This is a genomic window from Myxococcus sp. AM010 (assembly GCF_013372585.1).
GTDB classification, from domain to species: domain Bacteria; phylum Myxococcota; class Myxococcia; order Myxococcales; family Myxococcaceae; genus Myxococcus; species Myxococcus vastator.
Window position 1 is genome coordinate 1 of the sequence record NZ_JABXEO010000056.1, and the last position, 57135, is coordinate 57135.

A 57135-nucleotide genomic window follows, 5' to 3' on the forward strand; every position below is an offset into this window, starting at 1 on the left:
GCGCGGCGGGCGCGGGGGCCGCGGCGGGCAACCAGGAGGCGTGGGACCTGCTGGAGGCGCAGAAGGTGCTCGCCGCGGAGGGCCAGAAGTTCAACATGGCCTACCTGCAGCTCCAGAACGAGATGCAGAAGGAGAGCCGCGAGCACACCGCTGTCTCCAACATCATGAAGGTCCGCCACGACTCCGCGAAGGCGGCCATCAACAACATCCGCTGAGGAGCGACACCAGCCATGGCCATGGACACGTTGGGGCCGGTGGGAGGAGTGGGCGCGTCGCCCGCGGTGGAGCCCAGCCGGGAGCGATTCAGCAAGGTGTTGGATGAGGTGACGGGGCCCGCGAAGGGCCCTGGGGTTCCGGTGGCCACGGAGGGGCCTCCGAAGCCCGCCCCCACGGCGGCGCCGCGGGGTGTCTCCCGGGCCGAGGGCGTGGGCCCCGCCGCGCCGGGCTGCGCGGACGTGAAGCCGGGCACCCGGGTGGACTCGGTGCAGGCGGCGCGAGCGCAGCAGGCGGCGCAGGTGTTGGACAGGGTGGGGCAGGCGCAGAAGCGGTTGGACCACATCCTTCAGCTGGCGCAGTCCGGCCGCAGCTTCACGCCCGCGGAGTTGCTCGCGTTGCAGGCCCATGTCTACCGGGCGAGCCAGGAGCTCGACCTCGCCGGCAAGGTCGTCGAGAAGGCGACCGGCGGCGTCAAGCAGGTCCTCCAGACCCAGGTTTGAGGAGCACCCGATGCATTCGCTTTTCCGTCGCGCTGTCTTCGTCCTCCTGCTCGTGAGCGTCACGGCCTGCCGCGAGCGCATCCAGCATGGCCTGGATGAGCGGCAGGCCAACGAGCTTCAAGCCGTGCTCGTCGAGCGAGGGCTCGACGCGCGCAAGGTCCCCGAGGCGGGCAAGAAGCCTGCGTGGTCCATCGAGGTGGCGGATGAGCACGCCTCGGACGCGGTCCGCATCCTGTCGGAGCTCGGCTTGCCGAGGCCGAAGGAGGAGGTGGGGTGTGACGTCTTCGGCGGAGGCGGGCTGGTGCGCACGCCGTTGGAGGAGAGCGTCTGCCGCGTGAGGGTGATGGAGCGGAGCTTGGAGAAGACGCTCCAGGCGGTGGAAGGGGTGCTGCTGGCGCGCGTCCACCTGGTGGTGCCCGCGCCGCCGAGGGTGGGACAGGCCCCGGGTCCATCCAAGGCGTCGGCCCTGCTTCGCGTGGCGCCGGGTAATGCGGCGCGGGTGCGGCAATCCTCCGAGACGTTGAAGGTCCTCCTCTCGGGGGGGGTGGAGGGCCTGTCGCCGGAAGCCGTCTCGCTGTTGGTGGACGAGGTCTCCACCCGAGTAGAGGCTCCGACGGTGGTGGGCGTGTCGCCGCTGACCCGACTGCGAGCCCTCTTGGCGGTGCTGGGCCTCATGGTGACGGGCCTGTCGGTGGCGCTGGTGCTGGTGACGCTCCGGATGCGGCACTACCGCGACCGGACGCCGACTCCGTCCGCGCCGCCTGGACCGGCACGGCCCGTGTTGTCACCGGGACCGGCGCGGAAGGTGGCGTGAGCGGTCCATGGGGCGCGAACGCATGGAAGTGACACGCGTGGGGCGCAAGCCTCGGCCCGGTCGGAGCTCCGCGTCCGTCAGGGCGGCTGCGCCGACCGAGGAGGTGCCCCGTCTCGTGGGCCCCTTGCCGATTCCACTCGAACGCCTCGCGCTCGTCGCGTGGGTGCTGGGGCGGGAGCGGGCGGGCGCCCTGCTGGGCGAGCTGGGCGAGGAATCGGCGGTGCGTGCGCGGGAGCACCTCCAGCGACTGTCCGCGCTGCCCTCCGCGCAGCGACAGGCGAAGGTGGCGGTGGAGTTCGGCGAGCGAGCGGATGCCGCTGCCCGGCTGCGGCGCCTCATGAGTGACGCGCCGCCCATGCTTCGCCGGGAAATCTTCCGGCGCCTGCCTCCATACCACCGGACCTTGTTTCCCGATGCGAGTCTGGCGCAGCAGGCGTCAGAGGCGCCTCCGGCGCAGGGGGCGCTGGCCGAGCGCCTGATTCGCGAGGCCACGCGCTGAGTCTGTCAGCGGCGCCGTCCCGGCCCGCGTACCCGGCGTCCCGCGCGCGGATGCCTGGCCCTCCCAACCCCGCGACTCCACGAGCCTGGCCTCTGGCGGGGGGCCTGCACAGGTGGGGTGCGTCCCGATGCAGCAGCGGAGCCATGGATGAATACCCGTATCGAACACGCCTCCAGCCGGAAGGTCCGCCCCCTGCGCCGCTTGGGAAGGCGCCGGCTGACTCGGGCGCACCTCGTGCTCGCGGAGCGCCCCCAGGCCGCGAGCCTCGGGCGGAATGCGCTGGAGGCGGTGACGACGGCCCTGACGCGGGAGCTCGGCTGTTCGGTACACGCGGAGGCCCGCTTTCTGGAGTCCGTCGTCTCGCCTTCGGCCGGACTGGGCGAGCCCGCGATTTTCGCGCTGCTGGAGCTGTCGGCGGTGGGAGGGACGGCGGTGTTGGAGCTGGAGCCCGCGCTCGCCTTCATGGGGCTGGAGCGCATCGCTGGCGCGGGGCAGCGGCCCGGCGTGGTGACGGAGCTGGCCCGGTTGGAGGAGGCGACGCTGGCCTATGTCCTGCTAGTCGCGCTCTCCGCGGCGCGGGCGGCGGGCGGGGCAGCTCCGTGGCTGGGGCCGCGGCTCGCGGGCGTGACGATGTCCAGGTCGGACGTGGTGGCGCGCTTGGACCCTCGTGAGCCGCTGGTGGGCATCGAGTTGATGGTGACGGTGGGCGAGTCGCGCGCGGGCGCGCGGCTGCTGCTGCCGTCACAGGTGGTCCAGACGGTGTTCCAGGCGCTTCCGGTGGAGCGTGCGTCGGGCATCGCGACAGAGGTGCTGGCCGCCTCGCTGGAGGCCCGGTGTCTCGTCGGCCAGACGCCGCTGTCCGCGAACGCGGTGGACGCGCTCGTGGAGGGGGACGTCGTCGTCTTCGAAGGCGTGCGCAAGCAGTCCGGCCAGCTCTTCGGGCCGGGCCGGCTGGTGACGCGCGGATTCGCGCTCTCGGGAGACTTCCTCGCCCAGGGCTTTTCACTGACCCGCGCGCAGGGGCGCGGGATTCCCCAGGAGTCGGACATGGTGGCCGTGAACAAGCAGGAGGAGGGCATGCCTCCGCTGCCCGTGGATGTGGAAATCGAGCTGACGCGGGTGATGATTCCCCTGTCGGAGCTCGCGGCGCTCAAGCCGGGCGCGCTGCTTCCCCTGCACATCAACGCAAGTGAGCCGGTGGTGCTGCGTGTGGGAGACCGCGCGGTGGCCCGCGCCGAGTTGGTGGAAATCGAGGGCGAGGTCGGCGCCCGCGTCCTGGCGCTGCTGCCGTGAGTCCCGTCATGAATGCACAGCGTTTCGTACATTCGCCGCGCTCGCGCTTGTTGTTGGCGGGGGCATTGGTGCTCGGGTTGGCGGTGCTGGGCCCGGTGGCTGGGGTCTCCACCACGGTGGTCGCGCGGTGGCTGCTGGGCGCTGTTGCGCTGGCCGTGCTGGGGTGGTGGTGGCACCGGCGGGGCGCTGTCGTCACGGGCGCAGCCTCGGCGCCACGGCTGACTGTCGTGTCGCGAGCGGGGCTGTCGCAGCGGTGTGGTGTGGCGCTCGTGGAGGTGGATGGGCGCGGCTACCTGGTGGCCTTCGGTGACGCGTTCGCGGAGATTCGCGAGACGGCATCACCGGCGCCGGAATTCGGCCGTGTCCTGGCGCAGGCCCGGCGGCCCATGCCCCGCACGATTCGGGGCAGGCGGGAGGGGCCATGAGCCACGGCTTGCTGGGAGCGCTCCTGCTGGTCCCCGCCGTGGCCGCCGCGGCGGAGCGCTCACTGTCGCGGATGTCGTACGCGGGCAGTCCCCTGTCGATGATGGGCATGCTCGCGGTGATGTCACTGTTGCCGTTCGCGGTGCTGATGCTGACGAGCTTCTCGAAGATTGCCGTCGTGTTGTCGCTGGCCCGCTCGGCCATGGGCACGCAGCAGGCGCCGCCCACCATCGTGCTGACGGGCCTGGCGGCGGTGCTCACCGGGCACATCATGGCCCCGGTGATGGAGCGCATGTATGACGCGGGGCAGGTGGCCTACGCCGAGGTTGCGTCGGGCTCCGGCGCGGAGATGCTCTCCGCGGCGAGCCGGGTGTCGGAGCCGCTGCGCGCCTTCCTGGTCAAACACGGGAGCGCTGAGGAGCGGGCGCGCTTCGTGGACCTGGCGCGCGAGCTGCGGCCGGTGGAGGAGCTGGAGGCGGTGCGGGAGACGGACCTCTTCGTCGTCATTCCGGCCTTCGTCCTCACCGAGCTGAAGGAAGCCTTTCAGATTGGCTTCCTCGTCTTCCTCCCGTTCCTCGTGCTGGACATGGTGATCGCCAACGTGCTGCTCGCGTTGGGCATGCAGACACTGTCACCCAGTCAGGTGAGCCTGCCCTTCAAGATTCTCCTCTTCGTCGCCGTGGATGGCTGGTCGCTGCTCGCGCGGGGCCTCATCCTCGGCTACCGGTGACGAAATGACCCAGGACGTCTTCCTCACCCTGGGACGTGAGGCCCTGCTGTTGATGGTGATGGCGTCGCTGCCGCCGATTGGCGCGAGCCTGGTGGTGGGGTTCTTGTCGAGCCTCTTCCAGGCCACCACCCAGCTTCAGGAGTCCACGCTGTCGGTGGTGCCCAAGCTGTGCGCGGCCGTCCTGGCGCTGGTCCTCGCCGGGCCCTGGATTGCCGGGCAGCTCACGCGGTTCACCCACCAGCTCCTGATGCTCATCTCCGAGGTCGCGGCATGAACCTGGAGCCGCTTCGCGCGTGGCTCGAGTCACTGGGGCCGGACATCGTCGTGGTGGCGCTGTGTGCCGCGCGGCTGCTGCCCATGACGTTCCTGTGTCCGCTGTTGGGCGGACAGGCCACGCCGACGATGGTCCGACTGGCCCTGGTGCTGTCCCTGTCGCTCTTCCTCCGGGTGGAGGCGGGCGTGGCGCTCGATGCGCCCGTCACGTCCTCGGTGGCCCTGGGAGGCCTGGTGATACGCGAGCTGCTCTACGGCACGTCCGTGGGGCTGGTCGCGGCACTCCCGTTCGATGCCGCGCGCATGGGGGGCCGCTTCATCGACCTGCTTCGTGGCACCTCCGCCGAGGCGAGCCTGCCCCTGGCGGGGAGTCGTGAGTCCGCGGCGGGGGAGGGGCTCTACCATCTGCTGGTGGCGCTGGTGGTCTCCGGCGGCATGTGGCCGCTCGTCATCTCCAGCGTGCTACGCGGGTTCGGCGTGGTGAAGCTCGGCGCCTTCGTTCCCACCGAGGCGGCCACGCTGCAGGTCGTCCTGCTGGCGGGCGCGGCCATGGCCACGGGGCTGGCGGTGGGGGCGCCCATCGCGGCGGCGGTGCTGACCGTGGACTGTTTCCTGGGCATGGCCTCGCGAGCGGCACCGCAGGTGAATCTGCAGGAGGTGGGGGCGCCGCTGAAGATTCTGGGCGGGGGCGCCTTGTTGTGGCTGGGGACGGGCGTGCTGTGTGAGCGGCTGCTGGCGGGCGTCCTGTCCGTGGAAGGCGCGCTGTCGCTGCTGGGGGAGGTGGCGCGGTGAGTGGGGAGAAGACGGAGAAGCCCAGCGCGAAGCGCCTTCGTGAAGCACGGCGCAAGGGGCAGCTTCCCCGCAGCCGTTTGCTGAACGCCAGCGCGGTGACGGCGGGTGGCTTGTTCGGGCTCACGGAGGCCGCTCCGGTGGGCATGGCGAGGCTCCAGGCCTGGACCGAGCACCTCTTCCTTGGACAGCAGGACCTTGGGGCGTGGCAGGAAGGCCTCTGGATTGCCGCGCGCTTCTGTGGCCCGGTGCTGGGAGGCGCGTTCGCCGCTGCGTTGCTCGTGTCCTTGGCCACGGTGGGCCTGGACGCCGACCTCCAGCATGTCGAGCCGAAGCTGGAGCGCATCAGTCTCGTGGCGGGCGTGCAGCGGCTCTTCAGTTGGCGCCCCTGGGTGGAGCTGGCGAAGACGCTGCTGATTGTCTGCCTCGTGGGGGCGCTCGTCTGGAGCGATGCGGAGGCGTCTGCCCCAGACGCGATGAAGACCGCGTGGTTGGGTGGTACGGAGGGCCTGCGCCTGGTGGTCGCGCACGTGTCCGGGCTCGCGGGCCGGCTGGCCTGTTTGATGGTGGTGCTGGGCGTGGGGGACTACGCGCTGGCCTGGCGGCGCCACCTCAAGGACCTGATGATGACTCGCGAGGAGATGAAGCGCGAGTACAAGGAGAGTGAGGGCGACCCGAGGCACAAGGGCCATCGGAAGGCCCAGCATCGTCAGCTCGCGCAGGGCGGCGCGGCACGTGGGGTGCAAAAGGCGACCGCCATGGTCGTCAACCCCACGCACATCGCGGTCGCGCTCCGCTACGACGTCGACGAATGCGAGGCGCCCTACCTCGTGGCGAAGGCCCGGGAAGGGGATGCGCTCGCCCTGCGGGAGCAGGCACGCCGGCTCGGCATTCCGGTGGTGCGGGACATTCCCCTGGCACGCAGCCTCATCCACTACGACGTGGGCGAGCCCATTCCGGAGGAGCTGTACCAGGCGGCGGCGGTCGTCCTGCGCACGGCGATGGACGCGCGGGAGTTGGACGGCCATCCACGGAGACAGACGTCATGAACCCCCTCATGAAGGTATTGCTGAAGGCCCGAAGCTCCTCGGACGTGGTGCTGGCGGTCGCCATGGCAGCGATTCTGGGCGCGCTCATCATCCCCTTGCCCGCGTGGCTCCTGGACGCGGGGCTCGCCGTCAATCTGGCGGCGGCGGTGGCCCTGCTGGTGTCCGCGCTGCGTGCTCGGGACGCGTTGCAGGTGACGTCGTTCCCCACGCTGTTGCTGTTCACCACGCTGTTCCGGCTGGCGCTCAACGTGTCCTCCACACGGCTCGCGCTCGCGGAGGGGCACGCGGGAGACGTCATCGAGGCCTTCGGTGAGTTCGTCGTCCGAGGCGACTACGTGGTGGGCACGGTGGTGTTCGCCATCCTCACGCTGGTGCAGTTGCTGGTCGTCACCAAGGGTGCGGAGCGGGTGGCGGAGGTGTCCGCGAGGTTCACGCTGGACGCGATGCCCGGCAAGCAGATGTCCATCGACGCGGACCTGCGCGCGGGCGCCATCGACCAGACGCAAGCCCGGCGCCGGCGGCGGGACCTGGAGCGCGAGTCACAGATGTTCGGCGCCATGGACGGCGCGATGAAGTTCGTGAAGGGGGACGTGATTGCGGGCCTGGTCATCGTCGCGGTGAACCTGCTCGGAGGAACCGTCATTGGTGTGCTGCAGGGAGGCATGCCCCTGGCCGAGGCGGCGTCGACATTCGCGCTCATCGCGATTGGTGACGGGCTGGTGTCCCAGGTCCCCTCGCTGTGCATCGCCGTGGCCGCGGGCCTCGTCGTCACCCGGGTCGCCTCTGAGAAGGAGGACGACACGCTGGGGGCGGAGATTGGCGCCCAGTTCTTCGGAGAGGCGCGGACGCTCTGGGTGGTGGCGGGCCTGTGCGTCGCGCTGGCCCTGATGCCGGGAATGCCGCACGTGACGTTCCTGCTGCTGGCGGGAGGCCTGGGCGGGCTGGGCCACGTGCTGAGCCGGCCGGGTGGCTCGAAGGTCGAAGAGAAGGCCGGCGCGCCCGAGGAGGGCGTGGCGCCTGGCGCGGCGGGAGCGCCACCGGAGAGTGCAGCGTCGCCCGTGGGGGTCTCCCCGCTCACGCTGGACCTGGCGCTGGACCTGACGGTGCTGGCGGAAGCGGAGGGCTCCGCCTTCGTCCACAAGACGTTGAACGGCGTGCGGGACGAGCTGTTCTTCGAGCTGGGGGTTCGGGTGCCAGGCCTCCGGGTGCGCACGCAGGCCGCCTACCTGGGGCCTGGTGAGTACCGCGTCCTGGTGGATGAAGTCCCGGCGGGCGGAGGGCAGGTGCTGCCCGAGGCGCTCTACGCGCTGGCGCCTCCGGACGAGCTGGCATTCCTTCAGGTGAGCGCGGAGGCCGCGACGGAGCCCTCGAGTGGGAAGGTCATCAGCCGCATTCCAGAGTCGGCGCGAGTCCTGCTGGAGACGGCGCAAGTGCCGCTGCGGCGTCCGGGTGAGCTGGTCGCGGACCACGTGCGCGCCATCCTGCGGGTCCGCGCCGCGGACCTGCTGGGGCTGCAGGACGTCCAGGGGCTGCTGGAGGGGTTGGAGGCGCAGGCGCCCGTGCTCGTGAAGGAGGCGCTGCAGAAGGTGCCGCTGCCGCTGCTCACGGACGTGCTCCGCAAGCTGCTCCAAGAGGGCGTCAGCATCCGGGACTTGCGAGCCATCCTGGAGGCGCTGGTGTCGCCGACGACGGAAGGGGATGCCGTCGCGCTCGCGGAGCGCTGCCGGCAGGCGCTGCGGCGTTACCTCAGCCACAAGTTCGCGCCCACCGGGCCGCTGTACGCGTACCTCGTGGACCCGGAGGTGGAAGAGGTGCTGCGCGGCATGGGCCCGCGAGGCCTGGCGCCCGACCCGGAGCGGGTGGCGGAAATCCTCGAAGGCGTGCGTCAGGTGGCCACCGAGGGACGGGCCGTGCTGCTCACCGCTCCGGATGTCCGGCGGCCCCTGCGCAGGCTGTGCGAGGGCGCATTCCCGGAGGTCGCGGTGCTCACCTATGGCGAACTGGACGGAGCCCTACAGATTCGCCCCATCGGTCGGCTGTCGCCGGTGGCGGTGGGGCGCTGACGGAGCTGGGCTTAGAGCCCCGTGCCCGTGTTGCCCGGCCCCTTGCTTTCGGGAAGCGAGGGCAGCTCCGTCTGGGCCTGCTGGGGCGCCGGACGGTTGACGCGGTCGCGCAGCTCCTTGCCCGTACGGAAGAGCAGGCCGCGCTTGGGCTTCACCGGGATGACCTGGCCCGTCTTCGGGTTGCGGCCCTGGTAGCCCTGGTAGTTCTTCACGTGAAAGGCACCGAGCCCGCGAATCTCGATGTTCTCGCCGCGGCAGAGGGCATCCTTCATCGACTCGAAAATCGTCTCGACGGTGGCCTCAGCCTGCTTCTGCGTCACGCCCCTCTTGGCCACGAGGATGTTGATCAGATCGGACTTGAGCATCGGACGCTCCCGCAAACCCGGTGACCCCTTGGAAACAGGGCGCTCTGGCCCGTGGTCGAATCCTGAAAACATAACAGAACACTTCCTTCGTGCAAGCAGGGTGAGCTTCCAACCACCCAGAACCTCTACGGATTTCCCCCTGCGGCCACCCTGGGCGGTGGTGCGGGAGCAGGCTCGGCCAGTCCTGGACGGAGCGGCACCACCAGGTCCAGCCATCGGGTGCGACGTAGCAGGTCGACCCCGGCGCAGTCAGCTGCCTGGAAGAGGGGCTCCATCTGTTCGAAGCCGGGCGCCCGTGGCCCGCTCCAGCCCTCCGCGCCCCCGGTGAGCATCACACCGTGCACGGCAAGCGTGGTGTCCGCCAGCGTGAGGGCAGCCGGGTCCTTCGCGGGACGCAGGCCCCCTTTGCGGAGGCGCTCCAGCAGCTCGGCGGCCACCATGCGGTCGACGACCTCGTGGACAAGCGACTCGGGGACGCGCAGCCGCGTCGCCAGCTCACGGGGCGAGGGAGGCTGCAGTCCGTCCACCCAGGCCAGGGTGGCCTCCTGGGCGACGCGGGCGGCGACCAGCTCGTGCGCGCGCGGGTGGCTCCCAAAGGCGAAGAGGGAGTGCCGGAAGGCGGTGTGCTCCACGGCATAGGAGAGCCGGGCGCCAAAGAGCACCAGCAGCCAGCTCACGTAGACCCAGGCCAGGAACAACGGGAGCGCGCCGAGCGAGCCGTAGAGGGGGTTGTACTGGAAGCTGCGCTCCGCGAACGCGGCGTACACCTGCTTGGCGAACGTCCACCCCAGGCCGGCCACCAGTCCTCCGGCGAGCGCGGACCGGACGCGGACATGCGCATAGGGCGTCCAATAGTAGAGCAGCGTGAGGCTGGTCACGGTGACGAGCGTGGTGCCCAGCAGGATGAAGGCGCTGGCGTAGGGCGCGTGGCTCTGCAGGAAGACGCGGACCTTGCCCGTTCCGGAGAAGGACAGCGCGAGGAAGAAGGGCCCCACGAGCAGGAGGCCCGAGTAGATGAGCAGCCGGATGCGCCACGGCCGCTGCCTCCGGATGCCCCACAGCTCGTTGACGGCGCCGTCGAGCTGCCGCAGCAGCGAGCCGGCGGACAGCAGCACCGCCAGGAAGCCCACGCTGCCCATGGCGACGGTGTGCGTGGGGTTCAGGAAGCGGTCAAGGAACTGGGAGGACTTGCCGCGGACCCCGGGGTTGAGCACCTCGCTGACGACGAAGCGCAGCTTCTCCTTGAACTCCTCCTGGTGGAAGGCCGTCAACAGCACCAGCGCCACCGTCAGGAGGGGCACCAGGGAGAACATGCTGACGTAGGTCAGCGCGGCGGCACGGAGCCGGAGGTTCTCCCCGCGGAAGCCCTGGGCCACCGTCTTCGCGGCCAGGAAGGTGTCCGTCGCGAACAGCCCCACGGGCGTGTGCCGCACGGGCGCCCAGAGCCGGGTGGCCTGGGTGGACAGCCGCTCACGGAGGTGACGGAGCCAGGGCAGCGGCGTCAGCTTCACCAGTTCCCTCACGAGGCCCGGCCGCGCCAGGCGCGGGCCTGACGGAGGCGGAGGGAACGTGGCCCCAGGAGGGGCGATACGTGCTCGGAGCGTGTGGACATCATCCGTGTGACATGGCCGGCCCGTGAGGCGGGAGCCGCCTTGGGGCATGGACGCTCACGCTAGCGAATCCACGGCAGCCAGGGCCAGCCCACCCCGGTTCGAGGTAGCTGGCCAGCGTACACAAGCCGACACGGAGCGGGGCTTGGTGTGCACCGGCCAGCGACTTCCGCCAGGCCCCGCCGCCGGCTCCCAGCCCCGTCCATGAATCCACAGGGAGGGCAGGGCGCCGACGACTGACACGGCGGAAGGAGAACTCAGGTCGTGCCGCCTGAAGGCTCCGAACCACCACCCGAGGACGGAGGCGGCGTCGAGCCACCAGCGCTCTCGCCTCCACCGGACGCGTTCTGCGAGCCGCCGCGCTCTCCACGCCGCTCGCCGCGCTCGGAGCGTTCACCCCGCTCGCCCCGCTCGCCGCCGCGCTCGGAGCGTTCGCCACCGCGCTCGGAGCGTTCTCCTCGCTCCCCACCTCGCTCGGAACGGTCGCCCCGCTCGCCACCCCGGGGACGCTCTCCCCCCCCACGGCCCTCGCGGCGGCCCTCGCGACGCTCTCCGCCCCGCTCACCGCGCTCGTTGCGCTCGCCGCCGCGCTCACCGCCCCGGTCCCTGCCTCCGCCGCTACCACCGCCGCGGCGGCCCTGTTCCTGGCGGCCGAAGCCTCCGCCATTGCTGTCGGGCTTGCGCTGCTGCATGGCCAGCTCGCCATCACCCGAGCCGGGCGACGAGGCCACCTTGTGCTCCGGGCCGGAGGCCGAGCGTCCGTAGATGTCGTACTGCTCGCGGTGGTAGTTCTGCTGCGCCTTGACCTGGATGGACTTGTTGTACCGGTCCATCAGGTGCCGCAGCTCGTTGCGCTCCTCGCCCTGGAGCAGGCGCGCCACTTCCGCGTTGCAGTTGATGACCAGCGTGGAGTCCTTGTAGCCCGGCGCCTCGCGGCGAATCTCCCGGAAGATTTCGTAGGCCACGGTGGTGGCCGTCTTCACGAAGCCGTTGCCGTCGCAGTACGGGCAGTCCTCGTGGAGCATGCGGCCAATGGACTCGCGCACGCGCTTGCGCGTCATCTCCACGAGGCCCAGCTCGGAGATGCGCAGCACGTTCGTCTTGGCCTTGTCGCGGCCCAGCGCTTCCTGCAGCGCCTTGAAGACCTTGTCGCGATTCTGCGCCTTCTCCATGTCGATGAAGTCGCAGATGATGATGCCGCCGATGTTGCGCAGCCGGAGCTGGTAGACAATCTCCTTGGCCGCCTCGACGTTGATCTTGGTGATGGTCTCCTCGAGGCTCTTCTTGCCGACGTAGCGGCCCGAGTTGACGTCGATGGCGGTGAGCGCCTCGGCCTGGTCGATGATGAGGTAGCCGCCGCTCTTCAGCCACACCTTGCGCTGGGTGGCGCGCTGGAGCTCCTGCTCGATGCCGTACGCGTCGAAGACGGTGTCGTCGCCCTCGTGCAGCGCGACCCTGTCTCGCAGCGCCGGGTCCTGCGCGGTGACGAAGCCGAGGATGCGCTCGTACTCCTCGCGGTCATCGACGACGAGCTTCTCCACGTCGTGCGCGAAGAGGTCGCGCGTGGCGCGTAGGATGAGGTCCAGGTCGGGGTGCAGCAGGCCGGGGCCGCCGCGCTTCTCGTTCTTGCGCACCACCTGGTTCCACACCTCGATGAGGAACCGGATGTCGCTCTCGAGCTTCTCCTGCGGCACGTTCTCCGCGACGGTGCGGACGATGAAGCCCGTCCCGGGCGGGCGCAGGCGGTCCACGACTTCACGCAGACGCCGGCGCTCCTTCTCGTTGGAGATGCGGCGGCTGATGCCTACGTGGTCCACCGTGGGCATGAACACCAGGTGCCGGCCAGGGATGGAGATGTGCGAGGTGAGCCGCGCGCCCTTGGTGCCGATGGGGTCCTTGGAAATCTGGACGACGACTTCCTGGCCCACCTTCAGCAGGTCCTCAATCTTGTCGGTGCGGCGCGGCTTGACCTTCTCCTTGTCGTCGTCGCGCTTGTCGCCCCGGCGCTTCTCCTCCTGCGGCCGGCGGCCCTTTTCCTTCTCGCCGCGCTCCTTCTCCCGGCTCCGGGGCTCACGGGCCTCACGGGCCTCGCGCGGCGTGCGGCGCTCGCCGGAGACCTCGGAGGGCTTCGCCGCCTGGGCGCCCTCCGCGGCGGGCGAGGGGATGATGTCTCCCAGCGCGGCGGCCGAGGGGGGAGGGGGCTCGACGGGAAGACCGGTGGCTTCGCCCTCGGCCACTTCCACGGCGGCTTCAACGGGCGTCTCCACCGCGACCGCGGCGGGCTCGGACGCCGCGGCCACGGCCAGCGCCGCCTCGGGCGACTCCACCTGCGCGGCCGGCTCCACGGCGGCCTCGGTCACCTGCGGCTCGGAGGAGGGCGCGGCCACGGCCTCGCCACTCACCGGTGCGGGCGCCGCCTCCACGGGCGCTGCCGTGGACGGCTCGACCGCGACAATCTGCTCCGGCGTGACGGGCTGCGCGGCCGACTCGGCGGCCACCCCTGCCTCCGCCCCGGCTGCCGGCGCTTCCTCCGCGGGCGCCGCCGGCGTCTCCGCGCCCGGCGGCGTCACAGACGGGGCGTTGGCGGCCAGCTCCAGGGCGGTGTCGCGCGGCAGCGACTCGGTGGACGCCGCGGCGGGCTCGAAGTGGGCGTCCTCCGGCTCCGACGCCACGTGACGGGGCGCGTGCCGGGCGGCGGCCTCCGCGGCCTCGGCCTCGGTCTCATCCGGGACGTCCGGCGCATCCTCGTGCTCGCCTTCAGTCAGCTCGAACTGCGCGCGCGCGAAGTCGGGGTCGTAGACGACGTCACTGACATAGAGGAACGCGGCCTTCTCCAGGCCAATGTCCACGAAGGCGGCCTGCATGCCGGGGAGCACCCGGACGACGCGGCCCTTGTAGATGTTCCCGACGACGCCCTTGTCCTTTTTACGCTCGAGGTAGAACTCCGCGATGTGTCCGCCCTCGACGAGCGCGACGCGCGTCTCGCGACCCGCGGCGTTGATGACCAGGATGCTGCTCATGGATGAATCCTGCTGGCGCGCGCGGTAGGGCGGACCTCACCGGACGGGCGGCGGCGAGACGCCGCGCCTCCGAGCGCGCTGCGAAGGGAGAGGCGGCCTCCGGCGGGCCTACAGCGAGCGCCACCGGCCCGGGCATTCCGGGCACGGCTGGGGGCGCGCTGTCGAGGACCGAGGGGACCACCGCCTGCTCCTCCGAGTTCATTGGCGCCCCGCATTGCGACCGGCACCGTGCCGGGCGAGGCCTTGTCTTCACAACGCGTTCGAGCTTCCCCACGACGCACGTGCCGCCCGCTCTTCTATCCACACCCGGTCGGTGCCCATCGTGGGCCACCTTGGGGGGGCGACTGGAGCCTCGGTGCGGCTGACGCGGCCAGAGGAGCCGGGAACGCAACCCGTCAAAATCCCTACCAGACGTTGACCCCCGACAACGCGGGGCGTCACACAACCGTCCAGAAACATGAGGAGTTTTTCACGGCCCCCCGGGTGTGTAAAGCCGAGAAACGGCATCCATTCACTGTCAGGCAGATGCCGGGCGGCTACCCGGCAGGGCGTCAGGCCTGGGCAGGGGCTTGCTTGCGCTCCCCTGGCTTGTCCAGTCGCCCTCGGGGCCGCCGCACCAGCCGGAGGCCTGTCCAGGTGGCGTCGATGGTGCAGATTTTGTTGTCCACCAGACCGATGTCCAGGGCCGCGTGGCGGACGAAGTCCTCGGAGAGGCCCCGGCGGGCATTTTCGCCTCCTGGCCAGCACACCCAGATGCCGCCGGTGAGGGCCATGGCGCGGGCCAGGGCCGGCAGCCGCTGCACCAGCTCCTGCGGGTCCTGGGTGAAGAAGAGGATGACATCCAGGCCCGTCACCGCGGTGATGAGGAACTCCACCCCATCCGGCAGCGGGTTGAGCTTCTGCACGAAGCCCCGCGGCGGGTTGATGACGGAGACCTTGGACCCGGCCCGGATACCCAGCATGGCCGGAAGGGAGGCCAGCGCGTAGGGCGTCATGACGTGCGCTCCACGTTGAATTGACTGAACTGGCCGGTGGCCTCGTCGTCCGTGCGCTGAACGCCCGAAACCCGGGCCTGCGGCGGACCGCGGTGACACCAGCGGATGAATTCCTCGAGCACGGCGGGCTCCCCTTCCACGACGGCCTCCACGGCCCCGTCCGGCCGGTTGCGCACCCAGCCTGTCAGACCCAGGCGTGTGGCCTCAACGCGGGCGCTCTCCCGGAAGAAGACGCCCTGCACCTTGCCTTCGATGCGCAGCGAAGCTCGCCGCGTGCCACTCATGGACCGCCCCATCCTCTAGGCGTTCGTCTGCAGCATCTGCAGGAACGCCTGCTCGTCCAGGATTCTTACCCCGAGTTCCTGGGCCTTCTTCAGCTTGCTGCCCGCATCCTCGCCGGCCACGATGAAATCGGTCTTGCGCGAGACACTTCCGGCGACCTTGCCGCCCCGGCGCTCGACCTCCTCCTTGGCCTGCTCCCGCGTCATACCCGTCATCGCGCCGGTGAGCACCACCGACTTGCCCACGAAGGGGCCTCCCGTGGCGACCTGGGGCGCCGCGGGCGTGACACCCGCCGCCAGCAGCGCGCGGATGGCCTCCTGGTTCTGGGGCTCCTGGAAGAAGGTGTGGATGACCTGGGCCATGATGGGGCCCACGTCCTTCACCCGGGAGATGTCCTCCAGGCTGGCACCAAAGAGCGCCTCCGACTGGGGGAAGGCCTCCGCCAGCGCCTTGGCGGTGGCGTCACCCACGTGACGGATGCCCAGGGCATAGAGGAAGCGGCGCTGCGTGGTCTGCTTGGAGCGCTCCAGTGACGCGACGAGGTTGTCCGCGCTCTTGTCGCCCATGCGCTCCAGCGTCAGCAGGTTCTCCTTGGTGAGCGCGTAGAGGTCCGCGAACGCCTTCACCCTGCCGGTGGACACCAGCTGCGCGGCCAGCTTGTCGCCCAGGCCTTCGATGTCCATGGCCAGGCGGCTGGCGAAGTGGCGGATCTTCTCCACCAATTGCGCGGGGCACGAGGCGCCCGTGCAGCGGATGATGGCGCCGTCCTCGTCCTTCGTCGCCACCGCGTCGCAGACGGGGCAGTGCTTGGGGAACTCGAAGGGGGCGGAGTCCGCGGGGCGCCTGGACAGCACGACGGAGACGATTTCCGGAATCACGTCACCGGCGCGGCGCACGAAGACGGTGTCGCCCTTGCGCACGTCCTTGCGGCGCAGCTCGTCTTCGTTGTGCAGCGTGGCACGTGCCACCGTCACGCCGCCCACCTTCACCGGCTTGAGGTGCGCCACCGGCGTCAGCGCGCCCGTGCGGCCCACCTGGATGCCAATGTCCATCACCTCCGTGGACTCCTCCTCCGGCGGAAACTTGTAGGCCACCGCCCAGCGGGGGCTCTTGGAGACCTGGCCCAGGCGCTTGCGCTGGTCCTCGTCATCCACCTTCACCACCATGCCGTCCACCTCGAAGGGCAGCTCGTGGCGGCCCTTGAGGGAGGCGTCATAGGCCTCGCGCACGCCCTCCAGGCCGTCGGCGCGGCGGTATTGGTTGATGGGCAGGCCCAGCGTCTTGAGGTACTCCAGCTTCTCGATGTGCGTCTTGAAGCCGGGCACGCCTTCACCCGGGACGCATTCGTAGAGGAACACGGAGAGGGGCCGTGCGGCCGTCATGCGCGGGTCCAGCTGGCGCAGGCTGCCGGCGGCGGCGTTGCGTGGGTTGGCGAAGAGCGGCTCACCTTCCTCTTCGCGCTTCTCGTTGAGCTTCTGGAAGTCCTTCTTGCGGATGAAGACCTCGCCGCGCACCTCCAGCACGTCCGGCACCTTCACCCCGTCCTGGGGGAACAGCGACATGGGGAGGCTGCGGATGGTGCGCAGGTTGCCGGTGACGTCCTCTCCCGTGGTGCCGTCGCCCCGGGTGGCGCCCTGGACGAAGGCGCCTTTTTCGTAGCGCAGCGCGATGGCGAGCCCGTCCAGCTTGGGCTCACAGACGTAGGCGACGCCTGGCAGTCCCAGCAGCTTGCGGATGCGCTCGTCGAACTCGATGAGGCCCTGGTCCTCGAAGATATTGGCCAGCGAGAGCATGGGCGCCCGGTGCACCACCTCGCCGAACGCCTCGGCCGCCGCGCCGCCCACGCGCTGGGTGGGCGAGTCCGGCGTCTGGAGGCTCGGGTGCTTCGCCTCCAGGTCCTGCAGCTCGCGCATCAGCGTGTCGTATTGCGCGTCGCTGACCTCGGGCGAGTCGAGGACGTAGTAACGGTAGTTGTGGTGCGCCAGCTCACGGTGGAGCTCACGGGCTCGGGCTGCGGCTTTCTGGAAGTCGTCCACGGTTCGCGGTCCTTACTCCAAAACACGGCGCGGCGGCGCGTGCCTCGAAAGGCGGCCACTCTACGGTTCCGACTGACAAGGTCCGGTCGCCGGCCCCGGAAGGCCCGCACGGCCGGCTGGAAATGAGGGCCCGGGGGGGCGTGTTGCTTAGCTGGAAGCGATGCAACCGCGGCCTTCAAGATGCCTTGACAGGCCAGGAGGGGGTCAATAACGTCCCTCGCGGTTCATGGCGCAGGTGTATCCGACGGCGCCGACTCTTCTCCCAACCACAAGGCTCACGCCCGCGCAGTCCCTTCCTGGGATTCCGGCGGGGCCGTCCTCCTGGAAGGTGCTTCCGAGGGCTGCGCGGACGTCTCCCCCCGCCATTCCACCTGTCCGAGTCCTCGGGCGCATCACTCCTCCCTAAGCGTTACAGACATGCGTAAAGCCCGTACTTCGAGAGAGAAGGCTGCTGACACCGATGTCCCCGTCGAGGCGGACACGGAGAAGCCCCGCCGCAAGCGCGCCGCGAAGACGGTGGAGCGGGACGAGGCCGAAAAGCCCGCCCCGCGCGCCCGTCGCAGCGCCGCCCGCCGCGACGACGAGCCCAGCGCCGAGGTCGAGGAGGCCCCCGCCGAGCCGCCCCGTCCGGTGCTCACCCCCATCTCCCGCCCGGTGCGGGACGACGACCTCCAGGAGGCCCGCATCTCTGGCGAGGCCGAAGAGCCGGCCGCCACCCTGCCGCCGCCTCCGGAGCCGCCCGAAGCCCCCGCCATCACGGAAGTCACCCGCGACGGCGAGCCCATGCAGGTCATCAAGCTCAATGACCTGAAGCGGATGAAGATCACCGACCTCTCGAAGATGGCGCACGACGTGGGCGTCGAGGGGTACCAGGGCCTGAAGAAGCAGGACCTCATCTTCGCGCTGCTGGGCGGCATCGCCGACAAGCGCTTCGAGGTCCACGCGGAAGGCGTAATGGAGCTGCTCAGCGACGGCTTCGGCTTCCTGCGCAGCGCCGACAGCGACTACCAGCCCAGCCCGGACGACATCTACGTGTCCCCGTCGCAGGTGCGCCGCTTCAACCTGCGCCCCGGCGACACGGTGACGGGCCCCATCCGCCAGCCCCGCGAGGGCGAGCGCTTCTTCGCGCTCCAGAAGGTGGACAAGGTCAACTTCGCGGACCCGATGTCGGACGCGGCGCGCGAGCGCATCCTGTTCGACAACCTCACGCCGCTCTATCCGACGCGCAAGCTCAAGCTGGAGCACGAGGCGTCGGAGATGACCACGCGCATCATCGACATGTTCTGCCCCATCGGCCTGGGCCAGCGCTGCCTCATCGTGGCGCCGCCGAAGGCCGGCAAGACGGTGCTGCTGCAGAACATCGCGCACGCCATCAGCCGCAACCACCCGGACGTGTACCTCATCGTGCTGCTCGTGGACGAGCGCCCGGAAGAGGTGACGGACATGGAGCGCAACGTGCGCGGCGAGGTGGTGTCCTCCACCTTCGACGAGCCCGCAACGCGCCACGTGCAGGTGGCGGAGATGGTCATCGACAAGGCCAAGCGCCTGGTCGAACAGAAGTACGACGTCTGCATCCTGCTGGACTCCATCACCCGTCTGGCGCGCGCCTACAACACGGTGGTGCCCGCGTCCGGCAAGATTCTGTCCGGCGGCGTGGACGCCAACGCGCTCCACAAGCCCAAGCGCTTCTTCGGCGCCGCGCGCAACATCGAGGAGGGCGGGTCGCTGACCATCATTGGCACCGCGCTCATCGACACCGGCAGCCGCATGGACGAAGTCATCTTCGAGGAGTTCAAGGGCACGGGTAACTCCGAAATCGTCCTGGACCGGAAGCTGATGGAGAAGCGCATCTTCCCGACGCTGGACATCAACAAGTCCGGTACGCGCAAGGAGGAGCTGCTGCTCGGCCCGGGAGACCTGGTGCGCATCACCGCCCTGCGGCAGGTGCTCCACCCGTTCACCCCCATCGACGCGATGGAGTTCGTGCTCAAACACATGCGGCCCACCCCGTCGAATGCGGACTTCCTCGGGTCGATGAACCGGTAGAGAGTGTCCGGGCAAGGGGTGTCCATTGCTCAGACACGGACGTTTCCGCCTGCTCACCCTCGTGCTGGGGGTGACGCTGGGCGGCGGTGGAGTGGGGTGTGACGGCCTGGAGGACCTGCCGCTGGAGGACGTTCCCCCGGTGCTGTCCGACCAGACGTGTTACTCGGACGACGACTGCGTGGCCAACGCGTGTTGTGGGCTGGGGACCGCCGTCACGCACGCGGACGAAGGGCCGACGTGCGGCGCCCCCTGCACCAGTGGCTGCCCGGAGGGCTCCATCGACTGCGGGCGTTGCATCCCCACCTGCCGTGAAGCGCGCTGCGCCGCCGCCTGTCAGTAGGGCTCAGGCGGCGGGCGGCTGACGTTCGGCGGGCAGCGGGCCGGGCGTGGCCAGGGCCACCGCGGGCGCGGGCTGGGCCATGAGCCGCGCGTAGTCGAAGCACGCCACCAGGACGGACGCCACGGGCACCGCGAAGAGGGCGCCCACCAGCCCGAAGAGCCGCTCTCCGGCGATGAGGGAGAAGGCGACGATGACGGGGTGCAGGTGCGCCGCCTGCCCCATGATTTTGGGGTTGAGGAAGTAGGCCTCCAGCGCGTGGATGCCGATGATCCACGCCAGGATCGCCAGCCCCTTCTGGAAGCCGTCCGCCAGCGCGATGAGGACGATGGGCACCGAGCTGAGGATGGTGCCGAAAATCGGGATGAGGCTGAAGAAGGTGGCGATGGTCGCCAGCAGGAACGCGAACTTCACGCCGAACAGCAAGAGGCCGATGAACGTCAGGATGCCGTTGACGATGCAGATGGTGACCTGGCCGCGCACCACGCCGGACAGCGAGCGGTCGATGCGCTCCAGCAGCTGCCGCGCGTCGGTGGCGTACTCCGGCGGAATCAGCGTGCCGAAGTAGTGGCGGATGGCCTGCGCGTCGATGGAGAAGAACGCGGCCACCATCAGCACGAAGAAGAGCATGAAGACGCCCGTGGCCACGCTGGTGACGATGTTGCGGGACACGTTGACGATGTCGCCCAGGTTCTCCTGCACCAGGATGGACACGCGCTTCACCGCGTCCCCCAGGAACTGCTCCAGGTCCAACGCGAAGCCGAAGGTGCTGTTGCTGCTCTCCGCGTCCGCGCCCTCCAGCGCGCGGTTGGAGAGCGCCACGGGAATGCCCCGCGTGCTGAGCCACGTCTCCGAGCGCTGCGCGAGCTCCTGGACCTGCTCCGGAGTGAGCGTGTTGGCGAACGTCACCGCCTCACGGCTGACGCGCGACAGCTCGCGGTAGAGCTGGGGCGCCAGCGCGACGATGAAGAGGTACACGCCCACGAAGAAGCCGGCGTAGATGAGCAGCAGCGCCGCCCAGCGCGGCACCGGCCGACCGGCCACCTTCACCCGGGAGATGCGTCCCACCAGCGGCTGCACCAGGTAGGCGATGAGCGCGGCGCCCGCGAAGGGCATCACCACCGAGCGGAAGGCCAGCAGGACCAGCGCCATGCTCAGCCACAGCGCGCCCAAGAGGAGCAGGCGCTTGCGTCGGTTGGCGGAGGTGGCGGAGTCCAAAGGCTGCGGCGACATGCGGTCTGGCTTACGGCAGTGCCCTCCCGGTGACAAGGGCCGCCACGCGCGCGCGCCCCGCCCACGTCCTGGGAGGGGGATGGTGCCCATTCAACATTTCACCGGGCGACCTGGTGGCGGCTCAGGCGCTGGGCACCGGGAAGGCGCTGAGCTTCGACTGGAGCCGCACCAGGCAGTCGCGCATGTGCTTGCGTTTGACGCGTCCCTCGGTGGCCTCGCCCAGGCCCAGCATCTGCTCGGTGAGCCAGCGGCTGAGCAGCAGCAGGGGCAGCCGGTCGCCCGGCACCAGGCCCCGCTCCAGGTAGCGCTTGTTGCGCATGTAGTCGTCGTAGGCGTCCGTCTCTCGCGCCAGCTCCCAGTGGGCCAGCCGGAAGGCCTCCGTGTAGACGGCGCCGGACGGCCGGGGCCGGGGCTCCGTGAAGAGCGGCGCGAAGTGGCCCCCGGTGTCCAGGTCCAGCTCCTCGACGGGGGGGGGCCACTGCTGCAGGTCTTTGTGCAGCAGCTTCGCCACCTCCTCCAGGAGGTGCTCCAGCAGGGAAACCGGTTTGAGGTCGAAGAGGTGGTCCCAGCGCGACGCCATGGCTTCTTCTCTACCTCAAATCCCGGCGTCGGCCGTGCCCGCGTCGGGGACGCCCGCGTCACCGTCGCCCGTGCCCGCGTCGGTGCCGCCGTCGTCCGGGCCCACGCCCTGGCAGCAGGGGGGGCACCTGCGCGAAGTAGAGCGCCGACTGGGAGCAGGACACGCGGAGGTCGCGGCGGTAGGCGCTGCAGCCGGTGACGAAGCGGTCGCTCCCGCAGGTCGGCGGGGCCGCGGTCGCCGGGTCGCAGGCCTCCAGGGTGACGGCGCACACGGCGCGGGAGCGGTAGAAGCGCGCGTCATTGCGGTCGCCGGGGACGACGGTGCACGTCGTGCGCTCGGTGCACTCCTGGAGGATGGGGCCGCTGGAGCACGGGCCCACCGTGCACTCCGGCTCGCAGTTGAGCGCTTCCGAGCCGTCACAGCGGGGCGCCTGGGTGCACAAGTCCTCCGAGCACGCGGTGGTGAGCAGGGCGAGGAGCAGGGGCGGCAGGGCGAGACGGGACACGGGGGCCTCTGTCAGGTCAGGGGAAGCGCTCGAGGAAGTTCAGCAGGATTCTACGGCCCGCGGGAGAGGGCGTGAGGCCCGCCAGCAGCTGACGGACATGTTCGCCGGGCGCGGCGCCGCGCGCCACGGAGGCTCGCTCCAGACCCTCCCGGCGGGCCTCGATGACGGCGCGAAGGGTGTCCACGCCGGCCTCCGGATGGAACTGCACGCCGCGCACGTTGGGGCGGAAGGCCAGCGCCTGCGCGGCCGTGTTCGCGTTGCCCGCCAGCACCCGGGCGCCGTCGGGGAGGTGCGAGACGATGTCCTCGTGCGTCGCCTGCACGGTGAAGCGCTCCGGCACGCCGTCGAAGAGCGGGTCCTGCTTGCCGGCCTCGGTGAGCGTCACCTCGACGCTGCCCGTCTCCCTCCCTTGGGGATTGCGTGAGACGCCGCCGCCATACGCATGCGCCAGGAGCTGCTGACCGAAGCACACGCCCAGCACGGGCGTGCCCCGCTCACCGGCTTCCACCATGAAGTCCGCGGCGCGCCGCATCCACGGCGCGGGCGCCGTCACCGACAGCGGCGAGCCCGTCATCATCACCGCGTCGTAGCCCTCCGCGCGCGTGGGCAAGGGTGCGCCTTGGTGCACCGGGACGACGTCGAAGCGGTAGCCGGAAAGTCCAATGGTTTGCAGAAACCACCGGTCGTAGTCGCCGATGCAGACGCGCACCGACTGGGCCGCGTCACCGGCTTTCAGCAAGAGGACGTTCTTCACCGTCGTAGGTTGCCGCATTGCGTTCTCAGTCCTACCGTGTCGTGCCCCGCGTGTCCGTTCCTGGCCAGTCGCAGAGGAGCGCTCCCGTGTGCTTCGAGGTACCCACATGACCGGCGCCCGTTGGCTCACCTGCTCATCCATCGTCCCCAGTCTGTGCATGGCCGGGCGGCGGGTGGAGCCCCGGGCGTCAGGCGTTTCCAGCAAGAGAGGGGATTGAATCGATGCCGACCCGACCCAAGGCGAAGGTCCTGACCCACCCTGCCATGGCCCGCCGGGTTCGCGGCAAGGCGTCGCGTGCGCCCGCGCGAGGTCCGGCGGCGCGGGACGCGGCGAGCATGGACTCGCTGCGCCAGTGGCTGGACGAGAAGGGCATCCAGAAGGTGAAGGTGGGCGCGGTGGACGTCGACGGCGTCTGGCGCGGCAAGTACATCTCCCTGGAGAAGTTCCTCGGCGCCGCCCAGGGCGGCCTGGGCTTCTGTGACGTCGTCTTCGGCTGGGACTTGAGCGACGACCTGCTCGACAACACCGAGGTGACGGGCTGGCACACCGGCTACCCGGATGCCCACGCGAAGGTGGACCTGTCCACCGGCCGCGTCATCCCCTGGGAGCCGGACACCGCGGCGTTCCTGCTCGACTTCGAGAACCCCGACGGCACGCCCTTCGAGGCGAGCCCCCGGCAGCTCCTCCAGAAGGTGGCCGCCCGCGCGCGGGCGCTGGGGTACCTGCCGCGCTTCGGCGCGGAGTACGAGTTCTTCATCTTCAAGGAGCAGCCGCAGAGCCTGCGGGACAAGGGCTTCCAGGACCTGACGCCGCTGACGCCGGGCATGTTCGGCTATTCGTGGCTGCGCACGTCGCTCAACGCGCCGCTGGTGCATGCGCTCATCGACGGGTGCAACGCCTTCGGCCTGGGCATCGAGGGCTTCCACACGGAGACGGGGCCGGGCGTCTTCGAGGCGGCCATCCGCTACGACGACATCGAGAAGTCGGCGGACAAGGCCGCGCTCTTCAAGACGGTGGTGAAGGAGATTTGCGCCCGCCACGGCCTCACCGCGTGCTTCATGGCGAAGGTGAACGCGAAGCTGCCCGGGTGTTCGGGGCACGTCCACCAATCGCTGTGGGATTTGGACGGGGCGAACAACCTCTTCCACGACGCGAAGGCGCCGCGCGGCATGAGCACGCTGCTGCGCCACTACATCGGCGGGCAGGTGGCGCTGATGCCGGAGCTCACCGCGCTCTACTGGCCCACCATCAACAGCTACAAGCGCAGCGTGGAGAACACCTGGGCGCCCACCACCGTGACGTGGGGCCTGGAGAACCGCACCACCGCCCTCCGCGTCATCGGTGAGAACGCCAAGGCGATGCGTGTGGAGTACCGGCAGCTGGGCGCGGACATGAACGCGTACATCGGCATGGCGGTCAGCCTGGCCGCGGGCTTGTGGGGCATCGAGAACGAGGTGGAGCCGCCCGCGCCCTGCGAGGCCAACGCCTACGCGAAGAACGACGCGCCGCCCTTGCCCCGCAACCTCAAGGACGCGGTGGCGCTGCTGAAGGGCAGCGAGCGCGCGCGGGAGCTGCTGGGCGACGGCTTCGTGGACCACTTCGTGCGCACGCGCGAGTGGGAGGTGCGTCAGTACGAGCGCGCCGTCACCAACTGGGAGTTGGAGCGTTACCTGGAGCTCATCTGATGAGCGCGAATGAGGCAGCCGCCATGAAGCCGTTCGACCTTCCCTCCGAGCCGCGCGTCACCGAGATGGCGTGGCCCACGCGCATCGTCTTCGGCGCCGGCGCGCTGCTGCGCCTGCCCGCGCAGGCCCAGCGCCTGGGCATCCAGCGTCCGCTGCTGGTGACGGACGCGGGCGTGGTGAAGGCGGGGCTGGCCGCGCGCGTGGCGGACGTGCTCAAGGCGGCGGGGCTGGCCTGCGAGGTCTTCGACCGCGTGGAGCCCAACCCCACCGAGCGCGACGTCTTCGCGGGCCTGGAGGCGTACCGGAGCCACGCCTGCGACGGCATCGTCGCGCTGGGCGGCGGCAGCGCCCTGGACGCGGGCAAGCTGATTCAGCTCCTCACCACGCACGAGCCGCCGCTCAGCCGCTACGACGACGCGAAGGGCGGCGACCAGTACGTGCGCGATGACCTGCCGCCGCTCATCGCGATTCCCACCACCGCGGGCACGGGCTCCGAGGTGGGGCGCTCGGGCGTGGTGACGCTAGAGGACACGGGCCGCAAGACGGTCATCTTCAGTCCGCACCTGCTGCCGCGCGCCGCCATCTGCGACCCGGAGCTGACGCTGGGGCTGCCGCCGGGCGTCACGGCGGCCACGGGCATGGATGCCTTCACCCACTGCCTGGAGGCGTACCTGGCCAATGGCTTCCACCCGCTGGCGGACGCGGTGGCCATCGACGGCATCCACCGCGTGGGCCGCTCGCTGGAGACGGCGGTGCGCGACGGCAAGGACCTGGCCGCGCGCACGGACATGATGGTGGCGGCGATGGAGGGCGCCATGGCCTTCCAGAAGGGCCTGGGCGCCTGCCACGCGCTGGCCCACGCGCTCACGCCCGTGGCCAACGTGCACCACGGCCTGGCCAACGCCATCGTCCTGCCCGTGGTGATGGAGTTCAACCGCGCTGTTTGTACGGCGCGGCTGGCCCGGGTCGCGGTGGCGCTGGGGGACACGACGCAGGCGCGCGAAGAGGTGCTCGCGGCCAACGCCATCGACCGGGTGCGCAAGCTCAACGCGGCGGTGGGCATCCCCTCGCGGCTGCGCGACGCGGGTGTCCAGGAGAAGGACCTGGAGCGAATCGCCAAGAAGGCCTTCCAGGACGCCTCGCACCTGAGCAACCCGCGGAAGGTGTCGCAGGCGGACCTGCTGGCCATGGCGCGCGAGGCCTACTGAGCCGCCGCCCGCCGGGGGAGGGGCGTCCCCCGGCGCACCGCTTCACGGCTCAGGGCGCGTCGTCCATGGCGCCCATGCCGCCCTCGGTGCCGCCATCCGACAGCACCGGGGCGCCCGTGTCCTCGGGTTCGGGGTCTCCCCCCGCGCCCACCACGGTGCCCGTCACGGGCGTGCCGCCTTCCTCGGGGGTGAACTCCAGCGTCTCCACGAACACGCGGCCGGGCAGGCGCAGGTCCATGGCGTTGATGCGCTCCTGGCCGCGAAGCTCGTAGAGCTGCTGCGCCACCGGGCCCGCGGGGATGCGTTCGTCGGAGAAGAAGATGTACATGCGGACCTTCCCCTCCTGCACGGGGATGCGGAAGCTCGTGTGCGCCACGGGCTTGTTCGCATCACAGCGGATGGAGCGGTTCTCCCGCGTCAGCGTGAGCTGCCGGATGACGCCCTTCTCGGACACCGTGTACAGCATGCAGTAGGGGAGCTGGTCGTCGGAGGGGATGACCTCCACCGTGGCCCCCCCCGTCTTCCGCAGCTGTGCCCGCGTGGGCCTGTCCGTCGACTTCTTTCCGTCACAAGCCGCGCCACACAGCGCGGCCACCGCCAACAACCCAGTCCAGCGCCTCATGTGTCCCTCCCGGGGTGTGGAAGAGCCTTCACCTGCCACCCCCAGCCTACTTCGGAGCCTCGCCCTGGGGGGAGGTCAGGGGTTGTCCTGTGACAGGGCGCGCCACCGGCAACGACCGCCAGTGCACACCTCAGCCGGGCGGACGCGCGCACGCACGGCGTCATGTCCTCCGCGCGCGCCGCGGACGCGCTCCTGGGGCGGGGCTCAGGGACAGCCGGAGCTGACCTGGAGGCCGTCATGGGCCATCCACCCGTTGCGCTTCGTTCCCGTGGCGGCGATGACGTAACCGTAGAGGAATTTCATGGTGCCGGACTGCTGGCGGTAGCGTCCCGCGCCATCCTGGACCCACAGGGGAATGTCGATGGACGGCACGCCGTGCTCGGTGGGGACGTCCAGGCGCTGGAACTTCGTGCCCGCGGGGAAGTGGTCCACCGAGGGGCCGCCCAGCGCGAAGCCCGGCACGTTGAAGACCAGGTTCGCCGAACGCAGACCATTGGCGCGAACCAGCGGCAGGTAGTCGCCCGCGCGCTCGTGCGTCGCCGTGCTGTCGTAGACGACCTTCTTGAATTCGAGCGTGGTGTCGTGCCAGTCGCGCACGGCGTAGCAGCCCAGCTTGTCCAGGCCCGTGCCCAGCGCGGAGACGTGGCCGACCTTCTGCTCGAAGGACGTCCTCCCCACGATGCTGGAGATGGGCAGCCACCCGGCGCTGGAGTTGGACGTCGACACCGCGAAGGCGTGCTTCTCACCCGCGAAGGTGCGCGTCTGGCCGTGGTTGAAGGCCGCGCTCGTCCGCGTGTTGGTGCCCACCACCGTGCCGTGGCCGTCCCGGATGGGAACACCCGTCACCAGGCCCCAGTTGTCGTCCTCGGGCGCGTTGGTGGGCACGCGGTTCCCACCAGACGCTTGCAGCTTGCAGTTGTAGGGGCTGACCAGACAGTAGGTGCCATTCACACCGGAGAACGCCGCCTGCTCCCGTGAAGCGAGGGCTTCGTCCGAACCGGGAGCCGTCGGGGATGGGGCTTCGTCTCCACAAGCGGAGGCCACGAGCGTCGCCGCGATGAGGGCATGGAGTGGGATTCGCATTCTGGGATGGGAATTCGACTTCCTCTCGCCGCTCCGCATCCTCCGGAGGCGTTCCTTCGTGAAGCGCTACCGCGCCTCCGGCCGGAGGTAGACGACCACCTGGGGCGTCTCATCCACGTAGAGGCCCGTCACCGGCGTGCGCGTGCCGAAGGCCTGCCACGTGAGGAACTCGTGCTCGCGGAACTCCTGGTGGTACTGGTACGCGACGATGTCAGCGTCCGCCGGGCTGCCCACCGCGCGCAGGTCCTTCCGCAGCATCCCGTTGCGCTGGTAGTCGCGGAACGAGCCGCCGTGCACCTCGTGCAGGAACAGGCGCGCGCCCTGTTTCGCGTTCGCGTTGATCCACGGCAGCACGCCGGTGACGTGGCTGGACCAGAACTGGCGCTGCATGCCCAGCGTGGCCGCGCCTGGCAGTCCACCCGCCAGCTCCGAGTACGCCGCCGTCCCGTAGGGGAACACGCGCACCGAGTACACCAGCGCGGGGGCCAGCAGCACGGCGAACACCGGCACGGCCACCGCGGCCTGGGGCAGTGAGGGCCACTTCCCCTTCAGCCGCTCCCACAGCGCCGCGCAGCCCCGGGCCACCGCGGCGCCCGCGAGGATGCCCAGGAACACCATGGACGGGAACCAGTGCTTCACCCCGCCGAAGTGCGGCACCTGCGGGTGGCTGATGATGAGGATGGACGTCACCGCGTTCACGCACACCAGCGCCTCGGTCATCGTCACCGGGCGCGCCACCCACGCGCGCGTCCGCGCGAAGGCACCCAGCACCATGCGCGCCACCAGCGCCGCCAGGCCCGTCACCATGGGGACGAAGATGCTGGTGGGCACCGTCAGCGCCGTCTTCACGACGACGTAGGCGAGCGGGAAGGGCGGCTCGCGCAGCAGCTGGTTCAGATAGAACCAGGCGTAGTGGTTGTGCTTCGCGTGGAAGGCCAGGTACCACGCGGTGCGGTCCACCGGCTGGTGCCACAGGTAGGGCCAGTGCAGGTAGAAGATGACGGGCCCCAGCACCGCCATGGCGGCGATGGGCACCAGCGCGCGCGTCACCGGCGCGCTCACCTTGTCCACGCCCTTGAGCACCCAGGCGCCGCCCACCGCGAGCCCCGCGAACAGCAGCGTGTGCGGGCTGAGCAGCAGGAACTTCCGCTGGAAGCCCTCGCCGCCGCCCAGCGACAGCACCAGCAGGCCGTAGAACACGGCCACCGCCGTGAAGACGCCCACGAAGCGGCCCAGCCAGGCGCGGGCCTCCGGCTGCCCCTGGCTGGCGCTGTAGGCGCGCCACAGCGCGAAGGGCGTCAGCACGAAGGGGAGGAACAGCGCGTTGTGCTTGGTGGCCAGCGTCAGGCCGAAGGCCACGCCGCACCACAGGCCCCAGCGCACGTCCTCCAGGGCGCGCCAGAAGCAGTACACGACGAGCAGCCACATGGCGGCCACGGGGACGTCGAAGCACGCCATCTCCGCGTTGAAGTACTGCCGCGGCACCAGCATGAAGGCGAAGGCGGCGAACAGCCCCGCGAGGCGGCCGTACATGGCGCTGCCCAGCAGGAAGGACAGCGCGGGAATCAGCGCCGCCAGGGCGAAGGCGGGGAGGCGGAACGCCGTCGCAGACCGCATCCACCCCAGCCCCGTGTGGAAGAGCAGGTGGCTCAGGCCGAACAGCGTCTTCATCAGCACCGGGTGCTCGTGGTTGTAGTCCCACGCGCGCACGATGGCCGCGTCCGTCAGCGCCCGGGTCGGTGACTGGAAGAGCTGCCGGAACCAGCTCGCGTAGCCCTCCGCCGCGATGAAGTAGACGCTCTCGTCGCGCGTGTAGCCCACCGCGGACTCCGTCAGCCACAGCGCCGCGAAGGCCAGCACCCAGAGCGCCCAGGCCAGGGACTTCTCGTCGCGCGTGGGGGCGCGTCCTCGCATCATCCCCGCACTCCCACTTCGGGCTCCACGGCCAGCACGTCCAGGCACACCTGCCGCCGGTCCGCGTTGTCCGCCTGCACCCAGACCTTCACCGTATGTGGCGCGCCCTGGGGGAGCCGGACCTCGGCCTTCTGCACGCCCTCCAGGCCCGGCGGTATCGCCAGCGACAAGAGCCGCGCGCCGCTCGCCGCGTCATCCACGCCCAGGTGCGTGGTGGAGAGGCGCGAGTCCTTGGGGAAGGCGTGCTCGAAGATGATGCCGCCCTCCAGCCTCAGGCCCAGGCCACCGGGCACGCCGTCCAGCTCCGCCACCAGCCGCTGCTTGCCGCCCGGCGCGTGCATCCACAGGCAGCGCCGCGGCTCGTAGAGGATTTCATGCCACTCCGGCGCCACGTACAGGTGCGTGGGTCCGGGGCAGCGGTGCGCCTTGCCGTCGAAGGGACAGTCGCGGCGCGTGCCGTCCGGCTGCTCCAGGTACACGCGGGCGCGCGCGTAGGCCTCCGTGGCGGTGAAGCGCCGGGGCCGGTGCCGGCCGTTCTCATGGAGCGCAAGTGTCAGCGTGCCATGCCGCGAAGGCGCACCCACCGCGCGGCGGCCGGGCAGGAAGGTTTCGAGGAAGCCCGCCTCGTCCGAGCGGGGCAGCTCCGGCTGACCCAGCACCCAGACCCGCGGGTGCGCGGACAAGTCGTCCCGGTCCGAGCCCAGGTAGCCGTACACCGGCAGCGAGGAGGGGACGAAGAGGCGGGCGCGCTCCGCCCACCAGGGGAAGAGCAGCACCGCGTCACCCGGCTGGGCCTCCGCCTGGAGGCGCTCCGCCACCGCGCGGTAGTCCGCCTCCGACGGGAGGCGGCCTGGCAGGCGCAGGTGGAAGAGCAGGCACAGGAGCGCGACCAGGAGCAGGCCTCCCAGCTCCACGAGGGGCAGCGCGCGGGTGAGGCTAGGACTTCGCAAGGCGAATCTTCTGCTCGCTCTTTTCGCGGCAGAAGGTGCAGAAGATGGCTTCACCCTGAGCGAAGGACGGCGTCCAGGGCGGGTACATCGAGCAGCGCGGGTCCAGGCAGTGGTGCAGCTCCCAGAGGTGGCCCAGCTGGTGGAGCGCGTGCCGGGTGACGGCCTTGAAGGCGCTCTCCAGGTCCTTGTGGGGCGCGATGGTGAGGATGGCGCGGTCCTTCCCCTGGCGCGCGAAGCCCGCCGTGGGCGCCACGCCGCTGGGGAGCTCGCGGTCCTTCAGCTTGCGCGTGGTGAGGAGCAGCACCTTGTCGTCCTTGTAGGAACGGATGCCCTGCACCTCATCCATCAGCTTCTCCGCATCCAGCGGCTCGGACATGCCCGCGGGCACCTCCGCGCTGCCGGAGTGCTCACTGCCCACGCCGAACGCCGTGTAGAGCGTGCGGTTGAACTTCGCGAGCTGCTTGTCGTCGAAGGGGTCCAGCGTCACGACGCGAATCACGGGGCGTCACCTCGGCGGAAGGGCCCCAGGTGCAGGGGCCCGTCGGTCCATGGGGCTTTCAGCTCTCACCCTCGGGCGGTTTGACCTTGGGCGGACGGCCGCGCTTCTTGGGCGCGGCGGGGGCGGCGCCCTCCGCCTCGGGCGGCTTGGGCTTGGGCGGACGGCCGCGCTTCTTCGGCGCCGCGGGCTCGGCGCCCTCGGCCGTGGCCTCCGGCTTGGGCTTGGGCGGACGGCCGCGCTTCTTCGGGGCGGCGGGCTCGGCGCCCTCGGGCGCCTCCGCCTTGGCCTTGGGAGGACGGCCGCGCTTCTTGGGGGCGCCTTCCTCGGAGGCCTCGGCCTCCTCGGACTCGCCTTCCTCGCTGGACTCCTCGTCGGACGGCTCGGAGGGCTCCTCGTCGGACGGCAGGTCCAGGTCGCTGTCCAGGCCCAGCAGGTCGCTGTCCAGGTCCAGGTCGCCGTCCTCGCGCTGGAACTCGGCGGCGGTGCGCTTGGGGCGCTCGCGGCCGGGCGGGAAGAGGACGATGTCGATGGCGTCCTCGGCGTTGACCTCGGCGGTGCCCAGCGCGGCGGCGACCTCCGTCACCAGCAGGTGCCGGGCATTGTCGTAGAGCTCGCGCTCCTTGGTTGGCAGCGGGCGCAGCTCGCTGAGCACCTGGAGCCCCTTCACCACCTCGGCCAGACCCATGATGCCGCCTTGGGTCATCCGGTCCAGGTTGGTGCGGGCTCGCTGCTTCCAGTCGAGGTCGGCCTTGTCGCTGTCCGAGCGGAGGAAGGAGAAGATGGCCTCCACGTCCTCGGCGGATGCGACCTTGCGCACGCCGATGGAGAGCACCTTGCCCTCGGGCACCATCACGACGGCGCCATCTTCTTCGCGGCGCATCGTGACGAAGGTGAGCTTCTGTCCCGCCACTTCCTTCACATCGATGGCGGAGACTCGGCAGACCCCTTGGTTCGGATAGACGACCCGGTCGCCAACCGCGAGCTGGAGTGACGCGGACCCTTCAGGCATGTCCCCCTCACGGGTGAGGTTGGTGGGCTGAACGTCGGAACAGGCCCGGGCTTAGCACCGAGCCACGTCGGACGCCACGAGTTTACCGGGGGATTGCCGCTGGACGTGCGTCCGTGCGCTGAACCCCGAGGAGGTTGCCCAGCACCCGCTGCTGCCCCGCGTCCAGCGCCGCCTCGACCTGTGCATCCGTTGGCTCCATCCCGTCCACTCCCGGCCGGGCGTCCACGCGCGCGGCCATTCCCAGGGTTCCCATCAGGCCGAACACGGCCACCGCCACCAGCTTCTTCATGGTGAGTCCTCCGTGGCGCCCAGGGTAGGGGGCAGCCTCCGGTGATCAACTTTTCGGCGACAGGTCGCTGCACCGCTGTAGCGGCACGTTACCGGGTGGGAGCGGGCGTGGGAGGCCCCAGAGGGGGAGCGGGCGAGGTGCCGGGGGCTGCCACGGGCGATACCTCAAGCACCAGGCTGCCGGTGTTGTCGGCCAGATGGTCGTCGGGGAAGGCGAGCTGGAGCCAGGAGGCGCCCCGCAGGCGCAGGGGGCGGCCCAACTCCAGCAGCGTCAGCAGGCCGGACGCGCTCTCCGGCCCCTCTCCGGCGCCGTACAGGCCCAGCACGCGGCCCACCGGCCCCCCGTCGAAGCCCCGTGTGCGCGCGGACTCGGCGGTGTCCCGCAGCACGACGTCGTAGTGCGTGTCCGGCTCCAGCCCGCTCAGCAGGAAGCGGTCGGCGCGTGACAGCTTCACCGCGTGCGTCCGGGCGTCCACGCGCAAGGTGGTGACGGGGCCGTCGTTGTCCCATTCGCGCACGCGGACCAGCAGCGTGCCGTGGTTGTCCGTCCGATTCGAGTCCAGCAGGAAGACATGGAGGCGCGAGGCGTGGCGCACCAGCCGCTCCTCGCCGTCCAGCACGCCGAAGGACTCATGCGCCGCAAGCCGCGCGTCCCCCTCCAGGAAGTAGCCGGCGTGCTCCACCAGGCTGGCATGGCCCAGCGAAGCCCAGCCCTCCACCTGGACGCTGTAGGTGCGCGACGGGTCCAGCCGCATCTGCGCGGTGGAGAGGTAGGGCACGCGGAAGGCGTGCGCCACGCTGGACAGGGACATCCGCTCGGCGGGCATCCGCACCTCCTGAGGAGGCGTGGCGCGGTGCGGCTGCTGGGCGGGGCCTAGAATCCGCTTGGGGAGCAGGCGGGCATGGACGGCCAGGGTGGTGCCACGCTCGGCCCGCACCGTCTGGCTCCACGCCACCATGCCCGGGACCTGGACCTCCAGCAGGTGCTCCGCGTCCGCGGGAAGCTGCGTGAGCAGGGCGGGCGTGCGCGCCGTCTGCGGCTGGCCGTTCACCCGGATGGCGGCGCCCGGGGGCGACGAGCTCAGCTCCACGGAGAAGGTGCCCGTGCTGTTCGACACCAGCAGGGCCAGCGTGGCCATCAGCGCCACGATGATGGGCGCGCCCAGGGTGACGGCCCGGGGCATGCCCATCGTCCGCGATGCCGCCGCGTCCAGGGGCGGGACACCCGGGCCGGGCAGGAGGGCGGGGAGCGGCTGCGTGGTGCGCTCCATCCGCCCGTCGGCGGGCTCGGAGGCCTGGGTGGGGGGCGGCTCGAACTCGGCGATGGGGGTCCGCTCCTCCTCGTCAGCGGCCGGCTCGCGGACGGGCGGCGCCATCTCCCGGAGGGCGCGGCGCTCCAAGGGGGAGTGGGTCCACCGGGCCATCTGCGCCAGGAACTCGCGGGGCAGCAGCACGGGGCGGCCTTCGCCCACCAGCTCCGCTTCGAAGAGGTAGCCCATGAAGTGGGCGCGCGCGCTGGAGGACACGTCGGGCGCGGCCGTGTGGAGGTGGCGGGTGAGGGCCTCGGCGAAGGCCTCCGCGGTGGCGTAGCGCTGCTCGCGCTCCACGGCCAGCGCGGTGAGCAGGATGCGCTCCAGCGCGGTGGGGATGCCGGGGTTGAGGTCGCGGGGCCGCGGGAAGTCCCCCAGGGCGAGCTTGCGCAGCACGTCCGGCATCTTCCCTTCGAAGGGGAGGCGGCCGCACAGCATCTCGTAGATGACGACGCCCGCGGCGAAGATGTCCGAGCGCGCGTCGGGCTCGCGCCCGCGGACCTGCTCCGGCGCGAAGTAGGTGTACTTGCCCTTGAGGTCGTGCTCCACCGGCTCGGCGCTGCCGGCCAGCCGCGCCCGCGCGATGCCGAAGTCGACCAGCTTCACCTGGCCTTCGTAGCTGAGCAGCACGTTCTGCGGGCTGACGTCGCGGTGGACGATGTGGAGCGGCCGTCCGCGCTCATCCAGGCGCGTGTGGGCGTAGGCCAGCCCCTCCAGCATCTCCACGGCGATGAGCAGCGCCAGCGGCTGGGGCAGGGTGTACATGCCCTTCTCCCGCGCGCGCCGCATGACGCTCGACAGGGTGCGGCCGTCCACCCACTCCATGGCGATGAAGTACTCGCCGTCCACCTCGCCGAAGTCGAAGACCTGGGCGATGTTGCCGTGGCTCAGCCCCGCGGCGATGCGGGCCTCGTTGACGAACATCGACAGGAAGGCGCTGTTGTCCGCATAGCCCGGGAGGATTTTCTTGATGACCACCGGTTTGGTGACACCCGCCGCCGCTGTCATCCGAGCGCGGTAGATCTCCGCCATCCCGCCCGTCGCGATGCGCTCGAGCAGCTTGTATTTACCGAAATGAAGCCCTTCGGAAGGCTGCTGCACGTTCGTTCCGGTTCCTTCGGGTGCAGGTGGCCGCTGCGCCAAGGGGGCCCGCGCTGTCTTGGCAGGGGCGCCTGAAGGTATCATGGGGTAGGCAAAACGCCATGACGGGAAAAATCCGTTGGTTGTGATTGGGGGATGGGTGTGCCTCTTCCTACGTCTCGCGACAGCCACCGCCATGGTGGTGCCCGAGGTGTTCTGGGTGCCGGGGGGCAGGGCCGGGCGCCGAAGGATGCCCGCTCCGCGCGCCACGTACCGATGCGTCATCATCCGCGCCGTTGGATGGCGGCCACTTGGGAGGAAGGCACGATGAGGACGGTGCGGGGCATGTCCGCGGTCACCCAGGCGCTCGCCGTGGTGCTGCTCGTCGTGGTGGCCGCCGGCTGTCGTGAGGAGCCGCGGGCCGAGCCGCTCAAGTCCTTGAAGCCCGCGCCCCTGCCCTCGCTCGCCGTGCCGGGCGCGGCGACGCCGGAAGCTCCGCGACCCGCGTCGCCGGCCGAAGTGGAGGTTGCGGGCCCCATCCAGGGTGAGCCGCTCCCAGCCGCCGCGCTCCGGGTGGCGCTGGCGGGAGAGCGCGTGCGCGTGGGAGCGGAGACCTTCGAGCCGGCGCGCCTGGATGACGCCACGCGGCTGGCGCAGCGCGTGAGAGGGCACGCGGTGTTGGTGGTGCCGGACGCGGACACCTTCCTGGTGCAGACGTCGGAGCTGTTCACCGTGCTGCGGGACTCGGCGGAGGCCGTGTGGCTGGCGCACCCGGATGGGCCGGTGGCCTATCCCGTGGTGCTACGGGACGAAGCGGGCTTCCGCGCGTGGCTGGAGGAGGTCGCGCCGGGCAAGCTGCGCATCATCATGCGCGCGGACGGCTTCGAGCTGACCACCAGCGTGGGCAAGTTGCCGGGCCCGGACCCGAACGGTCCCTCGGTGCCGGTGCGGGCGGGGCGGCAGGACATCGTCACGCTGCGCCGGGGCCTGGGCCTGCTCAAGGGGCGCTTCAAGACGTCCGAGGACCTCTGCCTCGTGCCCTCGTTCGGCATGGAGGTGGCGCAGGCGGCGCGGGCGCTCGGCGCGAACTTCACCGCGCCGGGTGAGCCGCTGTTCGACACCCTGTGCTTCGTCTATCCCACGCCCCACCAGGCCCCGGAGTCATCGCCTTGAGCGTTGACTTCTTCAATAAGTCGCCGTTTATATAGGTGCATACTTATATTTGGAGGCGACATGATTGATGTGCAGCGGTACCTGGGGGCCGTCGTGCGGGAGGTGGAGAGCCGTGAGCATGAGGGCAAGCCCGCGCGCGTCGTCGTCGCCATGCGCGACTACGACACGACGGTGGAGGACCTCTGGGACGCGCTGACCAACCCCGAGCGCATCCCCCGCTGGTTCCTTCCGGTGTCCGGCGACCTGAAGCTGGGGGGGCGCTACGCGCTCAAGGGCAATGCCAGCGGGACAATCACCCGTTGCGAGGCGCCGCGGCACCTGGGGCTGACGTGGGAGTTCGGGGGCGGTATCAGCTGGGTGGACGTCATCCTGGCCGCGGCCCCGGGCGGTGGCGCCCGGCTGCGGCTGGAGCACCTGGCCCATGTGAGTCCCTTCTGGGACGACTACGGCCCTGGCGCCACCGGAGTCGGCTGGGAGCTGGGGTTGATGGGCCTGGGCCTGCACCTGGCGTCCGGCGGCGCCGCTGTCGACAGCGCGGCGGTGGAGGCCTGGACGACGTCGGATGAAGGCAAGGTGTTCATCACGGCCAGCAGCGAGGGCTGGGGGCAGGCGGATGTGACGCGGGGAGAGGACGCCGCGGCGGCGAAGGCACGCGCGGCGCGGACGACGGCCTTCTATACTGGTGCGCCGCCGCCGGACGTGCGGCATCCGGGGACCTGATAGCCACGATGCATGCCTTCGACGTCCTGGGTGACCCGGTGCGCAGACGCATCCTCGAGCTCCTGGCCGGGGGGGAGCGCCCCTCTGGCGAGGTGACCGAGTCCATCCAGGCGGAGTTCGGCATCAGCCAGCCGGCGGTCAGCCAGCACCTCAAGGTGCTGCGCGACAGCGGCTTCGCGGAGGTTCGCGCGGAAGGGACTCGCCGCCTCTATCGCGTCGACCCGGCGCCGCTTCAGCAGGTCGACGCGTGGCTGGAGCAGTTCCGCGTGTTCTGGACACCGCGCCTGGAGGCGCTCGCCACCGAGGTGGCGCGGGGCAAGCGGGCTCGGGCCAAGGCCGACAGCGAAGGCGGCGGTCCGTAGCCTGGCGTGCGCGGTGTCCAGGACGACCTGCTTCGGCTGACGTGAAGGGCGCCGCTCGCCCCTTCGCGTGGACTGGCGCGAACTCGCGGACGGTTTTCCGCCGGAGGGTTAGATTCAGGCCCCAGGGCGGGGCGCGCTCGTCCGCTGGAGGGATGTTCATGGATGCCGAACCCAAGGCCGCTTCGCGGCAGGGGCATGCGCCCGGTGGCGCGTTCCTCTTCGAGGAGGTGGGCTCGGCCCGCATCCTCACACCGGAGACCTTCACGGAGGAGCAGCGCCTCTTCTTCCAGACGGCGCTCCAGTTCTCCCGTGAGCAGGTCCTCCCCCTGGCCGAGCGCATCGAGGCCAAGGACAACGCGCTGCTGCGCCAGTTGCTGCGCCAGGCCGGCGAGCTGGGCCTCTTGAGCGTGGACATCCCCGAGGCCTACGGCGGCACCGGCCTGGACAAGACGACGTCGCTGCTGCTGGCGGAGGCCATGAGCCTCAACGGCTCGTGGTCGGTGACGTTCGGCGCGCACACCGGCATCGGCACGCTGCCCATCGTCTGGTTCGGCAACGCCGAGCAGAAGGCGAAGTACCTGCCGAAGCTGGCCACCGGTGAGTGGGTGGCGGCCTACGCGCTCACGGAGCAGGGCAGCGGCAGCGACGCGCTGGGCGCCAGGACGAAGGCGGTGCGGTCCCCCGACGGCAAGCACTGGATTCTCAACGGCTCCAAGCTCTACATCACCAACGCGGCCTTCGCGGACGTGTTCATCGTCTTCGCCAAGGTGGACGGGGACCGGTTCACCGGCTTCATCGTGGAGAAGGACACGCCCGGCCTCACCGTGGGGCCGGAGGAGCACAAGATGGGCATCCGGGGCTCCTCCACCTGCCCGCTCTACTTCGAGGACGCGCGCGTCCCGGTGGAGAACCAGCTGGGCGAGGTGGGCAAGGGCCACAAGATTGCCTTCAACATCCTCAACTACGGCCGCCTCAAGCTGGGCGCGGCCGTGCTGGGGGGCATGAAGCTCCAGCTCCAGGGCGCGCTGCGCTTCACGCAGGAGCGCAAGCAGTTCGGCGCGCCCATCGCCCAGTTCCCGCTGTCGCGCGAGAAGCTGGCCCGCATGGCCGCGCTCGTCCATGCGGTGGAGAGCATGACGTACCGCACCGCGGGGCTCGTGGACGCGCGCCTGGGACAGGGGGACAAGCGCGCGCCGGACGCCGAGGCGCGCCTGCTGGCGGCGGTGGAGGAGTACGCCATCGAGTCCTCCATCATGAAGGTGCACGGCTCGGAGTCTCTGGGCCACCTGGTGGATGACGCCGTCCAGCTCCACGGTGGCGCGGGCTACATCGAGGAGTACCCGGTGGAGCGCGCGTACCGCGACGCGCGCATCAACCGCATCTTCGAGGGCACCAACGAAATCAACCGCATGCTCATCACCGGCATGCTCCTCAAGCGCGCGGTGAAGGGCGACCTGCCGCTGTTCGCCATGGCCGGCGACGTGGCGGAGGCGCTGTCCCGGGGCGAGCGGCCCCAGGCGCGCGTGCGGGATGCCCTGGCCCCGCAGGAGGTCGCCGCCGAGGCCGCCAAGCACCTGGCGCTCCACGGCTTGCGGGTGGCGGCGGAGACGTTCGGCACGGCGCTGGAGCAGCACCAGGAGGTGCTCGCGGCCCTGGCGGACGTGGTCATGGACGCCTTCGCCCTGGACTCCATGGTGACGCGCACCCGCCAGGCCGCGAAGGGCGGCGGCGCGCTGGCGCCGGTGCGGGTGGCGATGACGCAGCTCTATGCGCTGGACGCCATCCCCCGCGCCTACGACAGGACGCGCCGCGCGCTGTGCGCCACGCTGAAGGGGGACGCGCTCGACCAGGAGCTGAAGCGCCTGGGCACGCTGGACGTCTTCACGCCGTATGACCCGGCGGCGCTGCGGGAGACGGTGGTGGCGGCCCTGGAGTCCGCAGGCGGCTACCCCCTGGGCGCGGTGTAGCCCGCGGGGGCCTTCGGGCCGTCACGGCATCCGCGCGACGGCCTCCATGCCGAAGCTCACCCGGGCCTTCCAGGGGGCGGGCGGCAGCGTCGCCAGGGACAGCAGGCCGTCCAGCCGCTGCTGCATGTCCGGCCGGAGCCTGCCGAAGGTGGCGCCGAAGCCCGGCGTCACCGTCCCCGAGCTCTTCCGGGGCACCGTGGAGGTCCACACCACCTCGCCGTGCAGCAGCATGGGCCCCTCCCGGAAGTCCAGCTCCAGGAGGAAGGGCGTGCCCACCTTCACCTGGCGCGGCAGGGCAGGGGCCTGCACCTCCAGGCCCACGCCGCCCCGGGAGATGTCCCGGACGACGAAGCCCGGTGACAAAGGCGCCGCCTCGCTGGCGCGCAGGTACAGGGGCAGCCGTGGGAAGCGGCGCAAGCCGGCGTGCTCCTCGGCGGCGTAGATGCGCTGGAGGACGGCGTCCAGCGCGCTGCGGTCCTCTCCGACCCCGTAGCGGACGGTCAGGAGGAAGCGCTGGGACTCCTGGTGCGGGACGACCTGGACCACCTCCCCCAGCACTTCCACGGGCCGGGGCACGCCGCCCGCATGCAGTTCAAAGGTGAATCGAGTCCCCAGCGGCAGGCTGCGGCGCGTCTCCAAGGTGACGCCCCCCATTCCGACGCTGCGCGTGTACTCCCCCACCAGGGTCTGCGGCGTCTTGTATGCCACCTTCAGCCGAACGTTCGTGTTCACGCGACTGACACTTTGCGCCTGGGTCCGGGGGGAACTCAAGTTTACCCCAGCGCAATAGGTAGGGCGTCGTACGGCGCCAACCACTGGACCTTCCAGGTGTGACGACCTTTCCGGACGTCGGGCGCGGACAAACCGCTGTTTCAACCTGTTGCGGTTTCTTGACCCCCCCAAGAGGGGCGCGTATGTATGCCGCCCGGAAGTGGCAAGGAGTGGGAAGGAGTGGAGGTTCATCCCTCATCGGGCTGAAAAGGTGGATCGTCCCGCGTGTTCCGAGGCGTCTATGAGCACCAGATCGACGCGAAGGGGCGGACGAGCCTCCCGGCGAAGCTCCGGGACACGCTGGTGGGCGCCTACGACGAGAGGCTCATCCTCACGACGGCGCTCGACAGATGCCTCCACGCCTATCCGGTGCGGGAGTGGGAAGCGCTGGAGCTGTCGTTGGCCAAGCGCAACCCGATGGAGCCTGGGGTGAAGACGCTGATGCGCTTGTACGTGGCCAGCGCGCAGGAGTGCCCGCTGGACAAGCTGGGACGCCTGCTCATCCCTCCGACGCTCCGCTCCTATGCGGGGCTGGAGAAGGACGTGGTGTGGGCGGGGATGGTGAAGGTCATCGAGCTGTGGAGTCGCGAGGGATGGGCGAAGGCGCAGGAAGAAGCGCGCCAGGAAGCGACCTCCGCGGATGTGATGAAGGTGCTCGCCGAGCTGCGGCAGGCGTGACGGGAAAGTCGACAGGACCCCGAAGTACCGGGAGGGTGGCAAGCGTATGAACCAGGTTCTGGAGGTTCGGCCAGGGTTGGCGGGCGCGGCGATGGCCGCCGGCCGTGTCGAGACGCTCATGCTGGAGGGCGAGCTGAGCGAGCAGGACCTGCTCGAGCTGTGCGACGACCTGGGCCGCAAGCTGCAGCGCGGCACGCGTCAGGTGGTGCTGGACTTCGGGGACGTGGGGCACCTGAACTACCGGGGCGTCAGGCCGCTGATGGCGCGCACGGAGGTCTTCCGCCGCGCCGGTGGGGACGTGAAGCTGTCCGGGCTGTCGCCGTACCTGGCCGCCATCTTCCGCGCGGCCGGCGCGCACGACTGTTTCGAAATCTACCCGCACATGAACGATGCCCGAGCCGCCTTCGCGCTGGCGCGGGCACCCTTCGTCTGACGGCCCGTGACGGCTTCGGACTTCCAGCACCAGACCGTCCTCCTGCGGGAAGCAGTGGCGCTGCTTCGGCCGGCGGAGGGGAAGGTCATCATCGACGGGACGCTGGGTGGCGGTGGCCACTCGGAGGCGCTGCTGGCCTCGGGCGCCACGGTGGTCGGCGTGGACCGGGATCCGGTGGCGCTCGCTGCGGCCACCGCGCGCCTGGGCGCCAACCCGCGCTTCCAGGGCCGCGCCGGCAACTTCGCCGAGCTGCCCCGCGTCGCCGCGGACCTGCTGCCCGTGGAGGGGGTGCTGGTAGACCTGGGCGTGTCGTCGCCGCAGCTGGACGTGGCCGAGCGCGGCTTCTCCTTCTCCAAGGACGGCCCGCTGGACATGCGCATGGGGCCGGACGGCCCGACGGCGGCGGAGCTGATCGCCACCACGGACGAGCGCGAGCTGGTCCGCATCCTCAAGGACTACGGTGAAGAGCCCTTCGCCCGGCCCATTGCCCGCGAGCTGAAGAAGGCGCTGCCCACGCGCACGCTGGAGGCCGCGGAGGTCGTGAAGCGGGCGGTGCCGCGCAAGGCGTGGCCCAACCGCATCCACGTGGCCACCCGGACCTTCCAGGCGCTGCGCATGGCCGTCAACGGTGAGCTGGAGGCGCTGGACGCGCTGCTGGCCGCCATCCCCGGGCTCCTCAAGGTGGGGGGCCGCGCCGCCGTCATCGCCTTCCACTCCCTGGAGGACCGGAAGGTGAAGGAGGCGTTCCGCGCACTCGCGGGGCGCTGCACCTGTCCGCCGGGCCTGCCGGTGTGCGTGTGCAGCGGGGTGGGGGATTTCGCCCTGGTGACGAAGAAGGCCGTGGCCGCCTCCGAGGCGGAGGTCGAGGCCAACCCCCGTTCACGCAGCGCGCATCTGCGCGTGGTGGAGAAACTCCGATGAGCAAGGTGCACTCCCGGGTGTCGGCGTTGCGTGCTTCCGTGTCGGTGGGCGGTGTGCTGCTGCACCTGCTGCCGGCCGTGTGCCTCTTCGCCCTCTTCGCGGCGGTGGGCATCCTCCACGTCAGCAGCCGGGTGCTGGTGGTGGACATGGGCTACCGCCTGTCGCGCGAGGAGGCGGAGAGCCGCATCCTCACGCGCGAGAATGACCGGCTGAAGCTGGAGCTGGCCACGCTCAAGGCGCCGGGCCGGCTGGAGCGCGTGGCGCGCGAGCAGCTCAACATGGCCATGCCGCGCGGCGGCGCCGTGGTGTCGCTGTCGGCGGAGAAGCCGGCGCGTGGCGGCGGGGCGCGCGCGGAAGCCCCAGACGCCGCTCAGCCCACCGTCCGCGTGGCGGGCCGCGCCGGAGCGGGTCGGTGAGAGACTTCAAGGCGGCGCGGGCTCCAGAGCCCAACGCGAAGTGGCTGAAGCTGCGGGTACGGCTGCTGTTCGGGCTGTTCCTGATGCTGCTCGGCGTCGCCTTTGGTCGTGCGGTGCAGCTCCAGGTCTTCGAGCAGGAGAAGCTGCGCGGCATGGCGCAGGACCAGTACGTCCGGCACATCGAGATTCCGGCCCGCCGCGGCGACATCTTCGACCGGCGTGGCACGCCGCTGGCCCAGAGCGTGGAGGTGGACTCCATCTGGGTGGACCCGTCCATGCTGCCCGACGTGAAGGTCGCGTCCCGGGCGCTGGCCAGGGCGCTGAAGCTGGACCCGGATGAGCTGGGCGCGCGCCTGGCCCGGGCCAGGCGCTTCGCCTGGGTGAAGCGCCAGGCCAAGCCCGCCGAGGTCGCCGCGGTGAAGGCGCTGGCGCTGCCGGGTATGGGCTTCTCCAAGGAGCCCAAGCGCTTCTACCCCCAGCGCGAGCTGGGCGCCCACGTGGTGGGCACGGTGGGCATGGACGGCCGCGGCCTGGAGGGCCTGGAGCTGGCCTTCCACGACGAGCTGTCCGGGCAGAACTCCTCCACGTCCAGCTTCCGTGACGCCAAGGGCCGCAAGCTGCTGGTCCAGGGCGCGTTGGATCCGCTCCAACGCCAGGGCGCCGCCGTCACCCTCACGTTGGACCGGCACATCCAGTACGTCGCGGAGAAGGCGCTCAGCCGCGCGGTGGAGGACGCCAAGGCCGTGGCCGGCATGGCGGTGGTGTTGGATCCGCGCACGGGCGAGCTGCTCGCCGTGGCCAACCACCCGCGCTTCAACCCCAACACGCCGGAGTCCAGCACGCGCTCGGGCATGCGCAACCGCGCCGCCCTGGACACCTTCGAGCCGGGCTCCACGCTGAAGTCCTTCGTGGTGGCCACGGCGCTGGAGGAGAAGGCCATCACCGCCGACAGCCTCTTCTTCTGTGAGAACGGCGCCTGGCGGGTGGGCCGGCACACCATCAACGACACCCATTCCTACGGCTGGCTCGGGCCGCGGGGCATCCTCCAGGTGTCCTCCAACATCTGCATGGCCAAGATTGCCCAGGCCCTGGGGCGGGAGAAGTTCGTGAAGGGCTACCAGGCCTTCGGCTTCGCCGAGCGCACCGGCCTGTCCCTGCCGGGCGAGGGGCGCGGCGTCCTGCCGTTCCCGAAGGCGGAGGTCTCCCTGGCCACCCAATCCTTCGGGCAGGGGATGACGGCCACGGCGGTGCAGATCGCGGCCGCCTATGGTGCGCTGGCCAACGATGGGGTGCTGATGCGGCCCTATCTGGTGTCGAAGGTGGTGGACCCGGACGGTGTCGTTCTGCTGGAAAACCGTCCCACGGAGCTGCGCAGGGCGGTCTCCGCGAAGGTCGCCCGGCAGGTCGTGGGCATGCTTGAAAGCGTGGTGGTCAAGGGAGGGACGGCCACCAGGGCCGCCATGGAAGACTACCGGGTGGCCGGAAAGACGGGCACCGCGCAGAAGGCAGACCCGGTGGCGCGGGGGTATTCGGACAAGCGGATCGCCTCCTTTATTGGAGTGGTACCGGCCGAGTCTCCGCGAGCAGTGATTCTTGTCGTAGTGGACGAACCCAAGACGGACGTATACGGGGGGACCGTGGCTGCCCCTGCTTTCAAGGAGATTGCGACCGCCGCCATGGCTCACCTGGCAGTGCCCCCGTCCCGGACGGTGGCACCCGAGGTGGCCGTGGCCGCCGTGTCACCCGCGCCTGCCGCGGCGAAGCCGGGGGCGAAGGCCTCCGGAGCCGCCCGGACGGCGCTGGCGGACGCGGTGACGGAGACCCCTGAACCCGGCACGGTACGTGTGCCGGACCTTCAGGGAGCAGTAGGACGTGAGGCCGTGGTGAAGCTGCTCGCCGCGGCGCTGGAGCCACAGGTATTGGGCAGTGGACGCGTGGTATCTCAAACCCCCCCCGCCGGTTCATTGGTGGAGAAGGGGGCCCGGGTGACGCTGGAGCTCGCCGCGCGGCAATAACGCCGCGTCCGCTCCAGGCCCCGCTCTTGCAATGCGTGTGAAGGGGAAGAGATGAAGCTGACGGATGTCCTCGCAGGATGTGGTGCCGAGCAGACCTCGGGCGGCCGTTCCGCGGTTGACGTCACCGGGGTGACGCAGGACTCGCGGCGCGTGAAGCCGGGAGACCTGTTCGTCGCCATTCCTGGCACGAAGGAGGATGGGGCCCAGTTCATCGGTGAGGCCGTGTCCCGTGGCGCCGTGGCGGTGGTGTCGGAGAAGCCGGTGCCGTCCTCGCAGGTGCCCTTCTTCAAGGTGGGCAGCGCCCGCAAGGCGCTGGCGCTCATCGCGGCCAACTTCTACGGCCGCCCGGCGGACCAGCTGACGTTGCTGGGCCTCACCGGGACGAACGGGAAGACCACGGCCAGCTATCTGCTGGAGGCCATGAGCACCGCGGCGTACGCGGCCACCGGCGTCATCGGGACGCTGGGCTACAAGTTCGCCGGCCGCACGGTGGAGTGCGCCAACACCACGCCGGATCCGCTGGAGCTGCACCGCATCCTCCGGGAGATGGTGGAGGCGGGCGTGGAGACGGTCATCATGGAGGTGTCCAGCCATGCGCTCGCGCAGGAGCGCGTGCACGGGCTGACCTTCAAGGCGGCGGGCTTCGCCAACCTGAGCCGGGACCACCTCGACTACCACAAGGACATGGAGGATTACTTCCAGTCCAAGCGGAAGCTGTTCTCGGAGAACCTGTCCGCCACGGGCGTGGCGGTGGTGAACGGCGACGACACCTACGCCAGCCGCATCTACAACGAGCAGCGCGGCCAGAAGCGCATGGCGTGGAAGTTCAGCCGTCAGGGCTCCGGGGAGATTTCGGTGGCCGACGTGAGCTTCTCGCTCCAGGGCATCAAGGGCGTGCTGAAGACGCCCGCGGGTGACATCCCGCTCAAGAGCAAGCTCCTGGGGCCCCACAACCTGGAGAACATCCTCCTGGCGGTGGGCCTGGGCCTGGGCGCGGGCTTCGCGCGGCGCGACGTGCAGGAAGGCATCGAGCGGATGATGCCGGTCGCTGGCCGCATGGAGCGCGTGGAGAACTACGGTCCGTCCGGCGCCCCCGCGGTGCTGGTGGACTACGCGCACACGGATGACGCGCTCAAGCGCTCCATCGAGGCGGCGCGCTCGCTGGCCAAGGGCCGCGTCATCGCGGTGTTCGGCTGCGGCGGGGACCGCGACAAGGGCAAGCGTCCGCTGATGGGCGCGGTGGCGGGTGAGGGCGCCGACCTGGCCGTCATCACCAGCGACAACCCCCGCACCGAGGACCCCGAGGAGATCATCTCGCAGGTGGCCGCGGGCATCGAGAAGGGCGGCCTGCGCCGCATCTCCGCCGGCAAGGCGAAGAGCGGTGAGAAGGGCTACCTGGTCGACGCGGACCGCCGCGCGGCGATTGAACAGGCCATCAGCCTGGCGTCCGCGGACGACGTCGTGCTCATCGCGGGCAAGGGCCACGAGACGTACCAGCAGGTCGGCGCGGAGAAGCTCGCGTTCGACGACCGGCAGGTGGCCGCGAAGGCGCTGGCCAACCGCACCGCTGGCTGAGCCCGAGCCTCCCAAGCCCCGTCGACCCGCCCATCTCTCACACCATGGCAGCTTCCTTCAGCGACGAAGAGGTGGTGCAGGCGACCGGGGCGACCCGGCGTGGCGGCCCGGCCCGGGCCGCCTACGCTGCCGTCTGTACCGACACCCGGGCACTCACCCCCGGGTGCCTCTTCGTGGCCCTGGTGGGTGAGCGCTTCGACGCCCACGCCTTCGTGGACGCCGCGGCGAAGGGCGGGGCGGCCGGGGCGGTGGTGGCGCGCGGGCGCCCGTTGCCCGCGCTGCCCGACGGGCTGACGCTCTATGAAGTCGATGACACCCTGCGGGCCCTGGGCGCGCTGGGACGGCACCACCGTCAGCGCTTCCGGATTCCGGTGTGCGCGGTGGGTGGCTCCAACGGGAAGACGACCACCAAGGAGATGGTGGGCGCAATCCTGGCCACGCGCGGGCCGGCGCTGAAGACCGAGGGCAACCTCAACAACGAGATTGGCGTCCCGCTGACGCTCTTCCGGCTGGAGCCGCGCCACGTCGCGGCGGTCATCGAAGTAGGGATGAACCAGCCAGGGGAAATCGAACGGCTGGCGCGCGTCGTCCAGCCGGACGCGGGCGTCATCACGGTGGTCCAGCCCGAACATCTGGAGGGGCTGGGCAGCCTGGAGGGCGTGGCTGCGGCGGAGGGCGAGCTGTTCCAGGAGATGGGGCACGGCACCACCGTCGTGGTGAACGTGGACGACGCGCTCATCTCCGCGCAGGCGGCGCGCAGCGGCGCGCAGCGGCTGACGTTCGGCCGGGCGGAGCACGCGGACGTGCGGCTTTGGGACGTGAAGACGCTGGGCCGTGAGGGCATGGTGGCCACGGTGCGGCACCTGGGCCGCGAGTGGCCGGTGCGGCTGCGCTTCGTGGGGCCCCACAACGCGCAGAACGCGACGGCGGCCTTCGCGGTGGCGCTGGCGCTGGGCTACACGCCGGAGGAGTGCGTGCGGGGCCTGGAGTCGGCGCGGCCGTACTCGCGGCGCCTCAACGTGGTGGACGGGCAGCACGGGGTGACCGTCATCGACGACTCCTACAACGCCAACCCGGCCTCCATGGACGCCGCGCTTCAGACGCTGGGCACGCTGGTGCCCGCGGGTGGCCGGGCCGTGGCGGTGCTGGGGGACATGCTGGAGCTGGGGCCGGGCGAGCTCGAGGAGCACGCGCGCCTGGGCGGTCAGGTCCCCTCGCACGCGACGCTGGCGGCATTCTTCGGTCCCCGCTCCGTGAAGGGGTGGGAGGCCGCTTCCATGGGTGAATCCGCCGCCCACTTCACCGACGTGGAGCCGCTGATGGCGTGGTTGGCGCCGCGGCTTCGCGAGGGTGACGTGGTGCTGGTGAAGGGCAGCCGCGGCATGCGGCTGGAGCGGGTGGTGGCCGCCCTGACGGGCACGGCCGCCCCCGGAGGAAATCACTAGTGCTGTACCTCCTCTACGAGGTCATCCAGAACACGGAGGCGGGGCGCGTCCTCAACTTCCTGCGCTACCCCACCTTCCGCATCATCGCCGCGGGCGTCTTCGCGCTGCTCCTGGGCATGCTCATCGGGCCCAGGCTCATCGCCCGGCTGCGGCTGAAGCAGCACGGCCAGAGCAACGTGCGCGAGGACACGCCGGATTCGCACCAGAAGAAGAAGGGCACGCCCACCATGGGCGGCGCGCTCATCCTGCTGTGCATCGCGGCGGGCACGCTGCTGTTCGCGGACCTGAAGAGCCGCGCGGTGTGGGTGATGCTGCTCTTGACGCTGGGCTACGGCTTCATCGGCTTCCTGGATGACTGGCTCAAGCTGTCCAAGCGCAACTCCAAGGGCCTGGCCGGGCGCAAGAAGATGGTGCTGCAGACCTTCTTCTTCCTCGTCGCCGTGTTCGGCCTGCTGACGACGTGGACGCTGCCGGACGGCTCCTTCGGGCCCACGCTGCTCATCAACACGAAGCTGACGCTGCCCTTCATCCCGACGCGCTGGTTCAACCCGGACCTGGGCTGGTTCTACGTCTTCTTCGCGTGGATTGTCGTCGTGGGCACGTCCAACGCGGTGAACCTCACGGACGGCCTGGACGGGCTGGCCATCGTCCCCACCATCGTGTCCGGCATCACCTTCGCGGTGCTCTGCTACGTCGCGGGCACCACGCTGAGCATCGCGGATTCGGAGGTGGTGGGCGGCGTGTCGAAGCTGGTGGCCACGCCGCTGTACCAGTACCTGGGCATCCTCCAGGTGCCGGGCGGCGCGGAGCTGGCCGTGTTCTGCGCGGCCATCGTCGGCGCGGGCATCTCCTTCCTGTGGTTCAACACCTACCCGGCCTCCGTCTTCATGGGGGACATCGGCTCGCTGGCGCTGGGTGGCGCGCTGGGCGGGCTGGCGGTGCTGTCCAAGAACGAGGTGGTGTCCGCCATCATCCACGGCATCTTCTTCGCCGAAATCCTGAGCGTGATGATTCAAGTCACGTCCTTCAAGATGACGGGCAAGCGCGTCTTCAAGATGGCGCCGGTGCACCATCACTTCGAGCTCAAGGGAATGGCGGAGCCGAAGATCATCGTCCGTTTCTGGATCGTCTCCATCCTCTGTGGTGGCGTGGCGCTCCTGTCCCTGAAGCTCCGCTGAACCCGGAGGTGGCACGGCCATGACGTTGGCGCTGTCCGGTCAGAAGGTGCTGGTGTTCGGGCTCGCGAAGAGCGGCGTGGCCGCGCTGCGCCTTCTGCGTCAGCAGGGCGCGGACGTCACGGCGCTGGACGTACGCGGCGAGGACACGCTGGGCTCGGTGGCCCACGAGGTGAAGGCGCTGGGCGCCGCGTTGGTGTCCGGACCCACGCCGCCGGGGCTGCTCGCGTCGCAGGACCTGGTGGTGGTGAGCCCGGGGGTGCCGCTGGCGCTGCCGGAAATCCAGGCCGCGCGCGCGGCGGGCGTGGCGGTGTGGGGCGAGGTGGAGCTTGCGGGCCGCCTGCTGTCCAGCGTACCGCTGTTCGGCATCACCGGCACCAACGGCAAGAGCACCACCACGGCGCTCACGGGCACGCTCTTCGCCAGCGGCGGCAAGCGCACCTTCGTGGGCGGCAACCTGGGCCGGCCCTTCAGCGAGGCGGCCCTGTCCCCGGGCGAATGGGACGCGCTGGTGGTGGAACTGTCCAGCTACCAGTTGGAGGGCATCCGCGCGCTGCGCCCCCGAGGCGCGGCCATCCTCAACCTGACGCCGGACCACATTGACCGCTATCCCAGCCACGCGGCCTACGGCGAGGCGAAGGCGCGCATCTTCCAGCAGCAGCAGGCCGGTGACTTCGCGGTGGTGAACGCGGACGACGCGGACGTGCTGGGCCTGGCGCGCGCCGCGAAGGCGCCGGTGTACGGCTTCAGCCTCACGGGCAAGCCGGTGACGGAGGCCCCGGCGCTGGCGGGCCTGGCGGTGGCGGAGCCGGGCGGCTTCCGGCTGGACTTCCTGGGCGAGCACTACACGCTGACGAACCGCGCGCTGCGCGGCGCCCACAACGCGCAGAACGCGATGGCGGCTGCGCTGCTGGCGCGCCTGGGCGGCGTCACCTCCGGCGCGGTGCAGGCGGGGCTGGACGGCTACCCGGGCCTGCCGCACCGGCTGGAGAGCGTGCGCGTGCTGGAGGGCGTCGAGTGGGTGAATGACTCGAAGGCCACCAACGTGGAGTCGGTGCTGGTGGCGCTGCGCGCGTTCTCCAGGGACGTGTGGCTGATTGCCGGCGGCAAGGGCAAGGGCGCGTCGTACGCGCCCATGGTGGAGGCGGGGCGGGGCAAGGTGAAGGGCGTGCTCACCATCGGCGACGACGCGGACACGCTGGCCCAGGCCTATGCCGGCGCGGCGCGGGTCCACGCGTGCGGCACCCTGACCCAGGCGGTGGCGCGGGCGCGGGCGCTGGCGGAGCGGGGGGACACGGTGCTGCTGTCGCCCGCGTGCGCGTCCTTCGACCAGTTCAAGAACTTCGAGGACCGGGGCGATTCGTTCAAGCGCCTGGTGGAGGCGCTGTGACGGCATGAAGAACCCTTTTTCTCCGTCCTCCGCCCTCGTGCGCTTCGACCCGGTGCTGCTCTGCGCGGTGCTGGGGCTCGTGAGCTTCGGGCTGGTGATGGTGTACTCGGCCAGCGCGGTGCTGGCGCAGGACAAGCTGGGCGACAGCCTCTACTTCCTCAAGCGTCAGCTCGTCGCCGCGGGCCTGGGGCTGGGCGCCATGGCCGTGGCCATGAAGGTCGGCTGGCGCCGGCTGGCGCGCTGGGCCTATCCGCTGCTGCTGGCGGCCATCGTCCTGTTGGTGCTGGTGAACATCCCCGGCATCGGCAGCACGGCGGGTGGCGCGCGGCGGTGGATCCGCCTGCCGGGCTTTGGCCTGCAGCCGGCGGAGGTGGCGAAGTTCGCCTGGGTCGTCTACCTGTCCTACTCGCTGGCGAAGAAGCGGGAGAAGGTGGCGAAGTTCTCCGTGGGCTTCGTTCCGCACCTCGCGCTGTGCGGCATCCTGGTGTTGCTTTGCATGATGCAGCCCGACTTCGGCAGCAGCGTGCTGCTGGTGTTCATGCTCTTCGTGCTGCTGTTCGCGGCCGGCGCGAAGCTGAGCTACCTGGTGGGCATGGTGCTGCTGGCGCTGCCCCTGGCCTACGTGGCCATTGCCTCCAGTCCGTACCGGATGAAGCGCATCCTGGCCTTCATGGACCCGTGGGCGCACCGGCATGACGTGGGCTACCAGGTGGCCGAATCGCTGATGTCCATTGGCTCGGGCGGCGTGGTGGGCCTGGGCCTGGGCGACGGACGGCAGAAGCTCTTCTTCCTGCCCGAAGCCCACACCGACTTCATCTTCTCCATCATCGCCGAGGAGACGGGCCTGATTGGCGTGGGCCTGCTGGTGGTGCTCTACGGCGTCGTGCTGTGGCGCGGCGTCCGGGCCAGCCTGGCGGCGGGGGAGACGTTCGGTACGTACCTGGGGCTGGGCATCAGCTCCATCATCGCGTTCCAGGCCGCGGTCAACATGTGCGTGGCCATGGGTTTGCTGCCGACGAAGGGGCTGACGCTGCCCTTCGTGTCGTACGGAGGTTCATCGCTGGTGGTGCTGATGGGCGCGGCTGGAGTGCTGTTGTCGTTGAGCGCGAACACCCAGGGGGCCGCGAGGCCCAGCCGGGTGGGAACCGACATGCGGGAGGTGGCGGCATGATGAAGGTGCTCATCGCGGGTGGGGGCACGGGCGGACACCTCTTTCCGGGCATCGCCCTGGCGGAAGAGGTGGTGACACGGCATCACCGCAACGAGGTCGTCTTCGTGGGCACCGAGCGTGGCATCGAGGCGCGCGTGGTGCCGAAGGAGGGCTATCCGCTGGAGCTGGTGAAGGTGCAGGGCCTCAAGGGCAAGGGCTTCCTGGCCCTGCTCAAGGCGCTCTTCGCGCTGCCGCTGGCCTTCATCGAGTCCTTTCGCATCCTCGCCCGGCAGAAGCCGGACGTGGTGGTGGGCGTGGGCGGCTACGCCAGCGGGCCAGTGGTGCTGGCCGCGTGGCTGATGGGCATCCCCACCGCCATCCAGGAGCAGAACGCGCTGCCCGGCTTCACCAACAAGGTGCTGGGCCGGATTGTCCGCGTGGTGTTCATCGCCTTCGAGGAGGCGCGCGCCTTCTTCCCGGAGAAGAAGGTCCAGCTCATCGGCAACCCCATCCGCCGCAAGCTGATGGACAACTACCTGCGCAGCCACGTCGCGCACGAGCGCTTCTCCGTGCTCGTCTTCGGCGGCAGCCTGGGCGCGCGGGGCATCAACCAGCGGATGACCGAGGCGCTGGACTCGCTGGGCGACCTGAAGGACAGCCTGCACTTCGTCCACCAGACGGGGAAGAATGATTTGGAGTCGGTGCGCAAGGGCTACGCGGACAAGGGCTTCCAGGCGGAGGTGGTGGAGTTCATCGACGACATGTCCAGCGCCTATGCCCGCGCGGACCTCGTCGTCTGTCGCGCGGGCGCGACGACGCTCGCGGAGCTGACCGTCTGCAAGAAGGCCAGCATCCTGATTCCCTTCCCGCACGCCACGGACGACCACCAGGCCGTCAACGCGCGGGCGCTGGTGGACGCGGGCGCGGCGCTGATGTTCCGCGAGTCGGAGCTCACCGGGGAGAAGCTGGCGCAGACGGTGCGTGAGCTGAAGAGCCACCCCGAGCGCCTCAAGAGCATGGAGAAGAAGGCGGGCCTGCTGGGCCGTCCCGAGGCCGCCAAGGAGCTGGCGGACGTGTGCGTGGACCTGATGGTCCAGACGTGGGGCCCCAACGGCCGCGAGCGCACCCCCATCGAAGCCGAGAAGAAGGCCCCCAGGAGCCACTCGTGACGCGCAACAAGCCCCCCAGCCTCTTCAAGACGCGCCACGCGGCGCAGGTCCACTTCGTGGGGCTCGGTGGTATCGGCATGAGTGGCATCGCCGAGGTGCTGCTGAACATGGGCTACCGGGTGTCCGGCTCGGACTTGCGCGAGAGCGACATCACCCGGCGCCTGGCGCGCATGGGCGCGACCTTCTTCGAAGGCCACCGCGCGCAGAACCTGGTCCAGGCGGACGTGGTGGTGACTTCCTCCGCGGTGCGCAAGGACAACCCGGAGGTGGTCGCCGCCAGGCAGCGGAAGATTCCCGTCATCCCCCGCGCGGAGATGCTCGCGGAGCTGATGCGCCTGAAGTACGCGGTCGCCGTGGCTGGCAGCCACGGGAAGACGACGACGACGTCCATGGTGGCCACCGTGATGAGCGCGGCGGGGTTGGATCCGACGGCGGTGGTGGGCGGCAAGGTGAACGTGCTCGACTCCAACGCCAAGCTGGGCAAGAGCGAGCTGATGGTGGTGGAGGCCGACGAGAGCGACGGCAGCTTCCTGCACCTGCACCCGTCCATCGCCATCGTCACCAACATCGACCCGGAGCACATGGACCACTACGGCGACCTGGACACGCTCCAGTCCGCCTTCGTGGAGTTCTGCAACCGGGTGCCGTTCTACGGCCTCAACGTGCTGTGCCTGGACAACCCCAACGTCCAGGCGCTGCTGCCGCGCATCGAGAAGCGCTTCGTCACCTACGGCAGCTCGCACATGGCGGACTACCGGCTGGAGAACATCCAGTTGGACGGCTTCACCACGCGCTTCCACGCCTACCGCCGGGAAGAGGCGCTGGGTGAGTTCCGCGTGCGGATGGTGGGCGCGCACAACGCCTTCAACGCGCTGGCCGTCATCGCCGTGGCGGAGGAGATGGACATCCCGCTGGAGACGGTGCGCGAATCGCTGGCCGAGTTCGGCGGCGTGCAGCGGCGCTTCACCGTGCGCGGCGAGGCCCAGGGCATCACCGTGGTGGACGACTATGGGCACCACCCCACGGAGGTGCTGGCCACGCTGGCCGGCGCGCGGCGGGCCTTCGGGCGCCGGGTGGTGGTGGCCTTCCAGCCGCACCGCTACACGCGCACGCATGACCTGATGAAGGAGTTCACCACCTCCTTCAATGATTCGGACGTGCTCTTCGTCACCAGCGTCTACGCGGCGGGTGAGGAGCGCATCGAGGGCGCCACGGGTGACGCGCTGGCGGACGCCATCCGCGCCCACGGCCACCGCGACGTCGCCTTCGTGGAGAAGCGCACGGACCTGCCGGCGGCGCTGCTGCCGCGGCTGCGCGAGGGTGACCTGGTGCTGACGCTGGGCGCGGGTGACATCACCCACGTGGGGCCGGAGTTGCTCGAGCTGCTGCGCACCACCCCCCTGTCGAAGGACTAGCGCCATGGTGGAAGCGGGCGTGAAGACGGCGCTGGCGGCGCGCGTGGAGTCGCTGGGGGGCTGCGAGGTGAAGGCGGGCGAGCCGCTGGCGCCGCTCACCAGCGTCCGGGCCGGCGGCGCCGCGGAAGCCCTGGTGCGCCCGCGCTCGCCGGACGCCCTGGTGGCCTTGCTGAAGCTGGCGCGCGAGGAGGGTGTCCCCGTCTCGATTCTGGGCGGCGGCGCCAACACGCTGGTGGGCGACGGTGGGGTGCCCGGCCTGACGCTGAAGCTGCCCGGAGACCTCTTCCCGGAGGTGGCCGACGTGGGCCCCGAGGAAGGGCGGCTCACGCTGGGCGCGGGGGCGGCCATCGTCCGCCTCATCAACGTCATGCGGGCGCACGCGCTGGTGGGCGCGGAGTTCCTGGCCGGCATCCCCGGCACGCTGGGCGGCGCGGTGTCGATGAACGCCGGCACCAAGAATGGCGAGGCCTTCCGCGTCATCGAGGCGGTGGAGGTGGCCACGGCGGACGGGGTGGGGTGGCTGACGAAGGCGCAGGTGCCGCACGCCTACCGTCACTCCGAGTTGCCGCCGGGCGGCGTCGTCACCCGGGTGCGCTTCGCGCTTCGCACGGGGGACGTGGTGGCCTCCAAGGCCGTCATGGACGCGGACCTGGGTTACCGGAAGCGGACACAGCCGCTCAGTCAGCCCAACTTCGGCAGCGTCTTCACCAACCCGCCAGGCGACCATGCCGGGCGGCTGATTGAACTGGCGGGCCTGAAAGGGTACTCGCTGGGGCGCGCGCAGGTGTCCACCCTGCACGCCAACTGGATTGTGAACCTGGGCGGCGCCACCGCCCGCGACGTGCTGGGACTCGTCACCCTCATGCGGCAGCGGGTGCGCGAGCAGTCCGGCGTCGACATGAAACCCGAAGTCAAGCGCCTGGGAGACTTCCTGTGACTCCGAACCGCGGTGCCTTCACGAAGGACGAGCTCAAGCAGAAGCGTGTCGGCGTGCTGTTGGGCGGAATGTCCGCGGAGCGCGACGTGTCCCTGCGCACCGGCGAGGCCGTCTCCGGGGCGCTGCGCGGGCTGGGCTACACCGTGGTGGAGCTTGACGTGGGCAAGGACTTGCCCGCGCGCCTGGCGGCGGAGCAGGTGGACGTGGCGTGGCTGGCCGTCCACGGGCGCTATGGCGAGGACGGCTGTCTCCAGGGGCTGCTGGAGTCGCTCTTCATTCCTTATACCGGCAGCGGCGTGCTGGCCTCCGCGCTGGGCATGGACAAGGTGTACGCCAAGCAGGTCTTCGTGGCCCACGGCATCCCCACGCCCGCGTACCGCTCCTTCCGGGACGCCGCGTCGGCGCTGGCGGCGGCGGACAGCCTGCCCTTCCCGTTTCCAGTGGTGGTGAAGCCCAGCCGCGAAGGCAGCAGCGTGGGCGTGCACATCTGCAAGACGCGGGACGCCTACGAGGCCGCCGTGACGGACGCGGCGAAGTACGCGGGCACCCTGCTGGTCGAGCAGTTCGTCAAGGGACGCGAAGTGCAGGGTGGCGTGCTGGACGATGAGGCCCTGGGCGTCATCGAGGTCCGCGCCGCGCGCGAGTTCTACGACTATGACGCGAAGTACAAGGCCGGCACCGGGACGCAGTACCTCTTCCCCGCGCCCCTGCCTCCAGAACAGTACGCGCGGGTGAATGAGGTGTGCCTGGCCGCGCACCAGGCCCTGGGGTGTAGCGGGGGCTCGCGGTCGGACGTCATCGTCACCGACGGAGGGGAAGTGTTCCTCCTGGAGACCAACACGCTGCCGGGCATGACGGCCTCGAGCCTCTTGCCCAAGATTGCCGCGGGGCGCGGTATCGACTTCCCCTCCCTGTGCGAGCGCCTGCTGCTGGGCGCGTGTCTCAAGGCCTGAGCGTCCGGTTTTCGGCCCGGCGCAACTCGGCGTCGGCCTCCCTCGAAAATTTCCGAAGCGTCTGTGTGGCGGCTTGCGCTACAGCGACGTGCCTGTAGCCAAAAACTGGCGCGGCTCCTCAACCGCGCACAGCATGCGTCAATCCTTTTCTCCCCATGGCCTTCGGAAAATCCAAGAACCGCCGCCGTCAGGACGCCGCCCAGCAGAAAGAGGCGGTCCGAGGCGCGGTGCGTTCGCACGGGCCGGGCGTGCTCAGGGTGCTGGGGTTGACGCTGGGCACCGGGCTGCTGGTGTGGGGTGGGGTGGCGCTGCGGGAGTGGGCGCTGACGTCGCCGCGCTTCAATCTGGAGGCGGTGTCCTTCTCCGGTCTCCAGCGTGCCTCCCGGGTGGAGCTGCTGCGGCTGGCGGCGCTGACGAAGGGGCAGAACCTGTGGAAGCTGGACGTGGACGCGCTGGAGCGCGCCATGCACCAGCACCCCTGGCTGCGCACGGTGGAGGTGACGCGCCGGTTCCCCAACCGCGTGTCGGTGGAGGTGACGGAGCACGCGCCGGTGGCCATGGCGGTGCTGGGGGAGCTGTACGTCCTGGACGAAGAGGGTGAGCCCTTCAAGCGGGTGACGCCCGGGGACGGACTGGACTTGCCCCTGGTGACGGGCCTGGACCGGGAAGGTTATGTGGCGGACCCGGCGGCGGCGCGGGAGCGCCTGCGTTCGGCGCTGGCGGTGGCGAGCGCGTACGCGCGGCTGTCACCCGAGAAGGCCGAACAGTTGTCGGAGGTCCGCCTGGAGGCGCAGAGCCTGGCGCTGGTGACGGCGTCCGGTCAGGAAGTGCGCCTGGGTGAAGGAGATTCAGAGGTCAAGCTGCAACGTCTTGCCCGCGTCCGGCGCGAACTGGGTGCGAGGGGGCTTGCAGCGGAGATCATTCACCTGGATAACCGTGCCCGGCCCGGCTGGGTGGCGGTGAAGATTTCGAGCCCCGCGTCCGAGAGGAGCGGGGCTTCGATGCGGTAAGAGGACGCGCCCCTTTCACGAGAGTGGGGGGCCTGGGAGGGTTGTCATGGCGAAGCAGAAGTCGGGGGAGATCATCGTCGGCCTCGACATCGGCACGACGAAGATCTGCGCCATCGTCGGAGAGCTGACCGACAGCGGCATCGACATCATCGGCATCGGTACGCATCCGTCGAAGGGTCTGCGCAAGGGCGTGGTGGTGAACATCGAGGCGACCGTCTCTTCCATCCGCCGCGCGGTGGAAGAAGCGGAGCTCATGGCGGGGGCGGAGATTTCCCACGTCTACACGGGCATCGCCGGAGGCCACATCAAGGGCTTCAATTCCCAGGGCATCGTCGCCGTCAAGGACAAGGAGGTCCGCGACGCGGACATCGCCCGCGTCATCGACGCGGCCAAGGCCGTGGCGATTCCGCTGGACCGGGAGGTCATCCACGTCCTTCCGCAGGAGTTCATCATCGACGACCAGGGCGGCATCAAGGAGCCCCTGGGCATGGCGGGCGTCCGGCTGGAGGCCAAGGTCCATATCGTCACGGGCGCGGTGTCCAGCGCGCAGAACATCGTCAAGTGCGCCAACCGCACCGGGCTCAACGTCTCCGACATCGTCCTTCAGCCGCTGGCCAGCGCGGAGGCGGTGCTGGGCGAGGACGAGAAGGAGCTGGGCGTGTGCCTCGTCGACATCGGCGGCGGCACCACGGACATCGCCATCTTCTCTGGCGGCTCCATCGTCCACACGGCGGTGATTGCGCTGGGCGGCAACAACCTCACCAGCGATATCGCCATTGGCCTGCGCACCCCGGCGCACGAGGCCGAGCGCATCAAGCAGAAGTACGGCTGCGCGCTGTCGTCGCTCATCAACAAGGACGACACCATTGAAGTGCCCAGCGTCGGGGGGCGTCAGCCCCGCGTGCTCGGGCGGCAGATTCTCTGCGAAATCCTGGAGCCGCGCGTGGAGGAGATCTTCCAGCTCGTGCACCGCGAAATCCAGAAGTGCGGCTACGAGGACCTGCTGGCCTCGGGCGTGGTGATTACGGGTGGCTCCACGCTGCTGGCCGGCATGCCGGAGCTGGCCGAGGAAGTCCTGGGCCTGCCCGTTCGCCGAGGCATGCCGCGTGGCATTGGCGGTCTGGTGGACGTGGTGAAGAGCCCCATGTACGCCACCGGCGTGGGCCTGGTCGTCTACGGCGCCCGCCACCTGGACCGGCGCATGTTCCGCATCCGCGAGGAGAACGTGTACAAGAAGGTGAAGGGCCGCATGCGCGAGTGGCTCGAGGAAATCTTCTAACGCGCCGGGCCGAGCGCCCACCGCGTCGCCCAAGGGCTCTCCGAAAGGAGGGCCCTTTTTATTTGGCCGAGGGCCACACCCCGCGTCCCGACTGACGCGTCAGCGTCCTGGTTTGACGCGT

At 70.3% G+C, this 57135-nt stretch carries 53 protein-coding genes and 1 pseudogene; 35 read left to right on the forward strand and 19 right to left on the reverse strand.

What is annotated here, in order from left to right:
• From HV826_RS23535 to HV826_RS23585, 11 genes and pseudogenes are all read left to right on the forward strand, one after another.
• Positions 1-215 (forward strand): annotated as a pseudogene (locus HV826_RS23535) (hypothetical protein); the annotation flags it as partial.
• 15 nt (positions 216-230) lie between these two features.
• Positions 231-716 carry an ATP-dependent helicase HrpB gene (locus HV826_RS23540; RefSeq protein WP_176419256.1) on the forward strand — a complete coding sequence of 162 codons (486 nt, stop codon included), beginning with the start codon at positions 231-233 and terminating at the stop codon, positions 714-716.
• A gap of 10 nt (positions 717-726) precedes the next feature.
• A complete protein-coding gene (locus HV826_RS23545) occupies positions 727-1530 on the forward strand; it encodes a flagellar M-ring protein FliF (RefSeq protein ID WP_176419257.1) in 804 nt (267 codons plus the stop codon).
• A gap of 115 nt (positions 1531-1645) precedes the next feature.
• Entirely contained in the window at positions 1646-2029 is a 384-nt protein-coding gene (locus HV826_RS23550; RefSeq protein WP_368670977.1) for a hypothetical protein, read from the forward strand.
• 147 nt (positions 2030-2176) lie between these two features.
• Positions 2177-3322, forward strand: a complete 1146-nt coding sequence (sctQ, locus tag HV826_RS23555) for a type III secretion system cytoplasmic ring protein SctQ (protein WP_255208260.1) — start codon at positions 2177-2179, stop codon at positions 3320-3322.
• An 8-nt stretch (positions 3323-3330) separates the two neighbouring features.
• Positions 3331-3747 carry a hypothetical protein gene (locus HV826_RS23560; protein ID WP_176419259.1) on the forward strand — a complete coding sequence of 139 codons (417 nt, stop codon included), beginning with the start codon at positions 3331-3333 and terminating at the stop codon, positions 3745-3747.
• Positions 3744-4475 (forward strand): type III secretion system export apparatus subunit SctR, encoded by a 732-nt coding sequence (gene sctR, locus HV826_RS23565; protein WP_176419260.1) that lies wholly within the window; start codon positions 3744-3746, stop codon positions 4473-4475. The genes HV826_RS23560 and sctR overlap by 4 nt, the downstream gene beginning before the upstream one ends.
• A 4-nt stretch (positions 4476-4479) precedes the next feature.
• On the forward strand, positions 4480-4749 hold the full coding sequence (locus HV826_RS23570) for a flagellar biosynthetic protein FliQ (protein ID WP_011555600.1): 270 nt from the start codon (positions 4480-4482) through the stop codon (positions 4747-4749).
• Positions 4746-5540, forward strand: coding sequence for an EscT/YscT/HrcT family type III secretion system export apparatus protein (locus tag HV826_RS23575; protein ID WP_176419261.1), 795 nt, complete (start codon positions 4746-4748; stop codon positions 5538-5540). Before HV826_RS23570 ends, HV826_RS23575 begins: the two co-directional genes overlap by 4 nt.
• Complete coding sequence (locus HV826_RS23580) at positions 5537-6586, forward strand: EscU/YscU/HrcU family type III secretion system export apparatus switch protein (RefSeq protein WP_176419262.1); 1050 nt, start codon at positions 5537-5539, stop codon at positions 6584-6586. Before HV826_RS23575 ends, HV826_RS23580 begins: the two co-directional genes overlap by 4 nt.
• Positions 6583-8649 carry a flagellar biosynthesis protein FlhA gene (locus tag HV826_RS23585; RefSeq protein ID WP_176419263.1) on the forward strand — a complete coding sequence of 689 codons (2067 nt, stop codon included), beginning with the start codon at positions 6583-6585 and terminating at the stop codon, positions 8647-8649. Before HV826_RS23580 ends, HV826_RS23585 begins: the two co-directional genes overlap by 4 nt.
• Before the next feature lie 11 nt (positions 8650-8660).
• Here HV826_RS23585 and HV826_RS23590 read toward each other — a convergent pair whose 3' ends face one another.
• From HV826_RS23590 to ligA, 6 genes are all read right to left on the reverse strand, one after another.
• The gene (locus HV826_RS23590) at positions 8661-9014 is read right to left on the reverse strand and encodes an HU family DNA-binding protein (RefSeq protein ID WP_163782702.1); all 354 of its coding nucleotides are present in this window, start codon (positions 9012-9014) and stop codon (positions 8661-8663) included.
• A 125-nt stretch (positions 9015-9139) separates the two neighbouring features.
• Entirely contained in the window at positions 9140-10537 is a 1398-nt protein-coding gene (locus tag HV826_RS23595) for a YhjD/YihY/BrkB family envelope integrity protein (protein ID WP_176419264.1), read from the reverse strand.
• Positions 10538-10881: 344 nt separating this feature from the next.
• On the reverse strand, positions 10882-13644 hold the full coding sequence (locus tag HV826_RS23600) for an Rne/Rng family ribonuclease (protein ID WP_176419265.1): 2763 nt from the start codon (positions 13642-13644) through the stop codon (positions 10882-10884).
• A 551-nt stretch (positions 13645-14195) separates the two neighbouring features.
• Positions 14196-14639: a DUF3052 family protein gene (locus HV826_RS23605; RefSeq protein WP_176419266.1), complete on the reverse strand. Its 444-nt coding sequence runs from the start codon at positions 14637-14639 to the stop codon at positions 14196-14198.
• On the reverse strand, positions 14636-14935 hold the full coding sequence (locus HV826_RS23610; RefSeq protein ID WP_176419267.1) for an acylphosphatase: 300 nt from the start codon (positions 14933-14935) through the stop codon (positions 14636-14638). The genes HV826_RS23605 and HV826_RS23610 overlap by 4 nt, the downstream gene beginning before the upstream one ends.
• 3 nt (positions 14936-14938) lie before the next feature.
• The gene (gene ligA / locus HV826_RS23615) at positions 14939-16957 is read right to left on the reverse strand and encodes an NAD-dependent DNA ligase LigA (RefSeq protein ID WP_176419268.1); all 2019 of its coding nucleotides are present in this window, start codon (positions 16955-16957) and stop codon (positions 14939-14941) included.
• Between the two features lie 417 nt (positions 16958-17374).
• Between ligA and rho the strand changes: the two genes are divergently transcribed.
• Both rho and HV826_RS23625 read left to right on the forward strand, forming a co-directional pair.
• Positions 17375-19003, forward strand: coding sequence for a transcription termination factor Rho (gene rho, locus HV826_RS23620; protein WP_176419269.1), 1629 nt, complete (start codon positions 17375-17377; stop codon positions 19001-19003).
• 25 nt (positions 19004-19028) lie between these two features.
• The gene (locus HV826_RS23625) at positions 19029-19343 is read left to right on the forward strand and encodes a hypothetical protein (RefSeq protein ID WP_176419270.1); all 315 of its coding nucleotides are present in this window, start codon (positions 19029-19031) and stop codon (positions 19341-19343) included.
• Positions 19344-19346: 3 nt separating this feature from the next.
• On the opposite strand, the gene HV826_RS23630 is transcribed toward HV826_RS23625, so the two are convergent.
• From HV826_RS23630 to HV826_RS23645, 4 genes are all read right to left on the reverse strand, one after another.
• Positions 19347-20573, reverse strand: a complete 1227-nt coding sequence (locus HV826_RS23630; RefSeq protein WP_176419271.1) for an AI-2E family transporter — start codon at positions 20571-20573, stop codon at positions 19347-19349.
• Between the two features lie 121 nt (positions 20574-20694).
• Positions 20695-21153 carry a hypothetical protein gene (locus tag HV826_RS23635; RefSeq protein WP_176419272.1) on the reverse strand — a complete coding sequence of 153 codons (459 nt, stop codon included), beginning with the start codon at positions 21151-21153 and terminating at the stop codon, positions 20695-20697.
• Between the two features lie 58 nt (positions 21154-21211).
• A complete protein-coding gene (locus tag HV826_RS23640) occupies positions 21212-21658 on the reverse strand; it encodes a hypothetical protein (RefSeq protein ID WP_255217377.1) in 447 nt (148 codons plus the stop codon).
• A gap of 16 nt (positions 21659-21674) precedes the next feature.
• Positions 21675-22430: a glutamine amidotransferase gene (locus HV826_RS23645; protein ID WP_176419273.1), complete on the reverse strand. Its 756-nt coding sequence runs from the start codon at positions 22428-22430 to the stop codon at positions 21675-21677.
• Positions 22431-22633: 203 nt separating this feature from the next.
• On the opposite strand from HV826_RS23645, the gene HV826_RS23650 reads away from it, so the two are divergent.
• Together HV826_RS23650 and HV826_RS23655 are read left to right on the forward strand one after the other, a co-directional pair.
• Positions 22634-24097, forward strand: a complete 1464-nt coding sequence (locus HV826_RS23650) for a glutamine synthetase family protein (protein WP_255208261.1) — start codon at positions 22634-22636, stop codon at positions 24095-24097.
• A 23-nt stretch (positions 24098-24120) separates the two neighbouring features.
• Positions 24121-25305, forward strand: a complete 1185-nt coding sequence (locus HV826_RS23655; protein WP_176419274.1) for an iron-containing alcohol dehydrogenase — start codon at positions 24121-24123, stop codon at positions 25303-25305.
• 49 nt (positions 25306-25354) lie between these two features.
• Here HV826_RS23655 and HV826_RS23660 read toward each other — a convergent pair whose 3' ends face one another.
• The 8 genes from HV826_RS23660 to HV826_RS23695 all read right to left on the reverse strand — a co-directional run bounded on the left by HV826_RS23660 (position 25355) and on the right by HV826_RS23695 (position 34081).
• On the reverse strand, positions 25355-25927 hold the full coding sequence (locus HV826_RS23660) for a hypothetical protein (RefSeq protein ID WP_176419275.1): 573 nt from the start codon (positions 25925-25927) through the stop codon (positions 25355-25357).
• 204 nt (positions 25928-26131) lie between these two features.
• Positions 26132-27010 carry a hypothetical protein gene (locus tag HV826_RS23665; protein ID WP_176419276.1) on the reverse strand — a complete coding sequence of 293 codons (879 nt, stop codon included), beginning with the start codon at positions 27008-27010 and terminating at the stop codon, positions 26132-26134.
• 66 nt (positions 27011-27076) lie between these two features.
• Positions 27077-28927 carry a glycosyltransferase family 39 protein gene (locus HV826_RS23670; protein WP_176419277.1) on the reverse strand — a complete coding sequence of 617 codons (1851 nt, stop codon included), beginning with the start codon at positions 28925-28927 and terminating at the stop codon, positions 27077-27079.
• A complete protein-coding gene (locus HV826_RS23675; RefSeq protein ID WP_176419278.1) occupies positions 28924-29874 on the reverse strand; it encodes a hypothetical protein in 951 nt (316 codons plus the stop codon). Before HV826_RS23675 ends, HV826_RS23670 begins: the two co-directional genes overlap by 4 nt.
• The gene (locus tag HV826_RS23680) at positions 29861-30373 is read right to left on the reverse strand and encodes a hypothetical protein (protein WP_163783489.1); all 513 of its coding nucleotides are present in this window, start codon (positions 30371-30373) and stop codon (positions 29861-29863) included. Before HV826_RS23680 ends, HV826_RS23675 begins: the two co-directional genes overlap by 14 nt.
• A 58-nt stretch (positions 30374-30431) precedes the next feature.
• Entirely contained in the window at positions 30432-31382 is a 951-nt protein-coding gene (locus tag HV826_RS23685; protein ID WP_176419279.1) for a CarD family transcriptional regulator, read from the reverse strand.
• Between the two features lie 82 nt (positions 31383-31464).
• Complete coding sequence (locus tag HV826_RS23690) at positions 31465-31671, reverse strand: hypothetical protein (RefSeq protein ID WP_176419280.1); 207 nt, start codon at positions 31669-31671, stop codon at positions 31465-31467.
• A gap of 88 nt (positions 31672-31759) precedes the next feature.
• On the reverse strand, positions 31760-34081 hold the full coding sequence (locus HV826_RS23695; protein WP_176419281.1) for a serine/threonine-protein kinase: 2322 nt from the start codon (positions 34079-34081) through the stop codon (positions 31760-31762).
• Positions 34082-34387: 306 nt separating this feature from the next.
• On the opposite strand from HV826_RS23695, the gene HV826_RS23700 reads away from it, so the two are divergent.
• The 4 genes from HV826_RS23700 to HV826_RS23715 all read left to right on the forward strand — a co-directional run bounded on the left by HV826_RS23700 (position 34388) and on the right by HV826_RS23715 (position 38282).
• Entirely contained in the window at positions 34388-35233 is an 846-nt protein-coding gene (locus HV826_RS23700) for a hypothetical protein (protein WP_255217378.1), read from the forward strand.
• A 60-nt stretch (positions 35234-35293) separates the two neighbouring features.
• Complete coding sequence (locus HV826_RS23705) at positions 35294-35953, forward strand: SRPBCC family protein (protein ID WP_176419282.1); 660 nt, start codon at positions 35294-35296, stop codon at positions 35951-35953.
• Positions 35954-35961: 8 nt separating this feature from the next.
• Positions 35962-36315 (forward strand): helix-turn-helix transcriptional regulator, encoded by a 354-nt coding sequence (locus HV826_RS23710; RefSeq protein WP_176419283.1) that lies wholly within the window; start codon positions 35962-35964, stop codon positions 36313-36315.
• A 158-nt stretch (positions 36316-36473) separates the two neighbouring features.
• Positions 36474-38282, forward strand: a complete 1809-nt coding sequence (locus tag HV826_RS23715) for an acyl-CoA dehydrogenase family protein (protein WP_176419284.1) — start codon at positions 36474-36476, stop codon at positions 38280-38282.
• A 21-nt stretch (positions 38283-38303) separates the two neighbouring features.
• Here HV826_RS23715 and HV826_RS23720 read toward each other — a convergent pair whose 3' ends face one another.
• Positions 38304-39014, reverse strand: a complete 711-nt coding sequence (locus HV826_RS23720; RefSeq protein ID WP_176419285.1) for a PilZ domain-containing protein — start codon at positions 39012-39014, stop codon at positions 38304-38306.
• A 264-nt stretch (positions 39015-39278) separates the two neighbouring features.
• Between HV826_RS23720 and mraZ the strand changes: the two genes are divergently transcribed.
• From mraZ to ftsA, 16 genes are all read left to right on the forward strand, one after another.
• Entirely contained in the window at positions 39279-39731 is a 453-nt protein-coding gene (mraZ, locus tag HV826_RS23725; protein ID WP_090490200.1) for a division/cell wall cluster transcriptional repressor MraZ, read from the forward strand.
• Between the two features lie 46 nt (positions 39732-39777).
• Positions 39778-40164: an STAS domain-containing protein gene (locus tag HV826_RS23730; RefSeq protein WP_176419286.1), complete on the forward strand. Its 387-nt coding sequence runs from the start codon at positions 39778-39780 to the stop codon at positions 40162-40164.
• 6 nt (positions 40165-40170) lie between these two features.
• Positions 40171-41085: a 16S rRNA (cytosine(1402)-N(4))-methyltransferase RsmH gene (rsmH, locus tag HV826_RS23735; RefSeq protein WP_176419287.1), complete on the forward strand. Its 915-nt coding sequence runs from the start codon at positions 40171-40173 to the stop codon at positions 41083-41085.
• Complete coding sequence (locus HV826_RS23740) at positions 41082-41501, forward strand: cell division protein FtsL (RefSeq protein WP_176419288.1); 420 nt, start codon at positions 41082-41084, stop codon at positions 41499-41501. The genes rsmH and HV826_RS23740 overlap by 4 nt, the downstream gene beginning before the upstream one ends.
• Positions 41498-43516 (forward strand): penicillin-binding protein, encoded by a 2019-nt coding sequence (locus tag HV826_RS23745; protein ID WP_176419289.1) that lies wholly within the window; start codon positions 41498-41500, stop codon positions 43514-43516. Before HV826_RS23740 ends, HV826_RS23745 begins: the two co-directional genes overlap by 4 nt.
• A 51-nt stretch (positions 43517-43567) precedes the next feature.
• Positions 43568-45091: a UDP-N-acetylmuramoyl-L-alanyl-D-glutamate--2,6-diaminopimelate ligase gene (locus HV826_RS23750; protein ID WP_163781958.1), complete on the forward strand. Its 1524-nt coding sequence runs from the start codon at positions 43568-43570 to the stop codon at positions 45089-45091.
• Positions 45092-45135: 44 nt separating this feature from the next.
• Positions 45136-46536 (forward strand): UDP-N-acetylmuramoyl-tripeptide--D-alanyl-D-alanine ligase, encoded by a 1401-nt coding sequence (murF, locus tag HV826_RS23755; RefSeq protein WP_176419290.1) that lies wholly within the window; start codon positions 45136-45138, stop codon positions 46534-46536.
• Positions 46536-47714: a phospho-N-acetylmuramoyl-pentapeptide-transferase gene (mraY, locus tag HV826_RS23760; protein WP_163781962.1), complete on the forward strand. Its 1179-nt coding sequence runs from the start codon at positions 46536-46538 to the stop codon at positions 47712-47714. Before murF ends, mraY begins: the two co-directional genes overlap by 1 nt.
• A 19-nt stretch (positions 47715-47733) precedes the next feature.
• On the forward strand, positions 47734-49101 hold the full coding sequence (gene murD, locus HV826_RS23765; RefSeq protein WP_176419291.1) for a UDP-N-acetylmuramoyl-L-alanine--D-glutamate ligase: 1368 nt from the start codon (positions 47734-47736) through the stop codon (positions 49099-49101).
• Between the two features lie 4 nt (positions 49102-49105).
• Positions 49106-50272: a putative lipid II flippase FtsW gene (ftsW, locus tag HV826_RS23770; RefSeq protein WP_176419292.1), complete on the forward strand. Its 1167-nt coding sequence runs from the start codon at positions 49106-49108 to the stop codon at positions 50270-50272.
• Positions 50269-51420 (forward strand): undecaprenyldiphospho-muramoylpentapeptide beta-N-acetylglucosaminyltransferase, encoded by a 1152-nt coding sequence (murG, locus tag HV826_RS23775; RefSeq protein ID WP_176419293.1) that lies wholly within the window; start codon positions 50269-50271, stop codon positions 51418-51420. The genes ftsW and murG overlap by 4 nt, the downstream gene beginning before the upstream one ends.
• Complete coding sequence (gene murC, locus HV826_RS23780) at positions 51417-52835, forward strand: UDP-N-acetylmuramate--L-alanine ligase (protein WP_176419294.1); 1419 nt, start codon at positions 51417-51419, stop codon at positions 52833-52835. The genes murG and murC overlap by 4 nt, the downstream gene beginning before the upstream one ends.
• Positions 52836-52839: 4 nt before the next feature.
• Positions 52840-53772 (forward strand): UDP-N-acetylmuramate dehydrogenase, encoded by a 933-nt coding sequence (gene murB, locus HV826_RS23785; protein ID WP_176419295.1) that lies wholly within the window; start codon positions 52840-52842, stop codon positions 53770-53772.
• A complete protein-coding gene (locus HV826_RS23790; RefSeq protein ID WP_176419296.1) occupies positions 53769-54725 on the forward strand; it encodes a D-alanine--D-alanine ligase in 957 nt (318 codons plus the stop codon). Before murB ends, HV826_RS23790 begins: the two co-directional genes overlap by 4 nt.
• 155 nt (positions 54726-54880) lie before the next feature.
• A complete protein-coding gene (locus HV826_RS23795; RefSeq protein ID WP_176419297.1) occupies positions 54881-55735 on the forward strand; it encodes a cell division protein FtsQ/DivIB in 855 nt (284 codons plus the stop codon).
• A gap of 46 nt (positions 55736-55781) precedes the next feature.
• The gene (ftsA, locus tag HV826_RS23800; protein ID WP_176410408.1) at positions 55782-57014 is read left to right on the forward strand and encodes a cell division protein FtsA; all 1233 of its coding nucleotides are present in this window, start codon (positions 55782-55784) and stop codon (positions 57012-57014) included.
• Positions 57015-57135 lie beyond the last annotated feature (121 nt).

Coding starts and splice junctions, on each gene's coding strand:
- HV826_RS23645 (WP_176419273.1), bottom strand. CDS start 22,430: ATGCGGCAACCTACGACGGTGAAGAACGTCCTCTTGCTGAAAGCCGGT.
- HV826_RS23560 (WP_176419259.1), top strand. CDS start 3,331: ATGAATGCACAGCGTTTCGTACATTCGCCGCGCTCGCGCTTGTTGTTG.
- HV826_RS23750 (WP_163781958.1), top strand. CDS start 43,568: ATGAAGCTGACGGATGTCCTCGCAGGATGTGGTGCCGAGCAGACCTCG.
- HV826_RS23685 (WP_176419279.1), bottom strand. CDS start 31,382: ATGCCTGAAGGGTCCGCGTCACTCCAGCTCGCGGTTGGCGACCGGGTC.
- HV826_RS23570 (WP_011555600.1), top strand. CDS start 4,480: ATGACCCAGGACGTCTTCCTCACCCTGGGACGTGAGGCCCTGCTGTTG.
- HV826_RS23585 (WP_176419263.1), top strand. CDS start 6,583: ATGAACCCCCTCATGAAGGTATTGCTGAAGGCCCGAAGCTCCTCGGAC.
- sctQ (WP_255208260.1), top strand. CDS start 2,177: ATGAATACCCGTATCGAACACGCCTCCAGCCGGAAGGTCCGCCCCCTG.
- HV826_RS23690 (WP_176419280.1), bottom strand. CDS start 31,671: ATGAAGAAGCTGGTGGCGGTGGCCGTGTTCGGCCTGATGGGAACCCTG.
- murD (WP_176419291.1), top strand. CDS start 47,734: ATGACGTTGGCGCTGTCCGGTCAGAAGGTGCTGGTGTTCGGGCTCGCG.
- HV826_RS23635 (WP_176419272.1), bottom strand. CDS start 21,153: ATGGCGTCGCGCTGGGACCACCTCTTCGACCTCAAACCGGTTTCCCTG.
- HV826_RS23795 (WP_176419297.1), top strand. CDS start 54,881: ATGGCCTTCGGAAAATCCAAGAACCGCCGCCGTCAGGACGCCGCCCAG.
- HV826_RS23605 (WP_176419266.1), bottom strand. CDS start 14,639: ATGACGCCCTACGCGCTGGCCTCCCTTCCGGCCATGCTGGGTATCCGG.
- HV826_RS23670 (WP_176419277.1), bottom strand. CDS start 28,927: ATGATGCGAGGACGCGCCCCCACGCGCGACGAGAAGTCCCTGGCCTGG.
- sctR (WP_176419260.1), top strand. CDS start 3,744: ATGAGCCACGGCTTGCTGGGAGCGCTCCTGCTGGTCCCCGCCGTGGCC.
- murF (WP_176419290.1), top strand. CDS start 45,136: ATGGCAGCTTCCTTCAGCGACGAAGAGGTGGTGCAGGCGACCGGGGCG.
- HV826_RS23610 (WP_176419267.1), bottom strand. CDS start 14,935: ATGGGGCGGTCCATGAGTGGCACGCGGCGAGCTTCGCTGCGCATCGAA.
- ftsA (WP_176410408.1), top strand. CDS start 55,782: ATGGCGAAGCAGAAGTCGGGGGAGATCATCGTCGGCCTCGACATCGGC.
- HV826_RS23630 (WP_176419271.1), bottom strand. CDS start 20,573: ATGTCGCCGCAGCCTTTGGACTCCGCCACCTCCGCCAACCGACGCAAG.
- murG (WP_176419293.1), top strand. CDS start 50,269: ATGATGAAGGTGCTCATCGCGGGTGGGGGCACGGGCGGACACCTCTTT.
- HV826_RS23655 (WP_176419274.1), top strand. CDS start 24,121: ATGAAGCCGTTCGACCTTCCCTCCGAGCCGCGCGTCACCGAGATGGCG.
- murB (WP_176419295.1), top strand. CDS start 52,840: ATGGTGGAAGCGGGCGTGAAGACGGCGCTGGCGGCGCGCGTGGAGTCG.
- HV826_RS23705 (WP_176419282.1), top strand. CDS start 35,294: ATGATTGATGTGCAGCGGTACCTGGGGGCCGTCGTGCGGGAGGTGGAG.
- HV826_RS23600 (WP_176419265.1), bottom strand. CDS start 13,644: ATGAGCAGCATCCTGGTCATCAACGCCGCGGGTCGCGAGACGCGCGTC.
- HV826_RS23715 (WP_176419284.1), top strand. CDS start 36,474: ATGGATGCCGAACCCAAGGCCGCTTCGCGGCAGGGGCATGCGCCCGGT.
- rho (WP_176419269.1), top strand. CDS start 17,375: ATGCGTAAAGCCCGTACTTCGAGAGAGAAGGCTGCTGACACCGATGTC.
- HV826_RS23665 (WP_176419276.1), bottom strand. CDS start 27,010: ATGCGAATCCCACTCCATGCCCTCATCGCGGCGACGCTCGTGGCCTCC.
- HV826_RS23650 (WP_255208261.1), top strand. CDS start 22,634: ATGCCGACCCGACCCAAGGCGAAGGTCCTGACCCACCCTGCCATGGCC.
- HV826_RS23700 (WP_255217378.1), top strand. CDS start 34,388: ATGAGGACGGTGCGGGGCATGTCCGCGGTCACCCAGGCGCTCGCCGTG.
- HV826_RS23575 (WP_176419261.1), top strand. CDS start 4,746: ATGAACCTGGAGCCGCTTCGCGCGTGGCTCGAGTCACTGGGGCCGGAC.
- HV826_RS23545 (WP_176419257.1), top strand. CDS start 727: ATGCATTCGCTTTTCCGTCGCGCTGTCTTCGTCCTCCTGCTCGTGAGC.
- HV826_RS23710 (WP_176419283.1), top strand. CDS start 35,962: ATGCATGCCTTCGACGTCCTGGGTGACCCGGTGCGCAGACGCATCCTC.
- HV826_RS23590 (WP_163782702.1), bottom strand. CDS start 9,014: ATGCTCAAGTCCGATCTGATCAACATCCTCGTGGCCAAGAGGGGCGTG.
- ftsW (WP_176419292.1), top strand. CDS start 49,106: ATGAAGAACCCTTTTTCTCCGTCCTCCGCCCTCGTGCGCTTCGACCCG.
- HV826_RS23740 (WP_176419288.1), top strand. CDS start 41,082: ATGAGCAAGGTGCACTCCCGGGTGTCGGCGTTGCGTGCTTCCGTGTCG.
- HV826_RS23660 (WP_176419275.1), bottom strand. CDS start 25,927: ATGAGGCGCTGGACTGGGTTGTTGGCGGTGGCCGCGCTGTGTGGCGCG.
- HV826_RS23540 (WP_176419256.1), top strand. CDS start 231: ATGGCCATGGACACGTTGGGGCCGGTGGGAGGAGTGGGCGCGTCGCCC.
- HV826_RS23730 (WP_176419286.1), top strand. CDS start 39,778: ATGAACCAGGTTCTGGAGGTTCGGCCAGGGTTGGCGGGCGCGGCGATG.